Origin of the sequence: Tenacibaculum bernardetii (assembly GCF_029125915.1) — a bacterium.
In the GTDB taxonomy this organism is placed as follows: Bacteria; Bacteroidota; Bacteroidia; order Flavobacteriales; family Flavobacteriaceae; genus Polaribacter; species Polaribacter bernardetii.
Window position 1 is genome coordinate 1 of record NZ_JAQJCU010000005.1, and the last position, 57,671, is coordinate 57,671.

Here is a 57,671-nt window from a genome sequence, read left to right on the forward strand (position 1 = left end):
GAAGCTTAAAGAGAGAAGTTTAAGAAAGTTTATTTTGTTGAAATAGAGATTGCTTTACTTTGTTTGTAATGACAATTCATACGTCATTACGAGGAAGTATGACGAAGTAATCTTTTTACTAGAGAAGCTTAAAGAGAAGTTTAAGAAAGTTTATTTTGTTGAAATAGAGATTGCTTCACTTTGTTCGTAATGACGAATTTTATACGTCATTACGAGAAAGTATGATGAAGTAATATTTTTTATCAATTTACAGATTGCTTCACTTCGTTCGCAATGACGAAATTTAGATATCATTATGAGAAAGAATGACGAAGTAATCTTTCAAATCAAAACAATAAAGAGTAGTTTTAAGAAAGTTTATTTTGTTGAAATAGAGATTGCTTCACTTTGTTTGCAATGACGAATTCTATACGTCATTACGAGGAAGTATGACGAAGTAATCTTTTTACTAGAGAAGCTTAAAGAGAGAAGTTTAAGAAAGTTTATTTTGTTGAAATAGAGATTGCTTCACTTTGTTCGCAATGACAAAGTGTTATCTGAAAAATTCTTTCGAATTTTCCCAATGCACATCCATTTCACCTAAAGTCATGTCAGAAAGTTCCTTGCCTTCTTTTTTAGCAGCTTCTTCTAAATATTTAAAACGGTTAATAAATTTTTTATTCGTTTTTTCTAAAGCATTTTCGGGATTCACTTTAATAAAACGCGCGTAGTTAATCATAGAAAATAACACATCTCCAAATTCTTTTTCGATGTTTTCTTGATTATTTGCTTTTATTTCTTCGTTTAGCTCAGCTATTTCTTCTTGTACCTTTTCCCAAACTTGTTGTGGTTCTTCCCAATCAAAGCCAACACCAGCAACTTTTTCTTGAATTCGACTTGCTTTTACCAGTGCAGGTAAACTTTTAGGAACACCTTCTAAAACAGACGTTTTTCCTTCTTTTAGCTTTAGTTTTTCCCAATTCTTTTTTACTTCTTCTTCATTTTTAACTTCAACATCACCATAAATATGTGGGTGGCGGTGAATTAATTTATCAGAAATAGAATTAGCAACATCAGCAATATCAAAAGCTTGTTTTTCGCTACCTATTTTAGCATAAAAGACGATGTGTAATAACACATCGCCTAATTCTTTTTTTATTTCTTGTAAATCATTGTCTAGAATAGCATCTCCTAGTTCGTAAGTTTCTTCAATAGTTAAATGACGGAGACTTTCTAAGGTTTGTTTTTTATCCCACGGACACTTCTCACGAAGTTCATCCATAATATCTAACAAACGGTTAAAGGCGTCTAATTGCTGCTTACGAGTATTCATGATTTATTTTTCTTCTTCTTCGGAAGTTGCTACTTTATCTAAAGAACTAAAGTCAAATTCCGACTGTGCTAAAGTATTATACCATTGAATTACTTTTTTAATGTTAGAAGCATATACACGTTCTTCGTCATAACCTGGTAAAATTTCACTAAAATAAGCCGTTAATTTTGCATTGCTTTCTTTGTGAGAAATTCCTTCTTTACCATCTTCTTTATCAGCCATATTTTTAAGTACAACAGCTAAAGGCACTTCTTCTTCGTATGTATAAATTGCAATGTTTTCTAATAAACTAACATTGTGTGTTGCTGTAATAGGAAAACGCTTTCCATCTACAATAGATCTTACGATTACCCCTGTTTTTGTTTGAGATAAGATTTGAAATAATCCTGGTTTACCAGTAACTGCAATAATTTTATTAAATTCCATATTATAATATTTTTAATGTCTTGATAGACTATTTTCTTTTGGCATTAGGGAAGCGCATTCTGTAACCAGCTTGTACTTTTCCTTTTGATATGTTTTCTAATTTCTTTTTGATCAACCTCTTTTTTAATGAAGAAAGTTTGTCTGTGAATAAAACACCATCAATATGATCGTATTCATGCTGAAAAACACGCGCAGCTAAACCGCCTAAAACTTCAGTGTGCTTTTCGAAGTTTTCATCTTGATACTCGATCGTAATTGTTTCTTGACGAAAAACATCTTCACGAACATCAGGAATACTTAAACAACCTTCGCTAAAAGCCCATTCTTCACCTTCTTCTTTAATTATTTTTGCATTTATAAAAACGCGATTAAAGGTTTCTAAAACTTTTCTATCTTCTTCTGATAAATCTTCATCATCTGCGAAAGGAGAAGCATCAATTAAAAACAAACGAATGTCTTTTCCTATTTGCGGAGCGGCTAAACCTACACCTTGTGCATTATACATTGTTTCTTTCATATCGGCAATTAGTTTTTCTAACTGCGGATACTCTTTATCGATCTCTTTTCCTACTTTACGTAATACGGGATCTCCGTAAGCAACAATGGGTAAAATCATTTTTTAAATTTTTTAAGGATTGCGAAAATACAAAGAATCGTTTGTCTATAAAATTATTTGTTGTACAAATACGACTGTAAAATGATTGTAGCGCTTATTTCGTCTACTAAAGCTTTGTTCTGACGTTGTTTTTTATTCAAACCGCTATCAATCATTGTTTGAAAAGCCATTTTAGAAGTAAAACGTTCATCTTCTCTTTTTATTGATATAGTAGGAATAGCTTTTGCTAGTTTCTGTAAAAAAGGTAAAATCAAAGCTTCACTTTCACTATCAGAATTGTCCATTTGTTTTGGCTTTCCGATAATAAATAACTCTACATTTTCTTTTTTAATATATTCTTTTAAAAAAGGAATTAACTCTTTGGTACTGATAGTTGTTAACCCTGAGGCAATAATTTGCAATTCATCAGTAACAGCAATACCTGTTCTTTTTTTTCCGAAATCTATGGCTAAAACTCTTCCCAAACTAGTTTGTTTTTATGCAAAAATACAGATTTTAAACATGCTACAAGCATCTGTTTAAAAAATGTATCTTCGCATTATATTGAATTAGAGATTTTATATTTGTAGAAAATTATAGAAATGACAGAATTACAAGATATTATAGAAAAAGCATGGAATGACCGTGATTTATTAAAAGAAGAAAACACGATTAATGCGATTAGAAAAGTTGTTGATTTATTAGATGCTGGTGAGTTACGTGTAGCAAAACCAACTGATAATGGGTGGCAAGTAAATGAATGGGTTAAAAAAGCGGTTGTGTTATATTTCCCTATTCAAAAAATGGAAACTTTGGAAGCTGGTATTTTTGAGTACCATGATAAAATTCCGTTAAAAAGAAACTTTAAAGAAAAAGGAATACGTGTTGTGCCAAATGCTGTAGCAAGACATGGAGCATATATTTCTGCAGGAACTATTTTAATGCCAAGTTATGTAAATATTGGTGCTTATGTAGATGAAGGTACAATGGTGGATACTTGGGCAACAGTAGGTTCTTGTGCACAAATTGGTAAAAATGTACATTTATCAGGTGGAGTAGGAATTGGTGGTGTTTTAGAGCCTCTACAAGCTGCCCCAGTTATTATAGAAGACGGAGCGTTTATTGGTTCTCGTTGTATTGTTGTTGAGGGAGTTAGAGTAGAAAAAGAAGCCGTTTTAGGTGCAAACGTTGTATTAACAATGAGTACAAAAATTATTGATGTTACTGGTGATGAACCTGTCGAAATGAAAGGTGTAGTTCCTGCTCGCTCAGTAGTAATTCCAGGTAGTTATACCAAAAAATTTGCAGCAGGAGAATATCAAGTTCCTTGTGCTCTAATAATTGGTAAGCGTAAAGAAAGTACTAATAAAAAAACTTCGTTAAATGATGCTCTTAGGGAGTATGATGTAGCGGTATAATTTAGTTTTATGCAAATAGATGCAGTAATTACTTGGGTTGATAGCTCTGACGAGGCTTGGAGGGGTAAAATTAATGAACACATAGATAAAAAGATTGATTGGAATAACAAAAAAGACTCTACAAGATATAACTCTATAAATGAAATAGAAATATCAATAGTGTCTATACTTAAATTAGCAACCTTTATTAAAAATATATATGTAGTTACAGATAATCAACAACCAAAAAATTTTGAGAATCTAAAGAAAAAAGCTTTGAGTTTGAATGTTAACATAGAGTTAATTGATCATAGCATAATTTTTATGGGATATGAAGAGTATTTACCAACATTTAATTCACAAACAATTGAAACAATGCTTTATAGAATACCAAATCTCTCAGAGCATTTCGTGTATTTTAATGATGATATGTTTTTAATAAATAAAACAAAACCTTCTGATTTTTTTATTGATCAATATCCTGTTTTAAGGGGAAGATGGTTAGAATTTGATGAACATACATGGTATAAAAGACTATTGAATTCGAATAAAAAGAAAAGAATTTTTTGCCATAGGTATGTAAAAGAAGATACAGCTAAGGTATTAGGGTTTGACAAGCATTTTAATATTCACCATACACCATATCCTTTAAGAAAAACTACAATTCATTCTTTTTTTGAAGAAAATCCTAAGTTATTAGTAAATAACATTAAGCATAGATTTAGACATAAAGATCAGTTTCTTTTACAAGGTTTAGCTAATCACATAGAAATAAAAAATGGAACTTGTACTTTAACTAAAAGTTTATCACTTTTTTATACCCATAAATATAATTGGTATAAGATTTTAAAAAAAACTGTTAAGACTGATTTAAAAGAGGATAAAGTATTGTTTTTATGTCTTCAAAGCCTAGAGACTATTAGTAAACGAAAATTAAGATTTTTACTAAAATGGATTGATAAAAAATTAAATTCTAATTTTGCAGATGATGTATAAAATATTTGTTTTAAATTAAAAGTATAACATGGATATAGATGTAGTAATTTTATGGGTAAATAGTTCCGATGATGTTTGGAGAAATAAAATTAATCAATATTTAGAAAATAAAATTGATTGGGAAGACAAAGAAGAATCTACAAGGTATAATTCAATAAATGAAATAGAAATCTCGATAACATCTGTAATAAAAAACGCTTCCTTTGTAAGGAATATTTTTTTAGTAACAGATAATCAAAAGCCTAAAAATTTCAATGAGTTAAAAGAATTAGCTGAAAAAAATAATATTAATTTAAAGTTAATTGATCATAAAGATATTTTTATAGGGAATGAAAAGTATCTACCAACGTTTAATAATAGAAGTATTGAAGCTTTAATATATCGTATTGAAGATTTATCAGAACATTTTCTTTATTTAAATGACGATTTTTTTATAATTAATAAAACAATACCTAGTGATTTTTTTATTGACGGTGAACCTATATTAAGGGGACATTGGAAATCAAATAAAGAATTTACTAGCGCTAAATTTAATTCTATTGAAGGAGAAGCAACTCATCAATATGCAAAAGAGTATTCAGCAAGTATATTAGGTTTTAAAAAATATTATAATTTTCATCATACACCTTACCCTCTAAGAAAATCCACTATTCAAACTTTTTTTAATGAAAATAAAGATTTACTAGAGAAAAATTTAAAATATAAGTTTAGAAGTAAGGACCAATTTTTATTACAATGTTTAATAAACCATATTGAAATAAAAAATAACACAGCTGTTTTAAAAAGTGAATTAGCTTTGACGTATACTCATGATTATAGTTGGTATAAGATTTTAAAAAGAACTTTTAAAACTGATTTAAAAGGAGATAAAAAAAAATTCTTATGTCTTCAAAGTCTTGAAACCGTGAACAAGCGAAAATTAAGGTATTTATTAAAATGGATTGACAAAAAATTAGATTCCAACTTTGTAAATGAACTTTAATAAAATTTTAAATACCTTAAAGCAAGGTAAAACAATCCTCTACCCAACAGATACTGTTTGGGGTATTGGCTGTGATGCTACAAATGAAGTTGCTGTTAAAAAAATATATAAAATTAAAAAAAGAGAAGAATCTAAAAGTTTAATTATTCTAGTTTCTTCTATAGAAATGCTAAAGGAATATGTTAAAGTTGTTCCTCAAATAGCATTGGATGTGTTAGAAAATACAACAAAACCAACTACAATCATATATCATAGCCCTAAAAACTTAGCAAAAAATACAATTGCTTCAGATAACACGATTGCTATTAGAATACCAAAAAATGATTTTTGTTTGCAATTAATAAAAGAGTTTGGTAAACCTATTGTGTCTACATCTGCAAATATTAGTGGTGCATCTACACCAAAATCATTTATAGATATAAGTAAATCGATTTTAAAAAGTGTAGATTATGTGGTAGATTTGCAGGAAGATAATACAACAGAAAAATCATCTACAATTTTAAAGATAGATGGTGATTCTGTTATTGTGATAAGAGAATAATTAGATGCAAGAACAATATTTTAAAGAAGCAATTTCTGCTGAAATATTTCAATATATAAGTAAAGCAACCGAAGAATTACAATTAGAAAGTTATGTAATTGGTGGTTTTGTACGAGATTTCATTTTACAAAGAGGTACTGCAAAAGATATAGATGTCGTTGCTGTTGGTAGCGGAATTGAGTTAGCAGAAAAAGTAGCTTCGCTATTACCAAATAAACCAAAAGTTCAGATTTTTAAGACATACGGAACAGCAATGTTACGTTTTCAAGATGTTGAAATAGAATTTGTAGGCGCTCGTAAAGAGTCTTATACAGAAGATAGTAGAAATCCTGAAGTAATACCGGGCACACTTAAAGATGATCAAAACAGGCGTGATTTTACTATAAATGCTTTGGCTTTGAGCTTAAATAAAGAATCATTTGGACTTTTATTAGATCCTTTTGATGGAATATCAGATTTAGAAGCTAAAATAATTAAAACACCTTTAGATCCTGATATCACTTATTCTGATGATCCGTTGCGTATGATGCGTGCTATTCGCTTTGCTTCTCAATTAAACTTTGTAATTGAAGCAGAATCTTTAAGTGCCATTGCTAAGAATTCAAAAAGAATAAATATTATTACGAAAGAACGAATAATTGTTGAATTAAATAAAATATTAGAATCGACTAAACCTTCTGTAGGATTTTTACTATTAGAACAAACAGAACTTTTAGAGCGAATTATTCCTGAATTAACAGCATTAAAAGGAGTAGAAGAGGTAGAAGGACAGAAGCATAAAGATAATTTTTATCATACTTTAGAAGTGGTTGATAATATATCAGAAAATACTGAACATGTTTGGCTTCGCTGGGCTGCTTTATTGCACGATATTGGTAAAGCACCAACAAAACGTTATCATAAAAAACAAGGTTGGACGTTTCATGCACATGAATTTGTAGGTTCTAAAATGGTTTTTAAATTATTTAAACGCTTAAAAATGCCATTGAATAACAAAATGAAATTTGTTCAGAAAATGGTCATGTTAAGTTCTCGACCAATTGTGTTAGCAAGTGATGTAACAGATTCGGCTGTAAGAAGATTAGTCTTTGATGCAGGTGAAGATGTAGATAGCTTAATGACGTTATGTGAAGCTGATATAACAACTAAAAACTCAAAGAAGTTTACGCGCTATCATAAAAACTTCGAACTTGTTCGTGAAAAAATTAAAGAAGTAGAAGAGCGTGATAAAGTTCGTAATTTCCAACCACCTATTACGGGAGAAGAAATTATGAAAGCCTTTAATTTAAATCCATGTAGAGAGATAGGTCAGATTAAAGAAGCCATAAAAGAAGCTATTTTAGAGGGTGAAATTCCTAATGAACACGAAGCCTGTTATCAATATATGATAGAAAAAGGTAAGAAGTTAGGTTTAGAAAATAATTAAGAAGTTATAAGTAATAAAAAAGGGAAGTTTTTAAAAACTTCCCTTTTTTATTTATGTTAATGATTGCATTGTAACAAGTTTAAAATACTCTCCTTTCTTGACAAGTAATTCCTCATGTTTACCTTGTTCTACAATTCTTCCTTTTTTCATTACAACAATATTATCAGCTTTTTGAATTGTTGATAATCGATGCGCAATTATTAAAGAAGTTCTATTTTTCATCATTTTTTCTAAAGCAACCTGAACTAATTGCTCAGATTCTGTATCTAAAGCAGATGTTGCTTCATCTAGAATCATTATAGGCGGATTTTTTAAAACAGCTCTGGCAATTGCAATTCTTTGCTGTTGTCCTCCTGAAAGTGAGCTACCGCGATCTCCTATTATTGTATTATATTTTAGTGGTAAATCTTTAATAAATTCTTCAGCATTTGCTATTATGGCGGCATCTTCAATTTCTTTTTCTGTAGCAGATGGTTTACTTAATTTAATATTATTAGCGATAGTATCATTAAACAAGGTTGAATCTTGAGCAACAATACCAGTTAAACCTCTTAACGATTTTTTAGAAATATTTTTTATGTTATTTCCGTCTATAAGAATATCACCTTTGTTAACATCGTAAAAACGAGTAATTAAATTTGCAAGTGTAGATTTTCCACTTCCAGATTGCCCAACCAATGCTACTGTTTTACCTTTAGGTATTGTTAATGAAAAATCTTCTAATACATATGTGTCATCATACATAAAAGAGATATTCTTAAATTCAACCGTATTATTAAATTCAGTTAATTCTTTAGCGTTATTAATATCTGTTAATTCATTCTCAGTATCTATAATTTCAAATATTCTTTGTGCCGCAGCATTTCCTATTTTAATATTATTATTAGCCTTTGCCATAGCCTTAGCAGGCGTAAGTATATTATATGCAGCAGCCATAAAACCGATAAAAGTTCCTCCCAATAAGGTTTCATCAATCAAAACCATTTTACCACCATACCAAAGAAGGCCAGCAATCGTAATTACACCTAAAAATTCGCTCATAGGGCTTGCTAGCGTTTCTTTTTTACTCATTTTATTAGATAATAAGCGAATGTCTTCTGTTTGAGTATTAAACTTTGAAGAAAATAATTGTTCAGCGTTAAATGCTTTGATAATTTTTAAACCAGAAATACTTTCTTCTAGAATACTTAAAAGACCACCAATCTTATGAGAAATTTCACCAGACTGTTGTTTTATTTTTTTACTTATAAATGAGATAGCTAAACCAGAAATAGGAATGAAAGTAAAAATAAAAATAGATAATTCCCAGCTTGTTGAAATCATAAAAAATAACGTAAAAACAATATTTAATGGTTCTCTAATAAAAGTTATAATCAAATTAAGGTATGAATTGTTAATTGTATTAACATCATTGGTACTACGAGCTATAATATCTCCTTTGTTTTGATTTGAGAAAAAGGCCAATGGGAGCGTTATTATTTTGTTGTAAATAGTTGTTCTTAGGTCTTTTAACACGTTGTTTTTTAGAAAAACCATTGCTAATTGCCCTAGGTAACCAAACAAATTCTTTAGCAAGAAAACTGCAACTACAGCTATTACTACATATAGTAACGTTGTTTCTTGTCCATAATTTTCATTAGTGTAAGTAACGAAGTAATTTAATAAATCACTTAGATAGTCTTTGTTTAATGATTCACTAAACCCCTTATAAATAGGTTTTAAATATACTTTAGGCGTTTCTCCAAATAGTATATTTAAAGTAGGCATTAATATAATGTATGATAGCGTAGTAAATAAAGCATACAAAATATTAAGAATAATACTTAATATTCCTAATGATTTATACGGTTTTGCGTATTTAAAAAAACGTTTTAAATAGGTCATTTACAAATTTAATTCTTTTATAATTCGTTGAATTTTTACATCTAATGCTTTTTCAATAGTTACGGCATTTTCTACAGTATCTAATTTTGATTTTACACTAAAATAAAACTTAATTTTAGGTTCTGTTCCGCTAGGACGAGCTGCCATTTTAGTTCCATCTGTAGTTTGATAAATCAATACATTAGATTTCGGAATATCCATAACCGTTTCTTCACCTGTAATTAAATTCTTTTTTATAGATGATTGATAATCGTATAAGTATTCCACTTTAGCATTGTCTATTTCAGTAAACGGATTCTTACGTAAATCAACCATCATTTGTTTGATTTGTTGCGCACCGTCCATTCCTTTTTTAACAATAGAAATTAAGTGTTCTTTATAAAAATGATGACGTGTATATAATGCCAACAATTCTTCATAAAAAGAACTATTATTTGCTTTTGCATTTGAAGCTATTTCACAAGCCAATAGGGCAGAGGTAACCGCATCTTTATCGCGAACAAAATCACCAACCATATAGCCAAAACTTTCTTCACCACCACCAATAAAATCTAATTCAGGGTAGTCTTTAATCATTTTAGCAATCCACTTAAAACCGGTTAAACCAACTTTAGTTTCTACACCGTAAGAAGTTGCAATTTCGTTTACTAAATTCGTAGAAACGATGGTAGAACCTACAAACTGTTTTCCGTTTAATTTGCCTTTATTTTTCCAATCATTAATTAAAAAGTCGGTCATCATACTCATAGTCTGATTTCCGTTTAATAATTTCATGTTACCTTCTAAATCACGCACAGCAATACCAATTCTATCAGAATCTGGATCTGTTCCTAAAACGATATCCGCATCAACTTTATTAGCCAAATCAACCGCCATTTTTAAAGCAGCTGGTTCTTCAGGGTTTGGCGATTTTACGGTAGGGAAACTTCCGTTAGGTTCTGCTTGTTCGGCTACAATATGAACTTGTGTATAACCAGCACGTTTTAAAACTTCGGGAATTAACTTAATGGCCGTTCCGTGTAAATTGGTGAAAACAATTTTTAAATCTTTACGACCTTTTACATTAAAGGTTCCGTTTTTAATCGATGCTTGCCAAAATGCTTCATCAACTTCATTGCCTATTGTAGAAATTAAATCTTCATTGGCATTAAAATTAACATCGGTATAAGCTAATGAATTTACTTCATCAATAATAGCGGTGTCTTGTGGCGGTACAATTTGTCCTCCGTCAGACCAATATACTTTATAACCGTTATATTCTGGTGGGTTATGTGATGCTGTTAATACGATACCAACATCGCAACCTAAATGATTTACGGCAAAAGATAATTCGGGAGTAGGGCGTAGATCTTCAAAAAGAAATACCTTAATATTATTTGCTGAAAATACATCAGCAACTACTTTAGCTAACCATTTACTATCGTGGCGACAATCGTAACCAATGGCAACTTTTATTTCTTTGTTAGGATACGTTTGATGTAAATAATTACTTAAACCTTGTGTTGCTTTACCTAAAGTATATTTGTTTATTCGGTTGACTCCTGCGCCAACAATACCGCGCATTCCGCCTGTACCGAATTCTAAGTTCTTATAAAATCGATCTGCTAAATCGTCAGAATTAGTGTCGATTAGTTGTTGAATTTCTTTTCTAGTTTCTGAATCGAATGTATCAGATAACCATAATTTTGCTTTGTTTAAAATCTCTTTCATGTGTCAAGTTAAAACGTACAAAGATACGCGTTTTAAAAGTTTATTTTTTCTTTAATCTTGTAGTGCTTTTGTTGCGTATTACTTTTAATAATTAATTCTCCTAAAAAACCTGCCAAGAACAATAAGGTTCCTAAAATCATAGAAGTTAAAGCAATATAAAACCAAGGATTATTGGTTACCAAAATGGTTTTTATACCTGTAGATAAACGGTATATTTTCATAATTCCGATAAAAAAAGCAGCAAAGAAGCCAAATATGAACATTAAGCTTCCCCAAAGACCAAAAAAGTGCATTGGTCGTTTACCAAATTTTGATAAAAATGAAATGGTAATTAAATCTAAAAATCCGTTTACAAAACGATCCATTCCAAATTTAGTAACACCGTATTTACGTGCTTGATGCTGTACTACTTTTTCACCAATATTATTAAAACCTTCGTTTTTTGCTAAAACAGGAATGTATCGGTGCATTTCGCCACTTACTTTTACTGTTTTTATTACTTCGTTTTTATAGGCTTTTAATCCGCAGTTAAAATCATTTAATTCTAAACCAGATGTTTTACGAGCTGCCCAATTAAATAGTTTAGAAGGTATGTTTTTGGTTACAACATTATCATAACGTTTCTTTTTCCAACCAGAAATTAAATCGAAATTTTCGGCAATAATTAAATCGTATAATTCAGGTATTTCATCAGGGCTGTCTTGTAAATCGGCATCCATAGTAATAACAACATTTCCTTTTGCTAAACTAAAACCAGCATCTAAAGCTTGTGATTTACCATAGTTGCGTTGAAAACGAATTCCTTTTACGGTGCTGTTTTTTGATGATAATTGCTCAATTACTTGCCAAGAAGTATCGGTGCTACCATCATCAATAAATATAATTTCATATAAATAAGTATTGGATTGCATAACTTTTGCAATCCAATTGTGTAATTCTAATAAAGATTCTTCTTCGTTAAGAAGTGGTATTACTACCGATATATCCATAGTATTTTGTGCAATAATTAAAAAGGTAAAGTTACAAAGTCTTTAGTGAACTTTATAACTTTACCTTTTTAAAGTATTCTTAATATTGCTCTTCTTCATTATTTTTCATTATTGCAGCTGTAATTGCAGAAATAATAAATCCAAAAAACGCAGACATACCTAAAATAAGTGCTCCAATCATAGCAGGGCTTTGAAAGTTTTTAGCAGATTCAGTAAAGTTTTCAACTTGTTCTTCTGTTAAGCCTCCATCTAACCAAGCTTGTTGTTGTGCTTCCATTGCTATTTGTTGAAAACCAGGATCAATAACATTCATGAAAAGTAATGTATAGATAACAGAAATAACACCACTTATCATAGCAATTCCCATACCTATTTTTAATCCTTGCCCCCATGACATAAAATTATTATTTCCTTCTTTAAACTTTTTAATGCCAATAACTAAAAAGACTATAAGAGCAATAAACCAAACTAAACTATTTATCCAATTAAGTTCAATTAAATTTCCAGTAGCCCATATTGCAAGATGTACAATACTACATACTCCACCTAAGTATAATCCGTAATTTAAAATAATGTTTTTACTGTTAGCTTGATTTTCCATGTTTGTGTAATTGATTTTTAGTTAGTTTAACAAATATATTATTTTGTTTTCGAATCGAGTTCTTTGAAAAAAAAGATTCTCAACAATGTATTAGTATTCAAAGAGTTAAAAATGTTACAAAAAAAAGCGTTTTTTTTTCATTGTTTTTATCAAAAAAGGCTGTAGATTTGCATCGGCAAGTCCTACACAACTAGCTCCCTTTGAATCCCCCAGGGCGGGAACGCAGCAAGGGTATTAGGTTGTAGCAGTGTGATGTAGGTAGCTTGCCTTTTTTTATGCCCTTTATTTTTTTAAATAAAGGGCATAATTGTTTTTGGCATTACTGTTTTCTCAGCGTTTATTATCTAAATGCAAAAAACAATTCTCTTTTTTATTTATCATTTATATTAATAGCACTTCTTGGGTGATGTAATTCTACTACTTCTTTTAAATAACTAGTATCTAAATGCACATAAATTTCGGTTGTTGTAATACTTTCATGTCCTAATAGTTGTTGTATAACTCGTAAATCTGCTCCGTTTTTTAATAAATAAGTTGCAAAAGAGTGGCGTAATGTATGCGGACCGATACTTTTTTTTAGATTGGTTTTTATAGCCAAATCCTTTAGTATAATAAAAATCATTTGTCGCGTTAATCGTTTTCCTCGCCTGTTTAAAAAAACGATATCCTCTTCTTCTTTCTTCGGATTAATTTTAGAACGAATCGCATCTATATAAAAATTTAAACGTTTTATGGTAGTATGATGTATGGGGACAAAACGGAATTTATTTCCTTTTCCTAAAACACGGATGTAACCGTCATTAAAAAATAAATCAGATAATTGTAGGTTGATTAATTCGCTTACACGCAAACCACAACTAAAAATGGTTTCTATAATGGTTTTGTTTCTTTCTCCCTGCGGATGACTTAAATCAATCGCAGCAATTAAGTTATCAACTTCTTGTTTTTCTAAAGTATCAGGAAGCTTGCGCGTAATATTCGGACTCTCAATTAAATCGGTAGGGTTGTCTTGGCGATAGTCTTCAAAAATTAAATAATCAAAAAAACTTCGCAAACCAGAAATTAAACGTGCCTGACTTTTCGAGTTGATACTTTTACTAGCGTCGTATATAAACTCCTGAATAATATCTGAAGTTATATATATAGGTGAACTTTTATTTTTAAGCACAGCAAGAAACGAAACTAGTTTTTTTACATCTCTATTATAACTATCAATAGAGTTTTTAGAAAGTCCTCTTTCTATTTTTAAATAGTTTGTGTAATCAGATGTTGCTTGCAGCCAGTTCATTAGATTTTTTCTTGATGAGCTATTATATTTTACGGTAAAATTAGTAAACAAAAAATTAAAAATAAGCATTTAAAAACTATATAGTTACATTGATAAAGTAGATGAATTTAGTTTTTTTAAAAAAAAAATTTGCCTGTCTTAAAAAAAGAAATATTTTTGTCGGACAAATTAATAAACAATAAAAATTTAAATTATGAAAAAAGTATTACTAGTTATTGCAATGGTAGCTGCAGGATTTACTGCAAATGCACAAGATGGCCAAACAGCTAAAGGGAAATTTTTAATCGAAGGAAATACAAACTTCGGTACAAATGCTTCTCATCTTTCTAACACAGGTTTTTCTTTGAACTCTGTATCTTTAGATGGAGTAGATGATTCAGTAACAACTTATAACTTAGGTTTAGAAGGAGGTTACTTTATTATGGACGATTTAGCTATTAAATTAGGGTTAGGTTTTGGAGGTTCTAGTGTTGATGGTGTTGATACTAAGTTTTCTTACAAAATTGGAGCTAAATATTATATTAGTAGTATGATTCCTGTACAAATTGATTATTCGGGAGCTTCTCAAGGAGATGCAGATGCTTCTTTCTTAGGATTACAAGCAGGTTATGCTATTTTCTTAGGAGATATGGTAAGTATTGAGCCAGGATTAAGATATAACTTAGGTTTAGGTGATAGCGACGGAGTTAATGTATTACAATTTAACGTTGGGTTTGCTTTGCATATCTAAGAATAAAATTACTTATTAAAAAGGGAAGCAGTTATGCCTCCCTTTTTTTATGCTTAAAATTTAAGTAGCCTATTTTTTATTTCATAAATTTGAAACATGAAAAAAATAATTATCATAAACGGACCAAACTTAAATTTGTTAGGTAAGCGTGAGCCTGAAATTTATGGTTCAAATTCTTTTGAAGACTTTTTTAAAGAGTTGCAAAAAAAGTATAAATCAGTTGAGTTGGCTTATTATCAATCTAATATAGAAGGAGAAATTATTAATAAACTACATGAAGTAGGTTTTAATTATGATGGTGTTATTTTAAATGCTGCGGCTTATACACATACATCTGTTGGTATTGCTGATGCTGTAAAAGGTATTGAAACTCCGGTTATAGAAGTACATATTTCTAACGTGCATTCTCGCGAAGATTTTCGCCATGTTAGTTATATTGCTCTCAGTGCAAAAGGAGTAATTACAGGTTTTGGTTTACAAAGTTACGAATTAGCGATTCAGAGTTTTTTGTAAAAACCAAAATCTAATTCCCAGTAAAATTAATAAAGGAATTAAGGTGAAAGAGAATAATTGAGTTTTAGTAATCCAAATAATAGTTGCTATTCCTAAAAAAGCGAGTAGTGCTAAACAATACTTGGCAATCCATTTTGGTGTGGTTTTCTTTAGCAAAAAGAAAGCAATAAGTAAGTTTGGAAAAAAAGCCCATAAAAAATTAAAATTATTGGGAGCGGTAGTGTGGTTGGTGAAAAACCATAAATACACAATTAATAGCCCGATGATTCCTGTTGTAAAAAACAAAGAAAAATCTAACCATTTAGTTCTTTTTTTGTTTTTGTAATCTTTATAGGTGATAAATAAGCCAAATAAAGAAAGTAGTAAAATTATTAAAAACGGACTAACAGCATCACTTTTTGATTCTTTCTCTTCAAAATCTAATAAAATAATTGTTTTTAAGACTAAATTATCTTCTTTACCTTCTTTTAAAACCTTAGCATAATTTAAAGCTTCAAAAACATAATCAGGTAAATATAAATATTCGCTTGCAGTAGCAATTTTATCTAACCTGCTTCCTAAAGCAACATTAATACCTAAGCTTCCCCAAGTGTTTTGATGAATTTCTTTATTCATTAATTGTCTTAAAGATAAATTTTCAGTAACAAAATCATCTTTAAAAATTAAATTATCGGCTAAAACTTTTTTTATAATATCACGAGGTTTGGTGGCGCAATTATCAAAATAAGGATCGTATAAATAACCTGCATTTTTAGGGAGTGCATTTGTTTCTAAAAAAGTAAAAAATGCATTCTTCTGATTTTGAGTTAAGTTTAAAATTTGCTCTTTAACCCAACGTTTATCTTGTTGACTACTTTTTAAAGCTACATAAAACGGATATTTAACCAATTTATACTTCATATATCCTTTTGTAAAATCAACATAAAAAGTAGGATTATCAAAATCGAAAATTCCGTAATTATATATTAAATCTAGTTGTGTAGCAGGATCTTTAACCCGTATTGCGGTATGACCAAACTTTTCATATAAAACCTCTCCAGGGCCAGATGTAATGATACTAATGTACGAAAATTCAGACAAGCTCTTTGTGGCAACTATTTGCGAGAAAATAGCATTCGTACAAAATAATAATAGAAGAATTAAAGTGATTTTTTTTATCATAACTTGAATCTGAAAAATAATTATTAGTAATACAAATATCTTAATAAAGATTAAAAAAACACTATTTATTAAGGCTATTATCTTTAAGGATTAATGCCTAAATTTTCTTTTATAAATTTAACAATATTATTTTCTATCCATCTACTATCCGAATCATTAAATGAACTTATAAAACCTACGTGGCCACCGTAATTTGGAGTTAATAAATGAAAAGTAGTTGAGTTTTTGGCTTCATCAAAAGGATAGCACTCTTTAGATAAAAAACTATCATCTAATGAGTTTATTAATAAAGAAGGTACTTTTATCTTGGGTATATAAGGTTTTGCACTTGCTTTTATCCAGTAATCCTCAGAGCTTTTAAATCCGAAGACAGGCACTGTGTATTGTTTTTCTAAATGACGAAACTTTGTTGCTTTAAATAATAAAGTTTTATTTAAATTAAATTCAGGAAACTTTTCTGCTTTTTCAAGCATTTTAAGTTTTATAGACTTTATAAATTCGTTTAAATAAATTTTGTTTTTTAGTTTCAATAACTCCGCTTGTGAACTTGTTAAATCAATAGGAACAGAAACAGCAATTCCGCCTTTAACTTCAGTAGGAATATTATCATATTCTCCTAAATATTTTAAAGTTAAATTCCCACCAAGACTAAAACCTATAATAATTATATTTTCGTAATTATAATTGGCTGTAAGGTGCTTAATAATAAAATCTACATCGTCTGTTTTTCCGCTATGATAGGTTTCTAATAAGAGGTTATCTTCACCACTACAACTGCGCAGGTTCATGCAAACTGTGTCAAAACCAGTTTCATTTAAATGATTGGCGGTTGTAATCATATAATTAGATTGAGCACTTCCTTCTAAACCATGAATTAACAGCACTAATGTTTTAGAACCGATACAAGAAAAGTCTAAATCTATAAAATCAGCATCCCAAGTGATCAATCTTTTTCGTTGGTATTTAATTGTATCCTTCATAAACAAAGGACGATACATTGTGTTAAAATGTGCACTTTTAAAAGGAAGACTCGGATTAAAATCAGTAGTAAGAATAGGCATGGTTTTCGAATTATAGCAAGTGTTTACAAATATGATAAAAAAATAGTAAAATGTAAAACTGATAAAATGATTTCTTATTTTCGCCTTAAATATTAAAAATCGATGAAAAAACATATTCCGAACTTATTAACATTAGGGAATTTACTAAGTGGTACAATTGCTATAATCTTTGCTCTTAAAGGCGATTTTGTAGGAACCGCTGTTTTGGTAACAGCAGGAATTGTATTTGATTTTTTTGATGGTTTTGTAGCTAGAATGTTAAATGTACAGGGTGAATTAGGTAAGCAATTAGATAGCTTGGCTGATATGGTAACAAGTGGAGTAGTGCCAGGTATTGTAATGTTGCAGCTTTTAATTAGTAGCTTAGGAGTTAATGAAGTAAGTTATTTTGCAACAGATGGCAATGGTAGTAATTTGCCATATATAGGTTTGTTATTAACTTTAGGAGCATGTTATCGATTGGCTAATTTTAATATTGATACAAGACAGTCAGATTCTTTTATTGGTTTACCAACACCTGCAATGACATTATTAGTGATTTCTTTACCGTTAATAGTTGAGTTTTCTAATCAATCTTTTTTTATTGATTTAATAACGAATCAATATTTTTTGATAGCAGTAACAGTATTATTAACTTTTTTAATGAATGCTGAAATTCCGTTGTTTGCTTTAAAATTTAAAAACTTCAGATTTAAAGAAAATGCATTAAAATATATCTTTTTAGCACTGTCTATTATACTTTTAATAGTTATTAAATTTGTGGCAGTGCCTTTAATAATATTATTATACGTAGGATTATCAATGTTTAATAATTTAAAGAAAGCGTAATTTATAATTAAATATAGAACAAAAAAAAGGAGCTATTAAGCTCCTTTTTTTGTAGGTTTTAACGTTAAAACTTTTTCTTTTTTAGTTCGAAATCTTTACCAAGATAAACGCGACGTACAGTTTCATCTTCTGCTAATTCTTCGGGAGTTCCTTCTTTTAAAATACTTCCATTATACATTAAGTAAGTTCTATCGGTAATTGCTAGTGTAGCTTGTACATCATGATCGGTAATTAAAATACCAATGTTTTTTGTTTTAAGCTTAGCCACAATTCCCTGAATATCTTCTACCGCAATAGGATCTACACCCGCAAAAGGTTCATCTAATAAAATAAACTTCGGGTCAGAAGCTAAACAACGTGCAATTTCTGTTCTACGACGTTCACCACCAGAAAGTAAATCTCCGCGGTTTTTACGAACATGATCTAAACTAAATTCATCAATTAATTCTTCTAAACGTTTTTTTCTTTCTGATTTAGATCTGTCAGTAAATTCTAAAACCGACATGATGTTATCTTCTACAGATAATTTTCTAAAAACAGATGCTTCTTGCGCTAAATACCCAATTCCTTTTTGAGCACGTTTGTACATTGCATCGTCGGTAATTTCTTGATTATCTAAATAAATATTACCAAAATTTGGTTTTACCATTCCAACAATCATATAAAAAGAAGTTGTTTTTCCGGCTCCGTTTGGGCCTAATAAACCAATGATTTCTCCTTGTTCTACTTCTAACGAAATACCTTTTACAACCTTTCTACTGCCATAAAGCTTTTGTATGTTATCTGCTCTTAATTTCATTGATTATTAATTGCTTTTTTTTGATAAATGATTGTACTAAAATACAGAAAAACTATAAATTGATAGCTTAATAATATGTTAACTATTTTCTTCTAATGATTCCCAAAATTCAACCGCACGACGTAAATGCGGAATTAAAATGGTTCCACCAACTAATGTAGCAATACCCATAGTTTCCATCATTTCTTCTTTGGTTACTCCGTTTTTATGAGCAGTTTCTAAATGGTATGCAATACAATCATCGCAACGTAAAACTGCAGATGCTACTAAACCAAGTAACTCTTTAGTTTTTGTTGGTAAATGACCTTCTTTAAAAGCGTTTGTATCTAAATTAAAAATACGTTTGATAACTTTATTATCACCAGCTAAAATTTTATCATTCATTTTAGCTCGGTAGTCGTTAAACTCTTGGACTTTTTGAGACATTCTTTTTATTTTGTTTTTTTAATACATATTGTGATACATATATACTTATTTCATACAGTATCATTATTGGTACCGAAACGATTACTTGACTAGCAACGTCTGGCGGTGTTATAATTGCTGATAATACTAAAACTACAACTAATGCGTGTTTACGATATTTACGTAAAAATTCAGGTGTTATCAATCCTATTTTAGTTAGAAAAAAGATAACAACAGGTAGTTCGAAAAAGATAGCTACCCCTAACAAGGTATTTGTTATTAAACCGATATAGGCTTCTAGTTTAAAATTATTTTCAATAACATTAGATATTTCAAAGTTGTAAAAGAAATATACAGACATTGGTAAAATAATATAATAACTAAAAAGGATTCCTAAAAAGAATAAAAATGAAGAAGTGAAAATAAAACCTCTTGATTTTTTTCTTTCAGCGCTATGTAATCCGGGAGCTATAAATCGCCAGAACTCCCATAATATATAAGGAAAAGAAACTACAAATCCTAGAATTAAAGAAGACCAAATACCGGTCATCAATTGTTGTGTAGGGTTTAAAGCTTGTAGGGTTTGTTTAAAATTTATAGTACAAAAGCTACTATCAATACCTATAGCTGTAAATACATTACAGAAAAATTGATAAGTAGCAAAATCTGGTTTTAAATGCGCTAATAAAATTTCGTTAAAAACAAAATTAATATTAGCAAAAATAAGAACTGCAACAATAAAAATTGCCGCAAAACTTCTTACCAAATGCCATCTTAATTCTTCGAGGTGGTCTAAAAAAGACATTTCTTTTACAGCCATTTTAAAATATATCTTCTTTAATTAAAGTATGTAAATAATGATACTCATCACTATTATTTAAATTGAAAATAAAATTTAAAGCGTCAACAAACGAACTATCTAATAATTTTGCTAAATTAGCAATAGCATTACTTTCTAAAAGTATGGTTTCTTTTGCTGTTGAGAGAATTGCGTTTGCGTCTTTCAAGTTAAAAAAGTTTTTAGTAATTTATAGAGTGTAAAAATAAGAATATTTAAGAAGAAAACTTTTTAATAAAAATAAAATTTACCTAGTTAGTGTAAAGTTTTTTTGTAAATTGGTTTGCATTTTTAATTTTTGATATTAGGAGATGAATATAGAGCAGTCGGAGTTATATGGATCATTAAAAAAAATATTTGGTTTTAACCAATTTAAAGGTCTACAAGAAAAAGTTGTTAAGAGTATTTTAAACAACGAAAATACATTCGTAATAATGCCTACTGGCGGAGGGAAATCTCTTTGCTATCAGTTGCCAGCATTAATGAAAGAAGGAACAGCAATAGTTGTTTCACCTTTAATAGCTTTGATGAAAAATCAAGTAGATGCTATTAGAGGGATTTCTGAAGAACATGGAATTGCCCATGTACTAAACTCTTCATTAAACAAATCGGAAGTAGCACAAGTAAAATCAGATATTGAAAACGGCATAACAAAACTTTTATATGTTGCGCCTGAATCTTTGGTAAAAGAAGAATATGCTGAGTTTTTAAGGAGCCAAACAATCTCTTTTGTTGCAATTGATGAAGCGCATTGTATTTCGGAATGGGGTCATGATTTTAGACCTGAGTATAGAAACTTACGTACAATTATCAAACAGATTGATAATGTGCCTATTATTGGTTTAACAGCTACAGCAACAGAAAAAGTGCAAGAAGATATTCTTAAAACTTTAGGAATGAGTGATGCAAACGTTTTTAAAGCGTCGTTTAATAGAGCCAATTTATTTTATGAAGTTAGACCAAAGACTAAAGATGTAGAAAAAGATATTATTCGTTTTATAAAACAACGAATAGGTAAAACCGGAATTATATACTGTTTAAGTCGTAAAAAGGTAGAAGAAATAGCACAAGTTTTACAAGTAAACGGTATTAATGCACTTCCTTATCATGCCGGATTAGATGCCAAAAAAAGAGCAAGACATCAAGATATGTTTTTGATGGAAGATTGTGATGTTATTGTGGCGACAATTGCCTTTGGTATGGGAATTGATAAGCCAGATGTTCGTTACGTTATTCACCATGATATTCCTAAAAGTTTAGAAAGTTATTACCAAGAAACTGGTCGTGCAGGGCGTGATGGAGGAGAAGGGTATTGTTTAACTTTTTACTCATATAAGGACATAGAAAAACTAGAGAAGTTTATGGCAAACAAACCTGTAGCAGAACAGGAAGTTGGTCATGCATTACTGCAAGAAGTTGTTGGTTATGCAGAAACGTCTATGAACAGACGCAAATACATATTACATTATTTTGGCGAAGAGTTTGATGCAGTAAACGGAGAAGGAGCAGAAATGGATGACAATATGAGAAATCCAAAAAAGCAACACGAAGCAAAAGAAGAAGTAAAAACATTATTATCTGTAATTAGGGATACTAACGAAATGTATAAGCCTAAAGAGGTTGTGAATACAATAATAGGTTCGCAAAATGCATTATTAAAATCACATAAAACAACGGCACAACCTTTTTTCGGAATCGGAAAAGATAAAAATAATCATTATTGGATGGCGTTAATCCGTCAGGTATTGGTGGTAGATTTAATTAAGAAAGAAATTGAACAATACGGTGTTTTAAAGTTAACCAAAAAAGGAAAGGAATTTATAAAAAATCCAACCTCTTTTATGATGACTGAAAATCATGTGTATGCTACAGATGATGCAGGAATAATTATTGCAAACCAAAAATCAGCAGGTGGCGTAGATGCTAAATTGGTTGCTATGTTAAAAGATTTACGTAAAAGTGTAGGTAAGCGTTTAGGAGTGCCTCCTTTTGCAGTTTTTCAAGATCCGTCTTTAAATGATATGGCTTTAAAATACCCAATAACATTAGAAGAATTGTCTAAAGTTCACGGTGTAGGAGAAGGTAAATCTAAGAAATTCGGTAAAGATTTTGTAAAACTTATTACAAGTTATGTTGCCGAAAATGATATTATGCGCCCTGATGATTTAATCGTTAAGAGTATAGGTGTAAATTCTGGATTAAAGCTTTTTATTATTCAAAATACAGATAGAAAATTACCTTTAGAGGATATTTCTAAATCAAAAGGGCTAAGTATGGCAGAGTTGTTAAAGGAAATGGAAGCAATTGTGTTTTCTGGAACTAAATTAAATATAGATTATGCCGTTGAAGACTTGTTAGATGAAGATCAGCAAGAAGAAATACATGATTATTTTATGGAATCTGAAACAGATAAAATTCAAGAGGCATTAGATGAATTTGATGGTGATTATGACGAAGATGAATTGCGTTTAATGCGTATTAAATTTACAAGTGAAATAGCAAATTAAAATAATCTACTAATGAATACCAAAGTACTAGATTATATTACCGCTAAAAATAAATGGACGCAAGAGTTAAAGCTCTTGCGTTCTGTTTTATTAGAATTATCATTAGAAGAAACTATTAAATGGGGAGCTCCAGTTTATGTTTATAAAAATAAAAACATTGTGGGTTTGTCTGCTTTTAAAAATTATTGTGGACTTTGGTTTTTTCAAGGAATGTTTTTAAATGATGATAAAAAAGTATTGAAAAATTCGCAAGAAGAAAAAACACATGCGATGCGTCAATGGCAGTTTTGTGCATTAAACAAAATTGATGTAGTTTTAGTGAAGGAATATGTATTAGAAGCTATTAAGAATTCTGAAAACGGAAAAGAATTTAAACCAATTAAAAACACTAAACCGTTAATAATTCCAACTGAATTACAAATGGCATTAGATGATGATGATGCTTTAAGAGCGTGTTTTGCTAATTTTTCACTTAGTAAAAAAAGAGAATATGCAAATTATATTTCTGAAGCAAAACGAGAAACAACTAAGTATAAAAGGTTAGATAAAATTACACCTATGATTCTAAAAGGAATGGGACTTCATGATAAATATAAAAACTGCTAGTTTATTGTAATCTTATCAATAGTTGTGGTAGAATCACATCTAATAACATATAAATCGATATGTTTTAAGCTATCTTTTCCCGTAATAAAGTACTCAGGACAAGGTTTTATACGAGGTTTACTTTTACCGAAATCAACATCTCCATTCTTTAAAATAGCAGAAACAGTTGCAGTATCAATAGCAGAATTTGTTAAAACCTGTACTGCTTTATCAGAAAGCAATCTTTTTCTAATACGAATTGTTTTTAAGGTACGCGCATCCATTCCATAATCGAAAGAAACATCTTTACCCTTCCAAATAAATAATACAATTAAAGAACCGAAACCTAATCCGATTGCATAATAACCAAAACGTTTTAAAAATTGCATAGTAAAATTTTGTGATCGCAAAAGTAAGAAAAAAACAGGTTATAAAATCAATAAATTAATATCTCTATAAGGCAAGTCAAACCAATCAGCTACCGTTTTATTTGTTAGAATTCCGTGATAAAAATACATTCCGTTACGTAAACTTCTATCAAAACGAGCCGCATTTTCAAATCCGCCTTCTTCTGCAATATTCAATAGGTATGGAGTAAATATATTACTAATAGAAACCGAAGCAGTACGTGCATATCGCGAAGGAATGTTTGGTACACAATAATGAATTACACCATGTTGTGTAAAAGTAGGTTTACTGTGTGTAGTAATTTTTGAAGTTTCAAAACAGCCACCACAATCAATACTTACATCAACAATAACGGCTCCATCTTTCATTTGTTCAATCATGTGTTCTGTAACAATTACAGGAGAGCGCTCTTTACCTCTAATAGCACCAACAACAACATCACAGCGCATTAAAGCTTTAGTTAATGTTTTGGGCTGAACAGTAGAGGTGTATATTGGAGATTGCAAACAGTGTTGTAATTTCCTTAATTTGGTAATAGAATTATCAAAAACTTTTACACGAGCTCCTAATCCGATAGCAGAACGTGCAGCGAATTCACCAACAGTACCTGCTCCTAAAATTACTACATCACTAGGAGGAACACCACCAATATTTCCTAATAATAAACCATTACCACCGTTAGATGTTGTCATTAATTCGGCTGCGATATGCATAGAAGCAATCCCCGCAATTTCACTTAATGATTTTACGATTGGGTACACTCCGTGTTCGTCTTTTATATAATCAAAAGCTACAGCAGTGATTCGTTTATTAGCCAAAGCTTCAAAATATTTTTTATCTTGAGTTTTGAGCTGCAATGCAGATATTAAAACTGTTTGCGGATTTAACATTTTAATTTCCTCTAAAGAAGGAGGGGCTACTTTTAAAACAATAGTACACCCAAAAGCTTCTTTTGTATTGTAGGCTATTTTAGCACCAGCATCAGAATATTCTTTATCACTATAATTAGCACCATCACCAGCGCCAGCTTCAACAACAACTCTATGGCCGTTTTCAACTAAGGCAGAAACAGCATCGGGAGACAAACTAATACGTTTTTCTTCAAAATGCGTTTCTTTAGGTAAGCCGATAAATAATTCGCCTTTTTGTCTTTTTATTTCAAGCATTTCAGGTTGTGGCATTAATTGCTCTTTGGTAAAAGGCGAAATAGAACTCATTATTACTAGTTGTTTGTTAGTTGGATATTACGTTGACCGTTCTCTAAAAGATTAATTTTTACAGTAACAGCATCTAAAGGTAGTAAATTTTTAACATTTTCAGGCCATTCAATTAGGCACCAATTATTGCTATATAAATAATCTTCAACGCCCATATCGTAAGCTTCTTCTTCGTGTTCGATGCGATAAAAATCAAAATGATAAACAATATCACTATTAGTTGTTTGATACTCGTTTACCAGAGAGAAAGTAGGTGAGTGCGCAGCATCTTCGACACCCAAAACTTTGCAAATTTCTTTTATTAAAGTTGTTTTACCAACACCCATATCACCATAAAAAAGCAATACTTTATTCTGAGCATTTTTAACAATGTCTTCAGCTATTAGGGTTAATTCGTTTAAAGAATAATTTTTGTTCATAGCAAGCAAAAATAGAAAACTATAATATATTTATAAAATTATTTAGGACTATATATAGCACATGGAATAATTACTTCTTCTAATGATACACCGCCATGCTGATAAGTGTTTTTAAAGTACTTTACAAAATGATTATAATTATTAGGATAGGCAAAAAACAAATCTTCTTTGGCAAAAATAAACGGGCTATTTATAGCAATACTAGGTAAAAAGATATCTTTGGGATTCTTAACAGCAAACACATCTTTGTCTTCATAACTTAAGCTCCTACCTGTTTTGTAACGTAAATTAGAACTGATGTTTTTGTCACCAACTACTTTTGTCGGGTTTTTAGCATTTATAGTACCATGATCGGTAGTAATAATTAGTTTTTGACCCAGTTTTTGTGCTTTCTGAATAATATCATATAAAGGAGAGTTTTTAAACCAACTAACAGACAACGATCTATATGCCTTGTCATCACCAGCAAGCTCTTTAATAACTTCCATTTCTGTTTTAGCATGCGATAACATGTCAACAAAATTATAAACAACCACTGTTAAATCATTTTGTTTTGTACCGTTATAGTTATCTGCTAATTCTTTACCACTTTTAAGTGATACAATTTTATAATATTCGTGTTTAATGTTTAATTTTAATCTTTTTATTTGAGCATCTAAAAAATCTGGCTCAAATAAGTTTTTCCCACCTTCATCTGTGTCATTTCTCCAAAAATCAGGATGTTTTTTTTCCATTTCAGAAGGCATCAATCCAGAAAAAATAGCATTACGAGCATATTGTGTTGCTGTAGGTAAAATACTATAATAAGAATGTTCCTCTTCTTTTTTATAATAATTATTGATAAAAGGCTCTAAAACGCGATATTGATCGTAACGAAGATTATCAATAACAACCAATAAAACTCCTTGCTCTTTTGATAGCGTAGGAACTACATAGTCTTTAAATAATGTGTGAGAAAAAGTGGGTTTATCATCACTAGTAAGCCAATTTTGATAATTTTTTTTGATGAATTTAAAAAACTGTGAATTCGCTTCTGATTTCTGAGATTCTAAAATCTCTAGCATTCCGGTATCATTAATATTCTCTAACTCTAATTCCCAATGCACTAATTTTTTATATAACTCTGCCCATTCTTCATAAGAATTTACCATGGCTAAATCCATCGATATTTTTCTGAACTCTTGTTGATAATTAGAAGTGGTTTTTTCGGAGATTAAACGAGAATGATCTAAGTTTTTCTTTAAGCTTAATAATATCTGATTCGGATTTACAGGTTTTATTAAATAATCTGCTATTTTAGATCCTATAGCTTCTTCCATTATATATTCTTCTTCACTTTTGGTAATCATCACCACAGGAAGATTTGCGTTTTTTTGTTTGATGGCAGCCAGTGTTTCTAAACCAGTGATTCCTGGCATATTTTCATCTAAAAAAACAATATCGAAATTTTGTTCATCAACTAAATCTATTGCATCAGCGCCATTTGTAGATGTTGTTACCACATAATTTTTCTTTTCTAAAAACAAAATGTGTGGTTTTAATAAATCTATTTCATCATCAACCCAAAGTATATCTATATTTCTCATCATAATTTTCATGTCTTTATACTAAATTAACGCTCTTAAATGTATTTGTTGTACATCTAAAAGCTAAAAATACGTTAATAAAGCTTTTGTTAATTTGGTTTTGTAGATAAATTATGATTCTTTTGTTTAAAATTGAAATATTAAGATATTTTGAACAGTCAGAAAACGAACAAATTAAAGATTATAAACGATCCTATTTACGGCTTTATAACCATTCCAAATTCTTTAATATTTGATATTATAGAGCATCCTTATTTTCAACGATTAAGAAGGGTTACACAAATGGGGTTATCTAGTATGGTGTATCCCGGTGCTAATCATACGCGCTTTCACCACGCAATTGGCTGTATGCATTTAATGCAAAAAGCAGTATACATATTAAGGAATAAAAATGTAACCATTTCGGATGAAGAAGCAAATGCTTTGTATGTAGCTATTTTATTACATGATATTGGTCACGGTGCTTTTTCTCATGCTTTAGAACATAGTATTGTTAATGGCGTTTCACACGAGGAGATTTCATTAAAATTTATGAGAGTTTTAAATGATGAATTTGATGGGCAATTAAGTTTGGCTATTCAAATTTTTGAAGGAAAATATCATAGAGAATTTTTATACCAGTTAATATCAAGTCAATTAGATATTGATCGATTAGATTATTTAAAAAGAGATAGTTTTTATACAGGAGTTACCGAAGGTAATATTTCTTCAGATCGTTTAATTGCAATGATGAATGTTGTAAATGATGAATTAGTTATAGAGCAAAAAGGAATTTATTCTGTCGAAAAATTTATTATTGCGCGTCGTTTAATGTACTGGCAAGTTTATTTGCATAAAACAGGTTTGGTTGCCGAAAACACGCTAGTAAACGTATTAAAAAGAGCCAAAGAATTAGCTACAAAAGGAGTTGATTTACCTACCGGAAGTGCCTTGAAGCATTTTTTATACAATCCAATAACCGAAAGTAATTTTACCAATAAAACATTAAAAATATTTTCGGAGTTAGATGATTATGATGTAATGTCGGCAATAAAAGAATGGGTGCATCATGAAGATTTTGTACTTTCTTCTTTAGCAAAAATGATTATTCATAGAAATCTTTTAAAGATAGAAATGCAAGATGAAGCCTTTACAGAAAAGTATAAAAATGAAATTTACAAAAAGATTTCAGAAAATAAAGGTATTGAGAAAGAGGATTTAAATTATTTTGTTTTATCAAATAAAATAAAACATCAAGCATATAACACTAATAAACCTATAAAAATTTACACAAAAAAAGGCAAATTAAAAGATATCGCAAAAGCTTCTGATCAACTAAATTTAAAGGCTTTATCTAAACCAGTTATAAAATACTATTTATGTTATCCTAAAAAAACTAGTTTAATTTAATTGTTAAGTAATTCTAACTAGAGGTAATTAAACAAAAATAATTACTTTTGCATTCAATGAAATTTACAGCAGAACAAATAGCGGGTATATTAGAAGGAGAAATTGTAGGTGATTCTAACGCAGAAGTATCTAAATTATCGAAGATAGAAGAAGGTACAGAGGGTTCTCTTACTTTTTTATCTAATCCTAAATATAATTCATACATATATACTACTAATGCAAGTATCGCAATAGTAAACAAGAACTTTGAATTAGGAAGTGAAATAACTACAACCTTAATTAAGGTTGATGATGCTTATGCGTCATTTTCTAAATTATTAGAGTTTTATAATGAAGTTAAAAACAATAAACAAGGTAGAGAAAATCCGCATTTTATAGCTGATTCTGCATCTGTAGGAGAAAATGAATACATCGGAGCCTTTGCTTATATTGGAGAAAACGTTGTTTTAGGAGAGAATGTAAAAATTTATCCGAATTCTTATATTGGAGATAATTCAAAAATAGGAGATAACACGACTATTTTTGCAGGAGTAAAAATTTATTCAGAAACTGAAATAGGATCGAATTGTAAAATTCATTCTGGAAGTGTTATTGGTTCAGACGGATTTGGATTTGCACCTACCGAAAGCGGTGAATATACAACGATACCTCAAATAGGAAATGTTATTATTGAAGATAATGTTGATATCGGAGCAAACTCAACAATAGATAGAGCTACATTAGGGGCTACAATTATTAGAAAAGGAGTAAAGCTAGACAACCAGATACAGGTTGCTCATAATGTAGAAATAGGTAAAAATACCGTAATAGCATCGCAAACTGGTATTGCAGGATCTGCAAAAATAGGTGAGAGTTGCATGATTGGTGGTCAGGTTGGTATTGTTGGACATATCACAATAGGTAATAATGTACGAATACAAGCACAATCAGGAATAGGTAAAAGTATAAAAGATAATGATGTAGTTCAAGGAACACCAGCATTTGGATATTCAGATTATAGTAAATCATACGTTAATTTTAAAAATTTACCAAAGCTAGCATCAACAGTATATAAAATTGAAAAAGAGTTAAATGCTCAAAAAATAAAAAATGAGTAAGCAACAAAAAACAATACAAAACGAAATTACATTATCTGGTGTAGGATTGCATACAGGTAATGAAGTAACAATGGTATTTAAACCAGCTCCAATAAATCACGGGTTTGCATTTGTAAGAGTTGATTTAGAAGGTTCACCTATAATACAAGCAAAAGCAGAATATGTAACCAATACTCAAAGAGGAACAAACATTGAGAATAAAGGTGTGCAAATTCAAACATCAGAGCATGTTTTAGCGGCAGCTGTAGGTTTAGATATCGATAATTTAATTATTGAGATTGATGCTTCAGAGCCTCCAATTATGGATGGTTCTTCAAAGTTTTTTATTAAAGCATTAGAAGAAGCAGTAATTGTAGAGCAAGATGCACCGATTGAAGAATATGTTGTAAAAGAAATTATTTCATACAAGGATGAAGCTACAGGTAGTGAAATTATCTTAATGCCTTCTGATGAGTATCAAGTAACTACAATGGTTGATTTTGGTACTAAAATTTTAGGAACTCAAAATGCAACTTTAGATAAAATTTCAGACTTTAAAGAACATATTTCAGCAGCAAGAACTTTTAGTTTTTTACATGAAATAGAAATGTTATTAGAGCATAACCTTATTAAAGGAGGTGATTTAAATAATGCAATTGTATATGTTGATAAAGAATTATCTGCAAGTACTACTGAAAAATTAAAGAAAGCTTTTAATAAAGAAGATATAAAAATACAGTCTAACGGAATTTTAGATAATCTAGAATTACATTGGGCAAACGAAGCAGCACGTCATAAATTATTAGACGTAATTGGAGATTTAGCATTAGTTGGTACTCGTATTAGAGGTAAAGTTATAGCTAATAAACCAGGCCATTTAGTGAACACTGTTTTTGCTAAGAAACTAGCCAAAATCATTAAATTAGAGAAACGTAATAACGTTCCTAAATATGACTTGAATCAGCCTCCATTAATGGATATTCACCAAATAATGGATGTTTTGCCTCACAGACCACCATTTTTATTAATTGATAGAATTTTAGAGTTATCAGATAAACATGTGGTTGGTATGAAAAATGTAACAATGAATGAAAATTTCTTTGTTGGTCATTTTCCAGGAGCACCAGTAATGCCAGGAGTTTTACAAGTAGAAGCAATGGCTCAATGTGGTGGTGTATTAGTATTAAATACAGTACCAGATCCAGAAAATTATTTAACATATTTCATGAAAATGAATAATGTTAAGTTTAAACAAAAAGTGTTGCCAGGGGATACTTTAACTTTTAAATGTGAATTGATAACACCTATTAGAAGAGGTATTTGTCATATGCAAGCGTATGCTTATGCAAACGGAAAAGTTGTAGCAGAAGCAGAATTAATGGCACAAATAGCAAAAAAACAATAGTTTATGAATCAACCACTTGCATACGTACACCCACAAGCAAAAATTGCTCGAAATGTGGTAATAGAACCTTTTACAACTATACACTCTAATGTAGAAATTGGTTCTGGAACATGGATAGGATCTAACGTTACCATAATGGAAGGAGCTCGTATCGGTAAAAATTGCAAAATTTTTCCTGGGGCTGTGATTTCTGCTATTCCTCAAGATTTAAAATTCGCAGAAGAAGAAACAACGGTGGTAATTGGTGACAATGTTACCATAAGAGAGTGTGTTACAATAAACAGAGGAACTTCTGATAGAATGAAAACTATTATCGGAGATAATTGTTTAATAATGGCGTATTGCCATATTGCACATGATTGTTTTGTTGGAGAAAACTGTATCTTTTCTAATAATACCACCTTAGCAGGTCATGTTACTATTGGCGATAATGTAGTGTTAGCAGGTATGGTTGCAGTACACCAATTTGCATCAGTAGGAAATCATGCTTTTGTAACTGGAGGGTCTTTGGTTCGTAAAGATGTTCCGCCATATGTAAAAGCAGCTCGTGAACCATTATCATACGTAGGAATTAATTCTGTTGGTTTGCGTAGAAGAGGATATGCAATAGAAAAAATCAGAGAAATTCAAGATATATATAGAATATTATTCCAGCAAAATTATAATTACTCACAAGCGATTGATATAATTGAAGCAGAAATGGAGGCAACTTCTGAACGTGATGAAATTATTCAGTTTATAAAAGATTCGCATCGTGGAATTATGAAAGGATATTTTAAATCAAATTAAGCATAAAAATTAAATAGTTGAAAAATTAGTAAATAATTATTTCAACATAAAAATAAACTAAAGAATGGCTACAACATCAGATATTAAAAACGGATTATGCATGAAATACAACAACGATATTTATAAAGTTGTTGAATTTTTACATGTTAAACCAGGAAAAGGACCAGCTTTTGTAAGAACAAAATTAAAAAGTGTAACCAACGGTAAAGTTGTTGATAATACCTTTCCTTCAGGAAGAAAAATTGATGATGTTAGAGTTGAAACACATAAATTTCAATATTTATATAAAGAAGGTGAAACGTTTCATTTTATGAATCAAGAAGACTATACTCAAATTACCTTAGAGAAAAGTGCTTTAGATTCACCTGATTTAATGAAAGAAGGAGAAGTGGTAACTATTATCATTAATTCTGAAGACGATATGCCTTTATCTGTAGATATGCCTGCAAGTGTAATTTTAGAAGTTACACATACAGAACCAGGTGTAAAAGGTAACACAGCTACAAATGCTACAAAACCTGCAACAATGGAGTCGGGAGCAATTGTAAATGTACCATTATTTATTAATGAAGGAGATAAAATAAAGGTAGAAACTACCAAAGGAACATACCAAGAAAGAGTTAAAGAATAATAACAATTCCCGCTTTTGCGGGAATTTCTTTTTATAATGAAATTTAAACAAACACAAACCTTAGCACAAATAGCAACCTTATTAAAGGTTGAGTTTGTAGGTAATAAAAATTTTCCTGTAAAAGGAATTAATGAAATTCATGTTGTAGAACATGGTGATATTGTTTTTGTAGATCATCCTAAATATTATGATAAAGCATTAAACTCGGCGGCAACCACTATTTTAATCAATAAAGAAGTAGCTTGTCCTGAAGGAAAATCTTTATTAATTTCTGATGATCCTTTTCGTGATTTTAATAAAATCACCAAACATTTTAATCCGTTTATAGCATCAAAAGCAAGTATTTCTGATAGTGCAATTATAGGAGAAGGAACAATTATTCAACCAAATGTTTTTATTGGAGATGCTGTTTCTATAGGTAAAAACTGTGTAATTCATCCTAATGTTACTATTTATAGTAATACAGTTATAGGTAATAATGTAACAATTCATGCAAATACTGTTTTAGGAGCTGATGCTTTTTATTATAAAAACAGACCAGAAGGATTTGATAAATTAATTTCAGGAGGAAGAGTTGTTTTAGAGGATAATGTAGATTTAGGAGCTTCTTGCACGATAGATAAAGGTGTAACAGGCGATACTACAATTGGTGCAGGAACAAAAATTGATAATCAAGTACATGTTGGTCATGACACGGTTATCGGTAAAAAATGTTTAATCGCATCTCAAACAGGTATTGCGGGTTGTGTTATTATTGAAGATGAAGTTACTATTTGGGGGCAAGTAGGAACCAATAGCGGAATTACTATTGGTAAAGGCGCTGTTATTCTAGGTCAAACAGGGGTTACGAAATCTGTAGCAGGAGGAAAATCGTATTTTGGTACACCAATTTCAGAATCAAGAGAAAAGTTAAAAGAGTTAGCAGGAATTAAACATCTGCTTAGAGAACAAAAAAAGAAATAAAAGCTTTACAAATCGATTACAAAAAACTATTTTTGTGAAGCTTAAAATTAAATAAAAATATACCAATGAGTGTTTTAGTAAATAAAGATTCAAAAATTATAGTTCAAGGATTTACAGGTAGTGAAGGTACTTTTCACGCTGGTCAAATGATCGATTACGGTACAAATGTCGTAGGAGGTGTAACACCAGGTAAAGGAGGTCAAGAGCATATCGGTAAACCAGTTTTTAATACAGTTGATGAAGCTGTGCAAAAAGTAGGAGCAGATACTTCTATTATTTTTGTACCACCAGCATTTGCTGCTGATGCTATTATGGAGTCTGCTGAAGCAGGAATTAAAGTAATTATTTGTATTACTGAAGGAATTCCTACTGCTGATATGGTAAAAGTTAAAGCTTATATCGATCAGTTAGACTGTACTTTAGTTGGTCCTAACTGTCCAGGAGTTATTACTCCAGATGAAGCTAAAGTTGGTATTATGCCAGGTTTTATCTTCAAAAAAGGTAAAGTAGGTATCGTTTCTAAATCAGGAACTTTAACATATGAAGCTGCTGACCAAGTTGTAAAACAAGGATTTGGTATTACTACAGCAATTGGTATTGGTGGAGATCCAATTATTGGAACTACAACGAAAGAAGCTGTTGAGTTATTAATGAACGATGATGAAACTGAAGCAATTGTTATGATTGGTGAAATCGGTGGAAACTTAGAAGCAGAAGCTGCTCGTTGGATTAAAGCTGATGGTAACCGTAAGCCAGTTATTGGATTTATCGCAGGGCAAACTGCACCAGCTGGTAGAACAATGGGGCATGCAGGTGCAATTGTAGGTGGTGATGATGATACTGCTCAAGCAAAAATGAAAATTTTAGCAGAAAACGGAGTTCATGTTGTTGAATCTCCAGCTAAGATTGGTGAAATGGTAGCAAAAGTGTTATCAAAATAATTTATCAGTAAAAAAACTGTTAAAGTTTTAAAATATATTTCTTAAGAATCCGTTGAATTTGTAAATTCAACGGATTTTTACATTTAATCAAACTTTAAAAAATATGAAAACAATTAAATTGCTATTTATTAGCATGTTACTTACTACTGCAATAGCATGTAAGGAAACTAAACCTTCAGAAAAAGAAGTTAAAACCGAGCAACAAGCCGATGCAAGCGGTTACAATTACGAAACGGTAACAAACGATCCAACAGGCTTACGTTTATATACTTTAAACAATGGTTTAAAAGTATATTTAAGTAAAAATACGGATGAACCAAAAATTCAAACCTATATTGCTGTTCGTGCAGGTTCTAATTACGATCCTAAAGAATCAACAGGATTAGCACATTATTTGGAGCACATGGTTTTTAAAGGAACTCATAAAATAGGTACTGCAGAATGGGAGAAAGAAAAAGATTATTTAGATACTATTTCTAACTTATATGAAAAGCATAGAGCAGAAAAAGATGCTGATAAAAAATTAGCATTGTATAAAGAGATAGATAAAATATCTTTAGAGGCATCTAATTATTCAATTGCTAACGAATATGATAAAATGGTATCATCTTTAGGAGCTACAGGTACAAATGCACATACTTGGTTTGAAGAAACGGTATATAAAAATAAAATACCTGCAAACGAATTAAACAAGTGGTTAAACTTAGAATCTGAGCGTTTTAGCACGTTAGTATTACGTTTATTTCATACAGAATTAGAAGCTGTTTTTGAAGAGTTTAATAGAGGACAGGATAACGACGGAAGAAAGCGTTATGCTGCCATGTTAAAAGATTTGTTTCCAAAGCATCCTTACGGACAGCAGTCTACTATTGGTACAGCGGCTCACTTGAAGAACCCTTCAATGGTTGATATTCATAACTATTTTAATAAATACTATGTGCCAAATAATATGGCAATTGTTTTAGTAGGTGATTTAGATTTTGATACTACCATAAAACAAATCGATGCTACTTTTGGTAAATTCGAAAAGAAAGAATTAACACATCCAACATTACCAAAAGAAGAAGCGATTACAACTCCTATTATGAGCGAAGTTTTCGGACCAACATCAGAAAGTATTTCTATAGCATACCGTTCTGGTGGTGTAAATACAGAAGATGAGAAGTTTGTAACACTTTGTGATATGATTATGGCAAACGGTAATGCTGGTTTAATCGATTTAAATTTAAATCAAAAGCAAGCTGTGCAATATGCTGGTTGTTCTCCAACTTTTTTAAATGATTACGGATATCATTCTTTTTCAGGTGCACCTAAATCGGGTCAAACTTTAGATGAAGTTAAAGACTTATTATTAGCACAAATTGAAAAATTAAAGAAGGGAGAATTTGATGAATGGATGATTGATGCTGTTGTAAATGATTTAAAATTAAGTCAAACACGTCAGTATGAAAACAACACTGCTTTAGCTTCTGCTTATTTTAATGCTTTTATTCACCACGAAAATTGGGATGATAAAGTAAAATTTTTAGATGATTTAAAAAAGATTACTAAACAAGAGTTAGTTGATTTTGCAAATAAATTTTATCAAAATAATTACGTGGTAACTTATAAACGTAAAGGTGAAGATAAGAATATAGTAAAAGTTTCTAATCCTGGTATTACACCAGTAAATTTAAATAGAGGTAAAAGTTCTGAATTTATTACCGAATTTAATAAAACGAAATCTGCGCCATTACAACCTAAATTTGTAGATTATAAAACAGCTATTAAAGAAACTAAAACTGAAAACGGAATTAAAGTTTCTTATGTAGAAAATAAAAATAATGATTTATTTGATATGAATATTATTTTTGATATGGGTAGCGATAATGATAAGAAATTATCTTTAGCTGCAGGATATTTAGAATATGTTGGTACAGATAAATATACGAATGAAGAAATTAAAAAAGAGTTTTATAAATTAGGTATTTCTTATTACGTAAGTGCCGGTAACGATAAAACATATGTAGGTTTAAATGGATTAAAAGAAAACTTATCTAAAGGGTTAGAGTTATTAGAACATTTATGGGACAATGCAAAAGCAGATCCTGAAGCGTATGATAAATATGTAGCTCAAATTCAGAAAGGTCGTGAAGATGGAAAAACTCAAAAAGGAAATATTTTATTTACAGGTTTAATGAACTATGGTAAGTATGGTGAAAACTCAAGATTAAGAGATATCATGCAAATAGATGAGTTAAAAGCTGTAAATCCTGAAGAGTTAGTTGCAATAGTTAAAGACATGAAAAACTATAAGCAACGTATTTTTTATTACGGTAAAGATGTAAATGCTGCGGTAACTTCTTTAAATGAAAACCATAAATTATATGGTGAATTAAAAGAGTACCCAGTAGCAAAAGAATACAAAGAAACTGAAACTGGTGGTAATGTTTTCTTTACAGATTATGATATGGTACAAACTGAATTAATGTTTTTAGCAAAAGGAGAACCTTTTAAAGCAGAAAACTTAGCAGCTTCAACATTGTTTAATACCTATTTTGGAAGCGGATTATCATCAATCGTTTTTCAAGAAATTAGAGAATCTAAATCATTAGCATACTCTGCATTCGCATCATATAGTAATGCATCTAAAAAAGGAGATTCTAATTATGTTATGGCATATGTAGGTACGCAAGCTAATAAATTAGAGCAAGCTGTAGATGCTATGATGGATTTAATGAACAATATGCCAGAGGCTGAAAAGCAATTTAATGCAGCAAAAGAATCAACTTTAAAAAAGTTAGCAGCACAACGTATTACGAAATCAAACATTTTTTGGACTTACGAAGGTTTAAAGAAAAGAGGTATCGAAAACGATCATAGAGAAGCAATGTACAATACCATTAAGAACATGAAAATGGAAGATTTAAAAGCATTTTTTGATAAAAATGTAAAAGGTGAATCTTACAATGTTATGGTAATTGGTAATAAAAAAGACTTAAATGTAGAGTCTTTACAAAAGTTAGGTAAGATTAAAGAGTTAGATGTAGACTACTTATTTAATTATGTAAATGAAAAAAAGATTAAATCTTAATTATTTAAATACTTAATAAATACAAAATCCTGTTAAAGAGTATTCTTTAGCAGGATTTTTCTTTTTATATTTGGCTTATTAAAAACAACTAATAAATGAAACTTTTAGAAAATAAAACAGCAATAATTACTGGAGCAACAAGAGGAATCGGAAGAGGAATTGCTTTAGAATTTGCAAATCAAGGGTGTAACATTGCATTTACTTATAGTTCATCTGTTGAAGCAGCAAATGCTTTAGAAAATGAATTAACAAGTTTAGGTGTAAAAGCAAAAGGATACCAATCGAATGCTGCAGATTTTGATGCGGCGCAAGAATTAGCAAAAAATGTTTTAGAAGAATTTAAAACGATTGATGTATTAGTAAATAACGCTGGTATTACTAAAGATAATTTGTTGATGCGTATCTCTGAAACAGATTTTGATAAAGTAATTGAAGTTAATTTAAAATCGGTTTTTAATTTAACCAAAGCAGTTATTCGTCCGATGATGAAACAACGTTCAGGTTCTATTATAAACATGAGTTCTGTAGTTGGATTAAAAGGTAATGCAGGTCAGGCAAATTATGCAGCATCAAAAGCTGGTATTTTAGGGTTTTCTAAATCTGTAGCATTAGAGTTAGGTTCAAGAAATATTAGAAGTAACGTAGTTGCTCCTGGATTTATTGAAACTGAAATGACGGCTAAATTAGATGAAAAAGTAGTTGAAGGATGGCGTAATGAAATCCCTTTAAAAAGAGGTGGATCACCAAAAGATATTGCAAACGCTTGCGTATTTTTAGCTTCTGATATGAGTTCTTATATTACAGGACAAACTTTATCTGTAGATGGAGGAATGTTAACATAGTAATATAGATCATTATAATATTGAAAAAAAGCAGCAATTTTAAATCGCTGCTTTTTTTATTGGTTAAATTGAGTTAAGATATAATCAATATAAGATAACATTGAAATTAACTTTAATGAATTAATCTCATTGCCATAATTTACATCTTTACCGTGAATAATTGCATGCCTATTAAGTTTAACAGGGGATTTATATAATTCCTGTTCGCATCCATTAACTACTCCTTTATTTTTAACAGGAGATAAAAGGAAATCAGAATAACTCATTTTTTTTTCTTCTAATTTAATTTTAATTTGGGGTAAGTCATTTTTATTTAAGAAAAACTTAGCATCGAAAAGATCATCACAAATACCATCTATTAATGTAATAAATAAACAAATTGAAGAATGATATAATTTATTCTTATGGCAAGTAAAAGCTTCAGAAATTATGTATTCTCTTTTGGGATATTTTAATTTAAGATTTTTTTCTATGTCATTGATTCTATTATTATAGTAATTAGATAAATAAATATCTAGTTTTTCAGGGAAATTATTATATATAAACTTTAAACAATCATTGAATTTTACGTTTGACTCCTTAGAGAAATCATCAATATACCATCCATATAATGAAAGTTTTCTAATTATTAATTGAATTCTTTCGGAATTAAGATGTTGAAATTTGGATTCTTCATTATCTCTATCAATTATTTTAGCTATGATTTCAAGAATTCTATTATAATCTACTCCTATATAAATAATTTATTATATTAAGATATCTACTATTTTATTTATCAATATAAATAAGATTATTGGTTAAACTCTTCAAAACTTCCGTCAGTATATAAAAGAACAACTTTTCGTAGTTTTTTAGTGCTTGCTGAGAATTGCGTATTTGAATTAATTACAGGTTCTTCTTCGGATACCGCTTTTTTAGAAAATAGAGAAGGTGCTTCTTTTTCGTCTTTAATATGTACTGTTGATTTTTCAATAGCGATTTCTTTTTCTTTCTTAGGAAAAGATCCTTCATTATATAACAACCAGTACAAATCTACTTCTGGAAATTTATCAACCACTTTCATAACAAAATCTAAACTAGGTTTGTTTCTGCCCGACAAAAGGTGAGATATGCTAGAGCGTGGCACTTCTATAGTATCCGCAAAAGTTGACGATGTTAAATCGTAATGAGCAATTATTTCTTTTAATCGAGTAAGTAAATCCATAAATAGGTTACAATTGTAAATTATATGTATGAATTGTAAAGATACACAAATGTAAATTGATGTAAAAATTTAATAGAACAAGTTAATACACTCTATTATGCTTAATTAAAACTCTAGGTAAAACACGTTAAATCACTAAAAAACAAATACTTAATCGTGTTGTATAGAGATTTTCAATAGTTTCCATGGATTAGGTAGCTGTTACTGAAGAATCCATTAAGCACATTTATAAACACTTGTTTACATATGTAAATAATTTAATTATTCATGTAAAAGATGGCTGTGTAATAACCTATAAATAGAATTATAGCTCTTATAAATCGACAAGTGTGCAGGTTTTAAGAGGTTTAAAGAAGAGTTATGCTATATATACAAGTGTTATCCGTCAATTAAGAAATAAACCACCGCATTTAAGATATATATACCTAAAATAGCATGATAATAAGGTTGTATCTCTTAATTACAATTGTAAACATCACTAATGTATTTTAGTTTATAAATAAATACAAATTGGATTATCTAAAATTAAATATCAATAAATAGTTAGTTTACAATTGTAAATTACTTATTATTTAAAAAAGTTAATTTAAAACAAGTCTCATTTGTATGTGATACAAACCGAATTGTTCCGTTGTGAGCTTCCATAATACTTTTACTTAAAGTTAAGCCAATTCCAGAACCGTCTTTTCGGGTTGTAAAATATGGAATAAAGATGTTGTCTTTAATATCATTAGAAATACCAATACCGTTATCTATAACAGATAAGTTTATTCGGTTATTTTCTTGATGTAATTTAATTGTGATTTTTGGATTTTCAATAGCCACTAAAGCATACAAACAATTAGATAGTAAATTTATAAGTACTTGTTCTATTTGTTGTTTATCAGCATTTATAATTATCTTTTTAGAAACATCGAACTCTATATGTATTTTTTGAGATAAAAATTCTTGTTGAAAAAGCGCTAAAGTATTTTTAATAATTTTAGTAAGATCTACTTCTGCTTTTTGCGGCAAAGGCAATTCAGCTAACTTTCTATAAGTATCTACAAAAGATGTTAAATGGTATGAACGACGTTTAATTATTTGCAATCCTTGCGATAACTCTTGTATTGTTTCTTCATCAGTTTGATCTTCTTGTAAAAGTGAATCTAAATTTTCGGCTAAACTACTAATAGGAGTAATGGTATTAATTATTTCGTGAGACATTACATTCATTAATTTATACCAAGCTTCTTTTTCTTTTTTATCAATTAATTGCTGAATAGTTTCTAATGAAATAATTAAATACTCATATTGATTGGTTTGTGTAACCGAGGTTTTTAAGAAAAAACTTTCTTTAATATCGTTTACATCAATACTAATAGTATGTTTAACCTCTTCCCATTTAGCTATAAAGTTAGCGAGGTTACCTAGTTTAACTTTCAGTAAATTCCAATTATAAAACTTAGGTATTTTTAAAAATTCGGTAAACGCTTTATTAATTTGAAATACTTCAATTTGTAGATTCGTGTCTTTTCTTAAAATAAGAACACCTGTACTTAAACTTTCTATAATATTGGTAAGAATTAACGCTTCAGAAGTTTTTAAAAGACTTTTCTTTCGGTTTTTTTCTAATAATAAAGCAGTTTTGTTATGTAACGGATTTTCTCTTTTTTTAGATGAAAAAGTATTCGAATAATCATCATGTAATAAACAGTCTATCGATTTTTCGATATCAGTAAACAGTTGTTTTAAATAATCAAAAAATAAAAATAGTTGAAAAATAAACAAAAAGGAAAACCCAATAGCGTTAATTGAGTATCCGTTTAAATAGGTGAAAAAAACTAGAATTCCGTTTGCTATCAATAGTAAAACTCTAATAAGAATTTGAATAAATTGAGGTTTTCCCATTTTATAATTGATGTTTTTCTAGGCGTCTATACAATGCAGCACGGGTTAAACCTAAATCTTTTGCTGCACGAGAAATATTACCTTGGTGTTTTTGTAAAGCTTGTTCTATTAACAACTTTTCAGTTTCTTCTAAGTTTAAACTATTAGCCAATGTAGCTTCTAGTTTTTTAGTTGAAAAATGTAAATCTTCTAACTGAATTTCAGTATTATCTGTTATAATTACTGCACGTTCTACAATATGTTCTATTTCTCTAATATTTCCAGGCCAATGGTATTTTTTTAATCCACCGATGGCTTGTGTAGTAAATCCGTTTATTTTTTTTCGGTATTTCTGGTTTAGTTTCTTCAAAAAATGATTCGCAAGTAACTCAACATCACCAACACGATCTCGAAGCGGCGGTAAGTTTAATTCGATGGTATTTATTCTAAACAACAAATCTTGACGAAACAATTGCTCTTCTACCATTTTATGAACATTAGCATTTGTAGCACAAATAATGCGTACATCAATGGCGCGTTCTTTACCTTCGCCTAAACGTGTTATCTTTCTGTTCTGAACAACCGTTAATAATTTAGATTGTAAGTGGAGTGGGAGGTTACCTATTTCATCTAAAAAAATAGTACCGCCTTTTGCTAATTCAAATCTACCAATTGTATCTTTATGAGCATCCGTAAAAGCTCCTTTAGTATAACCAAATAACTCACTTTCAAATAAATTTTCATTTAAAGAACCTAAATCGACATGAATAAAGGGATGGTTTTTTCTTTCGGATTTTAAATGTATTTCTTTTGCAAATACGTATTTACCAGTTCCGTTTTCCCCTAAAATTAAAATAGTAGCATCTGTAGGAGCTACTTTTTGCGCCAAGCCAACAGCCGATTTCATTGCTGGCGAAGTACCAATAATGTGTTCAGTTTGTTGATGAAAATCTTTATCGTTTAATTTTTGTACGGTTTCTAATTGTGTTGTTTTTCGTTTAGAACGCGATAATTCTATTCCCGAATTTACAATTCCGTATAACTTTTCGGTGTTCCAAGGTTTTAATATAAAATCGGTAGCTCCTTTTTTAATCGCATCAACAGCTAAATTAACACTACCAAAAGCTGTCATTAAAAGCACCGTAGTTTCCGGGCTAACTTCTTTTATATGCTTTAACCAATACAAACCCTCTTTACCATCTTCATAACCAATACGGTAATTCATATCTAACAAAACAACATCTATATGGGTTGAAGAAGTTAAATGATTACTTATTTTCTTCGGATTATTAGCTGTGATAATCTCTGTAAAATATTTTTTTAAACTTATTCTGGCAGAAAACAAGATGTCATCATCATCATCTACTATTAATATGGTTGCTTCTTTTTTTCTCATACTACATAGTTAGTCAATTGTTTGAATATGAACAAAAAAATGTTCGTTTTTGAACACATCTAAAATCAATATAAAACATAAACACTTATTTATCAGTTGTTTATGTGTATTTTTTCTAGTGGCACATTTATGGACTTAACTATGCCAAACGAAGACAAATTATAATGGATAAGCAGATACAAACTAAAAACAAAACAACTAAAAAGATGCTAATATGGGGAATTCCAATCGTCTTATTAATGAGTGTTATTTTAATGAATTTAACACGTAAAAAACAAGTTAACATTAAAAAAGATAGTTTAAGTATTAGAGAAGTTACTCGAGGAGATTTTGAAGATGTTATTTTATTTAATAGTACGGTTAAACCAAAAACTTCTGTTTTAGTGAATGTTATTCAGGGTGGTTCTGTTTCTGAAATTTTTGTAGAAAGCGGACAAATGATTAAAAAAGGAACGCCTTTATTAAAAGTCTACAATCCGAATGCTGAATTAAATTATTTAACGCAAGAAACAGCAATGATCGAGCAGATTAATAATTTAAGAAATTTACGAGTAAGTATTAAAAATCAGCAATTAAGTTTAGATCAGCAATTGTTGAGTATTAATAATGATTTTAGAAATGCAAAACGTCAATACGATTTAGATAAAAAATTATTCGAGAAAGGCGTTGTAGCAAAAAATGATTATGAAAAATCGGTACAAGAACACTCGTATCAAAAAGAGAGAAATGGCGTAATTAAAAAAAGTGTTTCAGAAGAAAAAAGAAGCAGAGATTTACAATTAATAAGTATAAATTCATCGTTAAATAACATGGAGAAAAGCTTAGACTTGTTACGTAAAAACAAAGAAAATTTTACAGTTAAAGCACCGGTAGATGGTTTGTTATCTTCTTTTAATCCAATTTTAGGAGAAAATTATAATCAAGGACAAGCAATCGGAAAGATGGATGTTTTAAACGGTTATAAATTAGTAGCAAATGTTGATGAATACTATATTTCTAAACTTAAAAGAGGAATTAAAGGAAGTGTTTCTGTAAATACTGAAAACTATCAAATAGAGCTATCAAAAATTTACCCAGAAGTAAAAAATGGACAATTTAAAGTAGAATTATTATTTGAGAAGGATACTTTATCAAACAATATAAAAAGAGGTATGTCTTTAAAAAGTAAAGTGTTTTTATCGGGCAGAACAAAAGCTTTATTAATACCTAAAGGATTGTTTTATCAAAGTACAAATGGTAAATGGGTTTTTGTTTTAGATTCTGATAATAAAGCAGTAAAAAGAAACATTAAGATTGGTAGAGAAAATCCTTTTTATTATGAAGTTATAGAAGGTTTAAAGGCAGGGGATAAAGTAATTACTTCTAGTTATGATGATTTTAAAAAGATGGAAGAGGTAAACATACATTAGGGTTTAAAAGTTGTAAACCAATAAAGTTAATGTTAGTTCGAGCAAAGTCTAGAACATTAAGTAATAAATTTAAAAGAGATATTAAAATGATAAAAATAACAGATTTAGTAAAGGTTTATAGAACAGAAGAAGTAGAAACAACAGCTTTAAATAAGTTGAATTTAGAAGTAAAAAAAGGGGAATTTGTTTCAATTATGGGAGCATCAGGTTGTGGTAAATCAACTTTATTAAACATTATTGGTTTGTTAGATGCGCCAAACGAAGGAAGTTATTTATTTGATGAAACAGAAGTGGCTAACTTTAATGAAAAAGAAAGATCAAGCTTGCGTAAAGCTAATATTGGTTTTGTTTTTCAGAATTTTAATCTAATTGATGAGTTAACGGTATACGAAAATGTAGAACTTCCTTTAATTTATAATAAGGTAAAAGCATCCGAAAGAAAAATTAGAGTTACAGAAATTTTAGAACGAATTGGTATTTCACATAGAGCAAAACACTTTCCATTACAATTGTCTGGTGGTCAGCAGCAAAGAGTAGCGGTATCTAGAGCATTAGTTACGAATCCTAAATTAATTTTAGCCGATGAACCAACGGGTAATTTAGATAGTAAAAGTGGTAATGATGTGATGGAATTATTAACAGAACTACATGCTTCGGGAGCTACAATTGTTATGGTTACACACTCATCTTACGATGCACAATTTTCATCTAGAGTAATTACGTTAAAAGATGGAGAAGTAGTTTCTGTGAAAAAGAATGAGCATAAAGTAGATGTTTTAATAAACTAATAAAAAAAGAAAATTTATGTATCAAATATGGTTAAAAATATTCTTTAGGAATAGTAAAAAGAATTGGTTAAACACTATTATTAATATTAGTGGTTTAACGTTAGGGTTGGCTGGTTTATTAATTGTTTTATTATACTTAAACGAAGAGAAAAGTTATAATCAGTGGAATCCTAATAAGGATGATGTTTACAGAGTAAATTTAAAACAAGCTAAAAATGATGAAGTTTGGTATACTGTAAATGCAGGAATGTATTTAACATTTCCAAAAGAATTACCAGAAGTAACAGCTTCTGTAATGGTAAAACCATTTTACAGAAGTAAAGTGATTCAGTACAAAGATGGGTTTGAATTTAATGATAAAACAATATTTACAGAACCTCAGTTTTTTGACTTTTTCCCTTTTCAAATTATTGCAGGATCTTCTCAGAAATTTACTGAAACAAGAAAGAATATAGCATTATCAAAAGCATATGCGGAAAGAATTTTTAAAGGAGATAAAGCGGTAGGTAATACGGTAAAAATTGATGGAGAAAATTATGTTGTAAGTTGTGTATATGTAATTCCAAAGAATTCACATCACGAACCGGAAGTTTTAATTCAGTTTGATGAAGCGTTTGAAGTTAATTGGGGAAATCATAATAATGAAGTTTTTTGTAGAATTACTAAAGGAACAGATTTAGAAGATTTACAAAAAAAAATGAATCAAGTTATTATTGAAAAAGCCTATAGGCCTGAGGTTGAAAGTCATGGAATGACAATACCAGAGTTTGATAAAAAATACGGAATTCCAACAGTACTTTTAGACAAATTAGATACGTTATATTTGCATAATACCGCAAAAAGAGCAGGACCAAGTGGAACAGGGAATTATCAACTATTGATGGTTTTATTAGGTTTATCTATTCTTTTAATTGTTATTTCTTGTGTAAATTTCATCAATTTATCTGTAGCTACAGCTAGTCAAAGAGCTAAAGAAGTAGGAGTAAAGAAAACACTTGGTTTATCTAAAAAGCATTTGCTTTTTCAATATATATTAGAAATTGTTTTACAAGGATTTATATCGTTCCTTTTTGCTTTGGTAATAGTAGAGTTATCATTACCATTTTTTAATGAATTTATTGAAACTGAAATTTCAATTTTACATTCAAATTCATTAATAACGTTATTTTTTACAGCAATATTTGTATCTCTTTTTGTGGGTAGTATTCCTGCAATATACCTTTCTAATTTTAAGGCTGTTGAAGTTTTAAAAGGAAGTATTTCTAAAAGTAAAAAAGGAAACTTAGCAAGAAATATGATGCTAGGTTTACAGTTTTTAATTTCTGGTTTTTTTATTATTAGCATGTTAATCGTAGGTAATCAAATTAACTTTATGATGGAGAAAGAGTTAGGTTTTGATAAAGAACAAGTGCTTTCTGTAGATGTTTATAGCATGCCTAATAAGTATCAAAAATATAAATTGGCAAAAGAAGTATTATCTAAAAAAGAAAACATTATTGCTGTAACAGCAAGTATGTTCGTGCCAGGAGAAGGTTATGTAAACGGCACAGGTTTAAGACATAAAATGAATGATAAAAGCTTAAATACAGCATCAAACGTTGTAGATTATAATTACATAGATTTTGCTAAAATTAAATTGGTAAAAGGTAGAAACTTTTCTGATGAGAAAGCGACAGATAAAACCAACAAAATTATAATAAATGAAACAGCAGCTAAGGCATTAAATATTTATAACAATCCTTTAGGAGAGAAATTAGCTTTAGGTTGGCTTGAAGATGAAGATAAATCAAATTCCTTTGAAGTAATAGGTATGATTAAGGATTATCATTTTGATGGTTTTGATTCTAAAATAGCACCTATGTTTTTAGTTCCTTGGCACGGTTTAGAGTTTACGCATAGCTGGATTCCTGCAATTCAATTTAAAATTAAACCTAATAATATTGATGAATCTATTAGCGAAATAGAAACATATTGGAAACAAAATATAGATGCAAAGTATCCTTTTTCATATGAGTTTTTAGATAAGAAATTCGCGAAAACATATAAAAAATATCAGAAACAACAAACACTCTTTTTAGTACTTTCTTTATTCGTAATTTTAATTTCTTTGTTAGGATTATTTGCTTTGGCAACCTTAACAATTCAGCAACGATTAAAAGAAGTGGCGATTCGTAAAACATTAGGCGCATCAGTACATGAAATTATGATTCAGTTATTACAAAATTTTTTAAAAATTGTAATAACCTCTTCAGTAATACTAGTTCCTATTGCTTATTACTTTATGCAAAACTGGTTACAGAATTTTGTTTATAGAATAGATATGCCAATACTACCATACATAATAACGCCAATTATTTTGATTGTATTAGTGTTCTCTGTCGTAGGTTTTAAGGCTTATAAAGCAACAAAAATCGATTTAATTAAATATTTAAAATTCGAATAATATGATGTTTGTAAATTATAAACTTAAAATATTACTTCTATTAATCACTTCATTAATAGTAAATATAACTTTTGGACAAGATAAATTTATACCGTTAAATGACAACTTTAATAAAATAATTGTTAGTCCTCATATAGAAACTATTTTTATAAAAGGTGATGTTCCTAGTATTACTATTAAAAATATTAACGTACCTATAGAGAAATTTCAATATGAAATTAACTCAAAAACACTTCAAGTGTATTTAAAAGGAGCTAAAACTGTTACTAAAAACAAAAAAGTTAAGTACAAAAATTATAAGATAAAGAAACCTATTTATAAAAACACAGTAGTTAAAATAGTTATAACCTATGCAGATGTAGAAATATTTTCATTAAGAGGAGAAGAAAAAATAAATTTTAAAAACTCTTTGAGTCAATCAAAATGTAATTTAAGAATATATGGTAAATCAGAAGTTACAGTTGATATGATTAAAGTAGATGATTTAAAAATTACTATTTACGGAGAAAGTTACCTTAACATTAAAAAAGGTATTATTGATAAACAGAAAATAACAGCTTATGGATCTAGTAAAATCATAGCAAGTAATATAAAATCTAAAGAAATTAAACTAACAGCTTATGGTGAGGGGAGTTATCAATTTAATGTATCTGATAGAATTAAAGTAAGTTCTTATGGTGAATCAATTATAACATATAGAGGAAAAGCTGACTTAAAAAAAGGAATTATTATAGGAAATACACAAATAATAACTGTAGATTAAATAAAGAAGACACATTAAAAAATGTGTCTTCTACCTTTTACATAAAAACTATTAATCTAACCCTTCAAAATTTGACTAATAACAAGTACAATATACAATTTATCAAACAAGTTCTTTGTAACATATGTTACAAAGAACTTGTTTGATATAAAAAAAAAGGCGAAATTTTATTTCCCCTTTTGCCCCTAATTTTTAATATTCTTTCCCTAAAATATATTAAACTTGTATGTATTACGAATTTATATAGATAATGAAAAAAACAACTGTAAATAACCATAATCCTTTAAATTTAATATAATTCCCTCTTTTTAATAAAATTAAAAAGAGGGAATTATATTAAAAAACACCGAGTTTATTTAGAATTTAAAATCCAATTTCTCGCATTTACAAAAGCTTCTAACCAAGGTGAAACTTCATCTTTTCTATTTTCTGGGTAATTAGCCCAGTTCCACTGAAAAGTAGAACGTTCAATATGAGGCATTGTTACTAAATGTCTTCCTGATTTATCAGATAACATTGCTGTGTTAAAATCAGAGCCATTAGGGTTGTTAGGATAGCCTTCATAACCGTATTTGGCAACAATATTATAATTTTCTTCAGGTTCTGGTAAGTTAAATTTTCCTTCTCCATGAGAAATCCAAACACCTAATTCTGTTCCTGTTAAAGATGATAGCATTACCGAATTATTTTCTTGAATTTTAACAGATGTAAAAGAACTTTCGTGTTTTTTAGAATCGTTATGCACTAATTTACCGTGTACTTTATGATCTGGATTTATTAAATCTAATTCCATCCATAACTGTGCTCCATTACAAATTCCTACAGATAAAGTATCTTCACGTTTAAAGAAATTCTTTAAAGCAGTATTTGCCTTTTCATTGTATTTAAAAGCACCAGCCCATCCTTTAGCAGACCCTAAAACATCCGAATTAGAAAAACCACCAACGGCTCCAATAAACTGAATATCTTCTAAAGTTTCACGACCTGAAATTAAATCGGTCATATGTACATCTTTTACATCAAAACCAGCTAAATACATAGCATTTGCCATTTCGCGCTCAGAATTAGATCCTTTTTCACGGATGATGGCTGCTTTTGGTTTCGCAATTTTGCTCGAAGTGACAGGTAGTTTACCTGTAAAATGTTTTGGAAATGTATATTGTAAAGGTTGCTTTTTATAGTTGTCAAAACGGTTTTTAGCTAAACCATTTGCAGTTTGTCTTTTATCTAATAAATAAGAAGTCTTATACCAAACATCTCTCATTTCAGTAACATCAAAAGAGAAATTGTCTTCATTATTTTTAATAGTTACTTTTCCTGAATTATTAGCTGTTCCGATTGTAAAAAACTCAATATTATTTTCTGATAAAATAGGTTCTACTGAAGTATCAGCTTGAAAAACAATTCCGCTATTTTCAGAGAATAATACTTTAATAGAATCTTCTTCATTTAAAGCAGAAATATCAAAATCGGCACCTAAATTAACATCCGCAAAACACATTTCTAATAAAGTTGTAATCAATCCACCAGAAGCAACATCGTGCCCTGCCGAAATTTTATCAGCTTTAATTAAATCTTGAATCGTATTAAACGTATTTTTTACAAAAGCTGAATTTTTTACATCCGGAGCTTCATTACCAATCGTATTTAAAACTTGGTTGAAAGAACTTCCTCCTAATTTAAATTCATCTTGAGAAATATTGATATAATAAATATTTCCGCCATCAACTTTTAAAAGAGGCTCAACAACTTTAGTTATTTCACTACAGTTACCGGCAGCAGAAATAATAACAGTTCCAGGGGAAATTACTTCTCCGTCTTTATATTTCTGTTTCATTGATAAAGAATCTTTTCCTGTAGGAACATTGATTCCTAAATCAATAGAAAACTCTGAAATTGCTTTAACCGCTTTATATAAACGTGCATCTTCACCTTCATTTTTACAAGGCCACATCCAATTTGCAGATAAAGAAACCGAAGCTAAATTATTTTTTAAAGGTGCCCAAATAAGGTTGGTTAAAGATTCGGTAATAGAATTTCTACTTCCTGCTTCTGGGTGAATTAATCCCGAAATAGGCGAGTGGCCAATAGAAGTAGCAACGCCTTCTTTCCCTTTATAATCTAGGGCCATAACACCTACATTATTTAACGGAATTTGTAACGGACCAACACATTGTTGTTTGGCAACTTTACCACCAACACAACGATCTACTTTGTTGGTTAACCAATCTTTACAAGCTACAGCCTCAAGTTGTAAAACTTGTTCTAAATAGATTTGTAAATTTTTAGTTTTATATCTTGAATTCTTGTAATTTCTTACAATTGTTTTATCAGTTAAAACGGTTTTAGGAGAAGATCCAAACATATCTTCTAAAGCTAAATCCATTGGTTTTTCGCCAGTAGTTTCAGATTCAAAAGTAAAACGATCGTTTCCTGTAACTTCTCCAACAGTATATATTGGAGAACGCTCACGTTCTGCAATTTTCTGTAAAGTATCTATATGTTTTTCGGCAATTACTAATCCCATACGTTCTTGAGATTCGTTTCCGATAATTTCTTTTGCTGATAAAGTAGGATCTCCAACAGGTAATTTATCTAGATTGATTTTACCACCAGTATCTTCTACTAATTCTGATAAACAATTTAAATGTCCACCAGCACCATGATCATGAATAGAAACAATAAAATTCTCTTCACTTTCTACCATTCCTCGAACAGCATTTGCTGCACGTTTTTGCATTTCCGGATTAGAGCGCTGTACTGCGTTTAATTCGATTCCACTAGCAAATTCTCCAGTGTCTGCAGACGAAACTGCAGCGCCTCCCATACCAATTCGATAATTTTCACCACCAAGAATAACTATTTTATCGCCTTCATTTGGTGTGTCTTTTAATGCTTGCTCAGCTTTTCCATAACCAATTCCACCAGCTTGCATAATCACTTTATCAAAACCTAGTTTTCTAGGTTTAGCATCGCTAGAAGCAGCATTTTCTTCATGCTCGAAAGTTAAAACAGAACCCGTAATTAATGGTTGTCCGAATTTATTTCCAAAATCAGATGCTCCATTAGAAGCTTTTATTAAAATATCCATCGGAGTTTGGTACAACCAATCTCTAGCTTCAAATTTATTTTCCCAATATCTATTTTCTTCTAATCTAGAGTAAGAGGTCATATAAACTGCAGTACCAGCTAAAGGTAAAGAACCTTTTCCTCCTGCCAATCTATCTCTAATTTCTCCTCCAGAACCTGTTGCAGCGCCATTAAAAGGCTCAACCGTTGTAGGGAAATTATGTGTTTCTGCTTTTATTGAAATTACAGAATCAAATTCTTTTGTTTCGTAAAAATCTGGTTTGTCAGCTGTTTTTGGTGCAAATTGCTCAACTTTAGGACCTTTTACAAAAGCAACATTATCTTTATATGCCGAAACAATATCGTTAGGAAATTTTTTTGATGTTTCTTTTATTAATTTGAATAGGGAAGTAGGCATCTCTTCGCCATCGATAACGAAAGTTCCGTTAAATATTTTATGACGACAGTGTTCTGAATTTACTTGAGAGAATCCAAAAACTTCAGAATCGGTTAATTTTCTTCCTATTTTAGTAGCAACACTTTCTAAATATTCAACCTCTTCAGTGCTTAAAGCTAATCCTTCTTGTTTATTATAAGCCGCAATGTCCTCAACATTTAAAATAGGTTCTGGTTGAATATCAATCGTAAAAATATCTTGATTTAAACCGTTATATTTTTGAGAAATCATTGGGTCGAAATCAGAAAAATCTTCTAAAACCACTTCAAATTCTTCTATTCTGATGATATCAGAAATACCCATATTTTGTGTTATTTCTACAGCATTGGTGCTCCAAGGTGTAATCATAGCGGCACGTGGACCAACAAAAAAGACGTCGAGAGACGTCGTATTTATTTTAGATTGGTTGCCAAATAACCAGGTAAGTTTTGAAATAGTTTCTGTAGATAATTCTTTTGTTGTTTGAACAGCAAATATTTTGCTGCTAACGTTTCCAAAGAAATGAATCATTGTGTTGTCGTATTTGTGTGTGTTGTTAAGCTGTAAATTTACTTATTTTGATTGAAATAAAAGCATAAAAAAAGCAGCAATTTCTTGCTGCTTTTTTTTATTAATTCCTGTTTTCAGGTATTCTATCTATTTCTATTTTACCTTTCTTTTGTGTTTTGTAGTTTTCGTAGCAGTTTAACACAGCTTCAATCATTTGAAGATCACTTGCTTTTTTTATAAAATATTCTGAATAATCACAATCTGTAAGTAATTTATTTAATTCTTGTCTATCCATTTCTAGATATTCCATCATTACTTCTCTATCAAACTTACCAGCAAGCATTTTACGTAAATCGTCTTCTTTTTTTAACTTTTTAAGCTTTTTAAGTTGCTTTGGTTTTTTTCCGAAGAGGTTATAAACCAAATCAACAGGATTTAACAATTTAGCTATCGGAGATGATATTTTTTGTGGTTTTCCTATTTCATAAGTTTGTGGCAATCCATTTATGTGAATTCTAGAAAAACGATCTTTAGGAACCTGTTTAACATCCACTTCTAAAACCCCTATAAGTTCTGTAGATTTAATTACAACCTCTTTAACTTCTTCAGGTTTCTCTCTTAATGAAATAACAACTTCGTTACCTTTTAAAAGATCATTTGTTACTTTTAATTTTATAGAAGAAAACCCAATAAACGAAACTAAAACAGTGTCGTTTGCTTTTGATGTTAATTCGAAAATTCCTTTTTCGTTTGTAATTGTACCAGTAACGGTGTTTAAATTTAAAATATGTGCTGCACTTAATGGTTTTTGAGTATCAGCGTCAATAACCTGACCTTTTAGTTTTTGACTTTGTGAGTAACCAATACTTGATATAAGTATTAGTACTATAAGAGATAAGTATTTTTTTTGCATGTGGTAAAAATAAGAATAATTGAACTTAAACTAGTTAATAAATTGTGAAATGAACATCACAAACATCAGCTAAAAATAAAAACTATAAATATTTTTAAAATATTTATAGTTTTATGTGTGCACGTAACAAGAGTCGAACTTGCACGTTCTTACGAACACAAGCCCCTCAAGCCTGCGCGTCTACCAATTCCGCCATACGTGCGTAAACTAAAAAAGTTAAGCAGATGCTTAACTTTTTTGTGACCGGGCTGGGGCTCGAACCCAGGACCCTCTCCTTAAAAGGGAGATGCTCTACCAACTGAGCTACCAGGTCATTGCTTCCTTCCGAAAGCGGTTGCAAATATACAACTGTTCTTTAAATCTAAAAAACTTTTTTATGATATTTTTTACGGATATTTGTAACAGCTTAATTATTAGTTTATGAAAATAGTATTAGTAGGGTATATGACGAGTGGTAAATCTACAATTGGTAGATTATTGGCAGAAAAAAAGAACTTTTCTTTTATTGATTTAGACAATTATATAGAAGAAAAGGAGGAAATGTCTGTTTCAGAAATTTTTGAAACAAAAGGTGAAATCTATTTCAGAAAACAAGAGCATCTATATTTAAAAGAGATTCTAACCTTAAAAAATGATATTATTTTAGCATTAGGTGGTGGTACGCCTTGTTATGCAAGTAATATGGATGTTATAAAAGACTCTATAAATACTGTTGCGGTTTATTTAAAAGCTAGTATCACTACAATTGCAACAAGGTTAACAACTGAGAAAAGTCAAAGACCTTTAGTTGCTAGACTAAAAAACGATGAGTTAGCAGAATTTGTAGCGAAACACTTATTTGAAAGAAGTTATTTTTATAATCAATCAAATTATAAAATAACTGTAGATGATAAAAAAACAGATATAATTGTTACAGAATTAAATGCTTTATTACGTTAAATAAACAAGCGTTTTGTTTTTATTAAATTCTACCACTACATGCTCTTTAATAGAGGTAGAGAGTGAAATACCTTTAAAATCTGCTTTTACAGGATATTTTTTATGATTTCTATTTACCAACACAGCTGTTTTAAAGCGCTTTAAAGGAACCTCTAAAAAATGTTTTACAGCATATATTAATGTGGTGCCTGAGTTTAAAACATCGTCAACCAAAACCAAAGACTTGTTTTTATACTCATCTTTAGTTAAAGAAGTTGTTATTGCCTTAATAGGATTTTTCTTATCAATAAAAACCTTACACAACTGAATTTTTAAAGGTGAAATTTCTGATAAAATTGTATATATTTTTTCAGCAAATAAATAGCCGTTATCAACGATTCCAGCAATTATAATTTCTTTTTCGTTACTATTGCTTTCATAAATTTGAAAAGCAATACGACGAATTTTTTGTTCAACTTCTAAATTATCTAGTATAATATTATCAGATACTGTCATGCTATTTATTTTAAAGGTTAAATATATTACAAATTAATATCATTTTCTTCAGAATCTGTACTATAATCATCTATATCTCTACGATCTTTTTTAGTAGGTCTTCCAGCTCCTTTTTTACGATAATAATCTTTAGAATATTTTAACAAGGCTGTTTTTTCAAATTCTTCCTTTGGAGTTAAATCTTTTCTATATAAATCAACCAATTTTGCACCAACTCGACTTGTCGGTATATCTAAAACCTTTATTTTGTAATTAATTTGATTTTTACGAATGGTTATTTCTTCATTTCCGAATATCTCTTTAGACGGTTTTAAGTTGGTTCCATTAATTTTAATATGTCCTTTTTTACAAGTATCTGTAGCGATACTACGTGTTTTAAAAAAGCGAATACACCATAAATATTTATCTATTCTCATATAAAAAGTTAAATTTTATCTTTTTGTTTTTTACAAAGGTATAAAAATGGTAAATTGCAGGTTAAAATTTCAGAATTAAATGATAAAATTTAAGCACTTATTTTACACTGTAGCTGTTGCCGCAGTTTTATATTCTTGTGGAAGCGATAATAACAACTCTTTTGTTGATAATTTTGACCACGAAGCACAAGCTATTATTGATAATGATTCATTGGTTAAGTTTTTAAAAAACAATTATTATGATAGTGATTTAGATTTAGTTAAGGTTATAGATGATAACCAAGTTTCTTTATTTGACGATACTAAACTAGAAACTAAAGATGTTACAGAATATGATATAGATTACACTTTGTATTATTATATGAAAAGTCAAGGAGAACCAAATGTTGACAAAGGTTTCCCTTCAGTAATGGATTCTGTGTACGCAAAGTATAGCGGTCAAAGAATTTTAAATGCAAATAGTATAAGCTCTAATTTCGATGCAAATACTACATGGTTATCTCTAAGTCAGGTAATAAGAGGTTGGACATATAGTTTTGTTCATTTTAAAGGTGGTAATAATATCACTCAAGATGGAGAGCAGATAAACTTTGATAAAGGAGGTAGAGGTATATTATTTATACCTTCAGGTTTAGGATATAGAAATGTAGCAAGACCTAGTATTTCAGCTAACTCAAATTTAATGTTTACTATTGAATTGTGGGATTTTGTAGAAGGTACAGATGATGATCAAGATAATGTTTCTTCTATAAATGAAGATATTGATGGTGATGGAGACCCTAGAAATGATGATACGGATGGTAACGGAAGACCAGACTACTTAGATGAAGATGATGATGGAGATGGTAAATTAACAAAAGATGAAGATGCTAACGGTGATGGAGATCCTAGAAATGATTTTAGTGACCCGAATAAACCAACTGTTCCAGATTATTTAAATAGAGATATTAGATAATAATTTTAATTATATAGTATAAAAAAACCGAAGCTTCTAAGCTTCGGTTTTTTTATACTTATTCTACATTTTAAAATCTGTAAGAAAGACCTACAATTATTTGATTTACACGAGTATCAAAATTTACATCTCCAACACTAGAATCAACAAAATTAGCTTCAGTATCAGATAGAGATCTTTCCCAACGAACGTCTAAACCTAATTTACCTAATTCAATACCAGCACCAAACTGAACACCAACAGAAAAACCATCAGAATCTACCTGCTTTAAATCAGCAATATCAAAATCAGAATCTAAAATATATTGAAAAGAAGGTCCTGCAAATACATGTGCTACTTTTAAAAACTTCATTCCAACTAAAACAGGTATGTCTATTTTTTGAAATTCATAGGTAGTAGTTCTATTCTGAATACTTCCTGTATTTTGTTTATAAATTACCTTGTTGCTTAATTGGGTATATACAATTTCTGGTCTTAAATATAAACCTGTTAGCGGTAGATTAAAACGCAACCATGCACCTGCATGAAAACCTGTTTTACTCTCTGCACCTTCAAAAACATCATCTTTTACGTCAGAGAAAGAATCTGAATTGTAATTAATACCTCCTTTAAGACCTACTTGTATTTGAGCTTGAATTAATTGTGTTCCTATTAAAAGGAATACTACTAGAATTACTTTTTTCATATTTATTGATTTTTAGTATAGTATATAAAACTTATTAATTTTAAAATTATTGAGTTTAGCAAAAGAAAAAAGCATCATTTTTATAAATGATGCTTTAATGTTATTGAGTAATAAAAATTATTTTCTAGAAATAACCTTTTTTACAGCTTCAATTATGGCTTTATCATTTAAACCATACTTCTCCATTAATTGATCTGGAGTTGCAGATTCACCAAAACTATCGTTTACAGCTACAAATTCTTGTGGAGTAGGAGTATTGGTAGCTAAACAACGTGCTACACTTTCACCTAAACCTCCATATTTATTATGCTCTTCTGCGGTTACAATACAACCTGTTTTTGCGATAGATTTTAATATAATATCTTCATCTAAAGGTTTAATTGTATGAATATTTATTACTTCCGCAGAAATACCTTTTTCTTCTAATTGCTCAGCTGCTTGTAAAGCTTCCCAAACTAAATGACCTGTAGCAACGATTGTTACATCATTTCCTTCAGTTAATTTTATACCTTTTCCTATTTCAAAAGGCTCATCAGTCATAAAAACGGGTACTTTTGGTCTTCCAAAACGTAAATACACAGGCCCTTCATAATCAGCAATAGCAAGTGTTGCAGCTTTAGTTTGACTATAATCACAAGTGTTTATAACAGTCATACCTGGCAGCATTTTCATCAAACCAATATCTTCTAATATTTGATGTGTTGCACCGTCTTCACCTAATGTTAATCCTGCATGTGATGCACAAATTTTTACATTTTTATCTGAATAAGCTACAGATTGACGAATTTGATCGTAAACACGACCTGTAGAGAAGTTTGCAAAAGTTCCTGTAAACGGAATTTTACCTCCTATAGTTAAGCCTGCAGCAATACCAATCATATTAGCTTCAGCAATTCCTATCTGAAAGAAACGTTCTGGGTGATTATCTTTAAAGTCTCCCATTTTTAAAGACCCTGTTAAATCTGCACATAGTGCAACTACATTAGGGTTTGTTTTTCCTAATTCAGTTAAACCATCACCAAATCCAGATCGGGTATCCTTTTTCTCGGTATATGTATATTTTTTCAT

53 protein-coding genes, 2 tRNA genes and 1 other RNA gene are annotated in these 57,671 nt (G+C 29.8%); 26 read left to right on the top strand and 30 right to left on the bottom strand.

The window, feature by feature from the left end; translation table 11 throughout:
• Nucleotides 1-532 precede the first annotated feature (532 nt).
• From mazG to ruvX, 4 genes are read right to left on the bottom strand one after another with little or no spacing between them, the layout of a single operon-like run.
• Nucleotides 533-1,312 carry a nucleoside triphosphate pyrophosphohydrolase gene (gene mazG, locus P2G10_RS05245; RefSeq protein WP_275315514.1) on the bottom strand — a complete coding sequence of 260 codons (780 nt, stop codon included), beginning with the start codon at nucleotides 1,310-1,312 and terminating at the stop codon, nucleotides 533-535.
• A 3-nt stretch (nucleotides 1,313-1,315) separates the two neighbouring features.
• Nucleotides 1,316-1,738, bottom strand: a complete 423-nt coding sequence (locus P2G10_RS05250) for a DUF5606 family protein (RefSeq protein ID WP_275315515.1) — start codon at nucleotides 1,736-1,738, stop codon at nucleotides 1,316-1,318.
• Between the two features lie 28 nt (nucleotides 1,739-1,766).
• The gene (gene def, locus P2G10_RS05255; protein ID WP_218772599.1) at nucleotides 1,767-2,354 is read right to left on the bottom strand and encodes a peptide deformylase; all 588 of its coding nucleotides are present in this window, start codon (nucleotides 2,352-2,354) and stop codon (nucleotides 1,767-1,769) included.
• A 53-nt stretch (nucleotides 2,355-2,407) separates the two neighbouring features.
• Nucleotides 2,408-2,818 carry a Holliday junction resolvase RuvX gene (gene ruvX, locus P2G10_RS05260; protein ID WP_218772598.1) on the bottom strand — a complete coding sequence of 137 codons (411 nt, stop codon included), beginning with the start codon at nucleotides 2,816-2,818 and terminating at the stop codon, nucleotides 2,408-2,410.
• 117 nt (nucleotides 2,819-2,935) lie between these two features.
• Here ruvX and P2G10_RS05265 point away from each other — a divergent pair, with 117 nt between their 5' ends.
• From P2G10_RS05265 to P2G10_RS05285, 5 genes are read left to right on the top strand one after another with little or no spacing between them, the layout of a single operon-like run.
• Complete coding sequence (locus tag P2G10_RS05265) at nucleotides 2,936-3,751, top strand: 2,3,4,5-tetrahydropyridine-2,6-dicarboxylate N-succinyltransferase (protein ID WP_275315516.1); 816 nt, start codon at nucleotides 2,936-2,938, stop codon at nucleotides 3,749-3,751.
• Nucleotides 3,752-3,760: 9 nt separating this feature from the next.
• Nucleotides 3,761-4,726 carry a hypothetical protein gene (locus P2G10_RS05270; RefSeq protein ID WP_275315518.1) on the top strand — a complete coding sequence of 322 codons (966 nt, stop codon included), beginning with the start codon at nucleotides 3,761-3,763 and terminating at the stop codon, nucleotides 4,724-4,726.
• Nucleotides 4,727-4,754: 28 nt separating this feature from the next.
• Complete coding sequence (locus tag P2G10_RS05275) at nucleotides 4,755-5,708, top strand: Stealth CR1 domain-containing protein (RefSeq protein WP_275315520.1); 954 nt, start codon at nucleotides 4,755-4,757, stop codon at nucleotides 5,706-5,708.
• Complete coding sequence (locus tag P2G10_RS05280) at nucleotides 5,698-6,249, top strand: L-threonylcarbamoyladenylate synthase (RefSeq protein ID WP_275315521.1); 552 nt, start codon at nucleotides 5,698-5,700, stop codon at nucleotides 6,247-6,249. The genes P2G10_RS05275 and P2G10_RS05280 overlap by 11 nt, the downstream gene beginning before the upstream one ends.
• Before the next feature lie 4 nt (nucleotides 6,250-6,253).
• A complete protein-coding gene (locus P2G10_RS05285) occupies nucleotides 6,254-7,675 on the top strand; it encodes a CCA tRNA nucleotidyltransferase (RefSeq protein ID WP_275315522.1) in 1,422 nt (473 codons plus the stop codon).
• A 51-nt stretch (nucleotides 7,676-7,726) separates the two neighbouring features.
• Here P2G10_RS05285 and P2G10_RS05290 read toward each other — a convergent pair whose 3' ends face one another.
• The 4 genes from P2G10_RS05290 to P2G10_RS05305 form a co-directional block, all read right to left on the bottom strand.
• Nucleotides 7,727-9,559 (bottom strand): ABC transporter ATP-binding protein, encoded by a 1,833-nt coding sequence (locus P2G10_RS05290; protein ID WP_275315524.1) that lies wholly within the window; start codon nucleotides 9,557-9,559, stop codon nucleotides 7,727-7,729.
• Nucleotides 9,560-11,269 (bottom strand): phospho-sugar mutase, encoded by a 1,710-nt coding sequence (locus tag P2G10_RS05295; protein WP_275315526.1) that lies wholly within the window; start codon nucleotides 11,267-11,269, stop codon nucleotides 9,560-9,562.
• A 32-nt stretch (nucleotides 11,270-11,301) separates the two neighbouring features.
• Nucleotides 11,302-12,258, bottom strand: coding sequence for a glycosyltransferase family 2 protein (locus P2G10_RS05300; RefSeq protein WP_275315527.1), 957 nt, complete (start codon nucleotides 12,256-12,258; stop codon nucleotides 11,302-11,304).
• A 79-nt stretch (nucleotides 12,259-12,337) separates the two neighbouring features.
• Nucleotides 12,338-12,859 (bottom strand): DUF4199 domain-containing protein, encoded by a 522-nt coding sequence (locus P2G10_RS05305; protein ID WP_275315528.1) that lies wholly within the window; start codon nucleotides 12,857-12,859, stop codon nucleotides 12,338-12,340.
• 173 nt (nucleotides 12,860-13,032) lie between these two features.
• On the opposite strand from P2G10_RS05305, the gene ffs reads away from it, so the two are divergent.
• Nucleotides 13,033-13,131: signal recognition particle sRNA small type (ffs, locus tag P2G10_RS05310), an RNA gene on the top strand.
• Nucleotides 13,132-13,229: 98 nt separating this feature from the next.
• On the opposite strand, the gene P2G10_RS05315 is transcribed toward ffs, so the two are convergent.
• A complete protein-coding gene (locus P2G10_RS05315) occupies nucleotides 13,230-14,147 on the bottom strand; it encodes a tyrosine recombinase (RefSeq protein WP_275315529.1) in 918 nt (305 codons plus the stop codon).
• A 193-nt stretch (nucleotides 14,148-14,340) separates the two neighbouring features.
• On the opposite strand from P2G10_RS05315, the gene P2G10_RS05320 reads away from it, so the two are divergent.
• The gene (locus P2G10_RS05320) at nucleotides 14,341-14,877 is read left to right on the top strand and encodes a hypothetical protein (RefSeq protein WP_218772582.1); all 537 of its coding nucleotides are present in this window, start codon (nucleotides 14,341-14,343) and stop codon (nucleotides 14,875-14,877) included.
• A 96-nt stretch (nucleotides 14,878-14,973) separates the two neighbouring features.
• Nucleotides 14,974-15,390 (top strand): type II 3-dehydroquinate dehydratase, encoded by a 417-nt coding sequence (gene aroQ / locus P2G10_RS05325; protein WP_275315530.1) that lies wholly within the window; start codon nucleotides 14,974-14,976, stop codon nucleotides 15,388-15,390.
• On the opposite strand, the gene P2G10_RS05330 is transcribed toward aroQ, so the two are convergent.
• Nucleotides 15,367-16,551 carry a lipoprotein N-acyltransferase Lnb domain-containing protein gene (locus P2G10_RS05330; RefSeq protein WP_275315532.1) on the bottom strand — a complete coding sequence of 395 codons (1,185 nt, stop codon included), beginning with the start codon at nucleotides 16,549-16,551 and terminating at the stop codon, nucleotides 15,367-15,369. The two genes, aroQ and P2G10_RS05330, sit on opposite strands and share 24 nt — an antisense overlap.
• A gap of 83 nt (nucleotides 16,552-16,634) precedes the next feature.
• Nucleotides 16,635-17,612 carry a YheT family hydrolase gene (locus P2G10_RS05335; RefSeq protein ID WP_275315533.1) on the bottom strand — a complete coding sequence of 326 codons (978 nt, stop codon included), beginning with the start codon at nucleotides 17,610-17,612 and terminating at the stop codon, nucleotides 16,635-16,637.
• Nucleotides 17,613-17,714: 102 nt separating this feature from the next.
• Here P2G10_RS05335 and P2G10_RS05340 point away from each other — a divergent pair, with 102 nt between their 5' ends.
• On the top strand, nucleotides 17,715-18,440 hold the full coding sequence (locus P2G10_RS05340) for a CDP-alcohol phosphatidyltransferase family protein (RefSeq protein ID WP_275315534.1): 726 nt from the start codon (nucleotides 17,715-17,717) through the stop codon (nucleotides 18,438-18,440).
• Between the two features lie 64 nt (nucleotides 18,441-18,504).
• On the opposite strand, the gene lptB is transcribed toward P2G10_RS05340, so the two are convergent.
• From lptB to P2G10_RS05360, 4 genes are all read right to left on the bottom strand, one after another.
• On the bottom strand, nucleotides 18,505-19,239 hold the full coding sequence (gene lptB / locus P2G10_RS05345) for an LPS export ABC transporter ATP-binding protein (protein ID WP_275315535.1): 735 nt from the start codon (nucleotides 19,237-19,239) through the stop codon (nucleotides 18,505-18,507).
• 78 nt (nucleotides 19,240-19,317) lie between these two features.
• Entirely contained in the window at nucleotides 19,318-19,665 is a 348-nt protein-coding gene (locus P2G10_RS05350; RefSeq protein WP_275315536.1) for a carboxymuconolactone decarboxylase family protein, read from the bottom strand.
• The gene (tatC, locus tag P2G10_RS05355) at nucleotides 19,640-20,464 is read right to left on the bottom strand and encodes a twin-arginine translocase subunit TatC (protein ID WP_275315537.1); all 825 of its coding nucleotides are present in this window, start codon (nucleotides 20,462-20,464) and stop codon (nucleotides 19,640-19,642) included. Before tatC ends, P2G10_RS05350 begins: the two co-directional genes overlap by 26 nt.
• A gap of 1 nt (nucleotide 20,465) precedes the next feature.
• Nucleotides 20,466-20,651 (bottom strand): hypothetical protein, encoded by a 186-nt coding sequence (locus P2G10_RS05360; protein ID WP_275315538.1) that lies wholly within the window; start codon nucleotides 20,649-20,651, stop codon nucleotides 20,466-20,468.
• A gap of 142 nt (nucleotides 20,652-20,793) precedes the next feature.
• Here P2G10_RS05360 and P2G10_RS05365 point away from each other — a divergent pair, with 142 nt between their 5' ends.
• Nucleotides 20,794-22,989, top strand: coding sequence for an ATP-dependent DNA helicase RecQ (locus P2G10_RS05365; protein WP_275315539.1), 2,196 nt, complete (start codon nucleotides 20,794-20,796; stop codon nucleotides 22,987-22,989).
• 12 nt (nucleotides 22,990-23,001) lie between these two features.
• The gene (locus P2G10_RS05370; RefSeq protein ID WP_275315541.1) at nucleotides 23,002-23,595 is read left to right on the top strand and encodes a YdeI/OmpD-associated family protein; all 594 of its coding nucleotides are present in this window, start codon (nucleotides 23,002-23,004) and stop codon (nucleotides 23,593-23,595) included.
• Here P2G10_RS05370 and P2G10_RS05375 read toward each other — a convergent pair.
• The 4 genes from P2G10_RS05375 to porX are packed head-to-tail and all read right to left on the bottom strand — an operon-like array spanning nucleotide 23,592 to nucleotide 27,204.
• Nucleotides 23,592-23,963 carry a DUF4258 domain-containing protein gene (locus tag P2G10_RS05375; protein ID WP_275315542.1) on the bottom strand — a complete coding sequence of 124 codons (372 nt, stop codon included), beginning with the start codon at nucleotides 23,961-23,963 and terminating at the stop codon, nucleotides 23,592-23,594. The two genes, P2G10_RS05370 and P2G10_RS05375, sit on opposite strands and share 4 nt — an antisense overlap.
• 39 nt (nucleotides 23,964-24,002) lie before the next feature.
• On the bottom strand, nucleotides 24,003-25,199 hold the full coding sequence (locus tag P2G10_RS05380; protein WP_218772570.1) for an alanine dehydrogenase: 1,197 nt from the start codon (nucleotides 25,197-25,199) through the stop codon (nucleotides 24,003-24,005).
• A gap of 5 nt (nucleotides 25,200-25,204) precedes the next feature.
• Entirely contained in the window at nucleotides 25,205-25,618 is a 414-nt protein-coding gene (gene tsaE / locus P2G10_RS05385) for a tRNA (adenosine(37)-N6)-threonylcarbamoyltransferase complex ATPase subunit type 1 TsaE (RefSeq protein ID WP_218772569.1), read from the bottom strand.
• A gap of 38 nt (nucleotides 25,619-25,656) precedes the next feature.
• Complete coding sequence (gene porX, locus P2G10_RS05390; RefSeq protein ID WP_275315698.1) at nucleotides 25,657-27,204, bottom strand: T9SS response regulator signal transducer PorX; 1,548 nt, start codon at nucleotides 27,202-27,204, stop codon at nucleotides 25,657-25,659.
• A 150-nt stretch (nucleotides 27,205-27,354) separates the two neighbouring features.
• Here porX and P2G10_RS05395 point away from each other — a divergent pair, with 150 nt between their 5' ends.
• The 9 genes from P2G10_RS05395 to fabG all read left to right on the top strand — a co-directional run bounded on the left by P2G10_RS05395 (nucleotide 27,355) and on the right by fabG (nucleotide 38,313).
• Nucleotides 27,355-28,593, top strand: coding sequence for an HD domain-containing protein (locus tag P2G10_RS05395; RefSeq protein ID WP_275315543.1), 1,239 nt, complete (start codon nucleotides 27,355-27,357; stop codon nucleotides 28,591-28,593).
• Between the two features lie 56 nt (nucleotides 28,594-28,649).
• Nucleotides 28,650-29,690, top strand: coding sequence for a UDP-3-O-(3-hydroxymyristoyl)glucosamine N-acyltransferase (gene lpxD, locus P2G10_RS05400; protein WP_275315544.1), 1,041 nt, complete (start codon nucleotides 28,650-28,652; stop codon nucleotides 29,688-29,690).
• Complete coding sequence (locus P2G10_RS05405) at nucleotides 29,683-31,074, top strand: bifunctional UDP-3-O-[3-hydroxymyristoyl] N-acetylglucosamine deacetylase/3-hydroxyacyl-ACP dehydratase (RefSeq protein WP_218772566.1); 1,392 nt, start codon at nucleotides 29,683-29,685, stop codon at nucleotides 31,072-31,074. The genes lpxD and P2G10_RS05405 overlap by 8 nt, the downstream gene beginning before the upstream one ends.
• Nucleotides 31,075-31,077: 3 nt before the next feature.
• Nucleotides 31,078-31,863 carry an acyl-ACP--UDP-N-acetylglucosamine O-acyltransferase gene (lpxA, locus tag P2G10_RS05410; protein ID WP_218772565.1) on the top strand — a complete coding sequence of 262 codons (786 nt, stop codon included), beginning with the start codon at nucleotides 31,078-31,080 and terminating at the stop codon, nucleotides 31,861-31,863.
• A 64-nt stretch (nucleotides 31,864-31,927) separates the two neighbouring features.
• A complete protein-coding gene (efp, locus tag P2G10_RS05415; protein ID WP_275315545.1) occupies nucleotides 31,928-32,494 on the top strand; it encodes an elongation factor P in 567 nt (188 codons plus the stop codon).
• A gap of 36 nt (nucleotides 32,495-32,530) precedes the next feature.
• A complete protein-coding gene (locus P2G10_RS05420) occupies nucleotides 32,531-33,457 on the top strand; it encodes a UDP-3-O-(3-hydroxymyristoyl)glucosamine N-acyltransferase (RefSeq protein ID WP_275315546.1) in 927 nt (308 codons plus the stop codon).
• Nucleotides 33,458-33,522: 65 nt separating this feature from the next.
• On the top strand, nucleotides 33,523-34,398 hold the full coding sequence (gene sucD / locus P2G10_RS05425; RefSeq protein ID WP_218772562.1) for a succinate--CoA ligase subunit alpha: 876 nt from the start codon (nucleotides 33,523-33,525) through the stop codon (nucleotides 34,396-34,398).
• A gap of 103 nt (nucleotides 34,399-34,501) precedes the next feature.
• A complete protein-coding gene (locus P2G10_RS05430) occupies nucleotides 34,502-37,471 on the top strand; it encodes a M16 family metallopeptidase (RefSeq protein WP_275315547.1) in 2,970 nt (989 codons plus the stop codon).
• A gap of 95 nt (nucleotides 37,472-37,566) precedes the next feature.
• Complete coding sequence (gene fabG, locus P2G10_RS05435; RefSeq protein ID WP_275315548.1) at nucleotides 37,567-38,313, top strand: 3-oxoacyl-[acyl-carrier-protein] reductase; 747 nt, start codon at nucleotides 37,567-37,569, stop codon at nucleotides 38,311-38,313.
• A gap of 790 nt (nucleotides 38,314-39,103) precedes the next feature.
• Here the strand turns inward: fabG and P2G10_RS05440 are convergent.
• From P2G10_RS05440 to P2G10_RS05450, 3 genes are all read right to left on the bottom strand, one after another.
• A complete protein-coding gene (locus tag P2G10_RS05440; RefSeq protein WP_275315549.1) occupies nucleotides 39,104-39,517 on the bottom strand; it encodes a helix-turn-helix transcriptional regulator in 414 nt (137 codons plus the stop codon).
• A 561-nt stretch (nucleotides 39,518-40,078) separates the two neighbouring features.
• Nucleotides 40,079-41,407: a sensor histidine kinase gene (locus tag P2G10_RS05445; protein WP_275315550.1), complete on the bottom strand. Its 1,329-nt coding sequence runs from the start codon at nucleotides 41,405-41,407 to the stop codon at nucleotides 40,079-40,081.
• A 1-nt stretch (nucleotide 41,408) separates the two neighbouring features.
• Entirely contained in the window at nucleotides 41,409-42,782 is a 1,374-nt protein-coding gene (locus P2G10_RS05450) for a sigma-54-dependent transcriptional regulator (RefSeq protein WP_275315551.1), read from the bottom strand.
• Between the two features lie 164 nt (nucleotides 42,783-42,946).
• Here P2G10_RS05450 and P2G10_RS05455 point away from each other — a divergent pair, with 164 nt between their 5' ends.
• From P2G10_RS05455 to P2G10_RS05470, 4 genes are all read left to right on the top strand, one after another.
• Nucleotides 42,947-44,191 carry an efflux RND transporter periplasmic adaptor subunit gene (locus P2G10_RS05455; protein ID WP_275315552.1) on the top strand — a complete coding sequence of 415 codons (1,245 nt, stop codon included), beginning with the start codon at nucleotides 42,947-42,949 and terminating at the stop codon, nucleotides 44,189-44,191.
• Between the two features lie 86 nt (nucleotides 44,192-44,277).
• Nucleotides 44,278-44,979: an ABC transporter ATP-binding protein gene (locus P2G10_RS05460; protein WP_275315553.1), complete on the top strand. Its 702-nt coding sequence runs from the start codon at nucleotides 44,278-44,280 to the stop codon at nucleotides 44,977-44,979.
• Between the two features lie 16 nt (nucleotides 44,980-44,995).
• Nucleotides 44,996-47,422, top strand: coding sequence for an ABC transporter permease (locus P2G10_RS05465; protein ID WP_275315555.1), 2,427 nt, complete (start codon nucleotides 44,996-44,998; stop codon nucleotides 47,420-47,422).
• A gap of 1 nt (nucleotide 47,423) precedes the next feature.
• On the top strand, nucleotides 47,424-48,185 hold the full coding sequence (locus P2G10_RS05470) for a GIN domain-containing protein (RefSeq protein WP_275315556.1): 762 nt from the start codon (nucleotides 47,424-47,426) through the stop codon (nucleotides 48,183-48,185).
• Nucleotides 48,186-48,537: 352 nt separating this feature from the next.
• Here P2G10_RS05470 and purL read toward each other — a convergent pair whose 3' ends face one another.
• The 4 genes from purL to P2G10_RS05490 form a co-directional block, all read right to left on the bottom strand.
• On the bottom strand, nucleotides 48,538-52,221 hold the full coding sequence (gene purL / locus P2G10_RS05475; protein WP_275315557.1) for a phosphoribosylformylglycinamidine synthase: 3,684 nt from the start codon (nucleotides 52,219-52,221) through the stop codon (nucleotides 48,538-48,540).
• 100 nt (nucleotides 52,222-52,321) lie between these two features.
• Complete coding sequence (locus P2G10_RS05480; protein ID WP_275315559.1) at nucleotides 52,322-53,113, bottom strand: carboxypeptidase-like regulatory domain-containing protein; 792 nt, start codon at nucleotides 53,111-53,113, stop codon at nucleotides 52,322-52,324.
• Between the two features lie 118 nt (nucleotides 53,114-53,231).
• Nucleotides 53,232-53,315: transfer RNA gene (locus tag P2G10_RS05485), tRNA-Leu, on the bottom strand.
• A gap of 38 nt (nucleotides 53,316-53,353) precedes the next feature.
• Nucleotides 53,354-53,426, bottom strand: a tRNA-Lys gene (locus P2G10_RS05490).
• A 107-nt stretch (nucleotides 53,427-53,533) separates the two neighbouring features.
• Here P2G10_RS05490 and P2G10_RS05495 point away from each other — a divergent pair.
• The gene (locus tag P2G10_RS05495) at nucleotides 53,534-54,052 is read left to right on the top strand and encodes a shikimate kinase (RefSeq protein WP_275315560.1); all 519 of its coding nucleotides are present in this window, start codon (nucleotides 53,534-53,536) and stop codon (nucleotides 54,050-54,052) included.
• Here P2G10_RS05495 and P2G10_RS05500 read toward each other — a convergent pair.
• Together P2G10_RS05500 and P2G10_RS05505 are read right to left on the bottom strand one after the other, a co-directional pair.
• Complete coding sequence (locus P2G10_RS05500) at nucleotides 54,044-54,547, bottom strand: phosphoribosyltransferase domain-containing protein (protein WP_275315561.1); 504 nt, start codon at nucleotides 54,545-54,547, stop codon at nucleotides 54,044-54,046. The genes P2G10_RS05495 and P2G10_RS05500 overlap by 9 nt on opposite strands.
• 26 nt (nucleotides 54,548-54,573) lie before the next feature.
• Nucleotides 54,574-54,963: an RNA-binding S4 domain-containing protein gene (locus P2G10_RS05505; protein ID WP_218772547.1), complete on the bottom strand. Its 390-nt coding sequence runs from the start codon at nucleotides 54,961-54,963 to the stop codon at nucleotides 54,574-54,576.
• 79 nt (nucleotides 54,964-55,042) lie between these two features.
• Between P2G10_RS05505 and P2G10_RS05510 the strand changes: the two genes are divergently transcribed.
• Nucleotides 55,043-55,918 carry an FKBP-type peptidyl-prolyl cis-trans isomerase gene (locus tag P2G10_RS05510; protein WP_275315563.1) on the top strand — a complete coding sequence of 292 codons (876 nt, stop codon included), beginning with the start codon at nucleotides 55,043-55,045 and terminating at the stop codon, nucleotides 55,916-55,918.
• Nucleotides 55,919-55,988: 70 nt separating this feature from the next.
• On the opposite strand, the gene P2G10_RS05515 is transcribed toward P2G10_RS05510, so the two are convergent.
• Both P2G10_RS05515 and P2G10_RS05520 read right to left on the bottom strand, forming a co-directional pair.
• Nucleotides 55,989-56,603 carry a porin family protein gene (locus P2G10_RS05515; protein WP_275315564.1) on the bottom strand — a complete coding sequence of 205 codons (615 nt, stop codon included), beginning with the start codon at nucleotides 56,601-56,603 and terminating at the stop codon, nucleotides 55,989-55,991.
• 117 nt (nucleotides 56,604-56,720) lie between these two features.
• Complete coding sequence (locus P2G10_RS05520) at nucleotides 56,721-57,671, bottom strand: transketolase family protein (protein WP_275315565.1); 951 nt, start codon at nucleotides 57,669-57,671, stop codon at nucleotides 56,721-56,723.

Coding starts and splice junctions, on each gene's coding strand:
- mazG (WP_275315514.1), bottom strand. CDS start 1,312: ATGAATACTCGTAAGCAGCAATTAGACGCCTTTAACCGTTTGTTAGAT.
- P2G10_RS05250 (WP_275315515.1), bottom strand. CDS start 1,738: ATGGAATTTAATAAAATTATTGCAGTTACTGGTAAACCAGGATTATTT.
- def (WP_218772599.1), bottom strand. CDS start 2,354: ATGATTTTACCCATTGTTGCTTACGGAGATCCCGTATTACGTAAAGTA.
- P2G10_RS05265 (WP_275315516.1), top strand. CDS start 2,936: ATGACAGAATTACAAGATATTATAGAAAAAGCATGGAATGACCGTGAT.
- P2G10_RS05270 (WP_275315518.1), top strand. CDS start 3,761: ATGCAAATAGATGCAGTAATTACTTGGGTTGATAGCTCTGACGAGGCT.
- P2G10_RS05275 (WP_275315520.1), top strand. CDS start 4,755: ATGGATATAGATGTAGTAATTTTATGGGTAAATAGTTCCGATGATGTT.
- P2G10_RS05280 (WP_275315521.1), top strand. CDS start 5,698: ATGAACTTTAATAAAATTTTAAATACCTTAAAGCAAGGTAAAACAATC.
- P2G10_RS05285 (WP_275315522.1), top strand. CDS start 6,254: ATGCAAGAACAATATTTTAAAGAAGCAATTTCTGCTGAAATATTTCAA.
- P2G10_RS05290 (WP_275315524.1), bottom strand. CDS start 9,559: ATGACCTATTTAAAACGTTTTTTTAAATACGCAAAACCGTATAAATCA.
- P2G10_RS05295 (WP_275315526.1), bottom strand. CDS start 11,269: ATGAAAGAGATTTTAAACAAAGCAAAATTATGGTTATCTGATACATTC.
- P2G10_RS05300 (WP_275315527.1), bottom strand. CDS start 12,258: ATGGATATATCGGTAGTAATACCACTTCTTAACGAAGAAGAATCTTTA.
- P2G10_RS05305 (WP_275315528.1), bottom strand. CDS start 12,859: ATGGAAAATCAAGCTAACAGTAAAAACATTATTTTAAATTACGGATTA.
- P2G10_RS05315 (WP_275315529.1), bottom strand. CDS start 14,147: ATGAACTGGCTGCAAGCAACATCTGATTACACAAACTATTTAAAAATA.
- P2G10_RS05320 (WP_218772582.1), top strand. CDS start 14,341: ATGAAAAAAGTATTACTAGTTATTGCAATGGTAGCTGCAGGATTTACT.
- aroQ (WP_275315530.1), top strand. CDS start 14,974: ATGAAAAAAATAATTATCATAAACGGACCAAACTTAAATTTGTTAGGT.
- P2G10_RS05330 (WP_275315532.1), bottom strand. CDS start 16,551: ATGATAAAAAAAATCACTTTAATTCTTCTATTATTATTTTGTACGAAT.
- P2G10_RS05335 (WP_275315533.1), bottom strand. CDS start 17,612: ATGCCTATTCTTACTACTGATTTTAATCCGAGTCTTCCTTTTAAAAGT.
- P2G10_RS05340 (WP_275315534.1), top strand. CDS start 17,715: ATGAAAAAACATATTCCGAACTTATTAACATTAGGGAATTTACTAAGT.
- lptB (WP_275315535.1), bottom strand. CDS start 19,239: ATGAAATTAAGAGCAGATAACATACAAAAGCTTTATGGCAGTAGAAAG.
- P2G10_RS05350 (WP_275315536.1), bottom strand. CDS start 19,665: ATGTCTCAAAAAGTCCAAGAGTTTAACGACTACCGAGCTAAAATGAAT.
- tatC (WP_275315537.1), bottom strand. CDS start 20,464: ATGGCTGTAAAAGAAATGTCTTTTTTAGACCACCTCGAAGAATTAAGA.
- P2G10_RS05365 (WP_275315539.1), top strand. CDS start 20,794: ATGAATATAGAGCAGTCGGAGTTATATGGATCATTAAAAAAAATATTT.
- P2G10_RS05370 (WP_275315541.1), top strand. CDS start 23,002: ATGAATACCAAAGTACTAGATTATATTACCGCTAAAAATAAATGGACG.
- P2G10_RS05375 (WP_275315542.1), bottom strand. CDS start 23,963: ATGCAATTTTTAAAACGTTTTGGTTATTATGCAATCGGATTAGGTTTC.
- P2G10_RS05380 (WP_218772570.1), bottom strand. CDS start 25,199: ATGAGTTCTATTTCGCCTTTTACCAAAGAGCAATTAATGCCACAACCT.
- tsaE (WP_218772569.1), bottom strand. CDS start 25,618: ATGAACAAAAATTATTCTTTAAACGAATTAACCCTAATAGCTGAAGAC.
- porX (WP_275315698.1), bottom strand. CDS start 27,204: ATGAGAAATATAGATATACTTTGGGTTGATGATGAAATAGATTTATTA.
- lpxD (WP_275315544.1), top strand. CDS start 28,650: ATGAAATTTACAGCAGAACAAATAGCGGGTATATTAGAAGGAGAAATT.
- P2G10_RS05405 (WP_218772566.1), top strand. CDS start 29,683: ATGAGTAAGCAACAAAAAACAATACAAAACGAAATTACATTATCTGGT.
- lpxA (WP_218772565.1), top strand. CDS start 31,078: ATGAATCAACCACTTGCATACGTACACCCACAAGCAAAAATTGCTCGA.
- efp (WP_275315545.1), top strand. CDS start 31,928: ATGGCTACAACATCAGATATTAAAAACGGATTATGCATGAAATACAAC.
- P2G10_RS05420 (WP_275315546.1), top strand. CDS start 32,531: ATGAAATTTAAACAAACACAAACCTTAGCACAAATAGCAACCTTATTA.
- sucD (WP_218772562.1), top strand. CDS start 33,523: ATGAGTGTTTTAGTAAATAAAGATTCAAAAATTATAGTTCAAGGATTT.
- P2G10_RS05430 (WP_275315547.1), top strand. CDS start 34,502: ATGAAAACAATTAAATTGCTATTTATTAGCATGTTACTTACTACTGCA.
- fabG (WP_275315548.1), top strand. CDS start 37,567: ATGAAACTTTTAGAAAATAAAACAGCAATAATTACTGGAGCAACAAGA.
- P2G10_RS05440 (WP_275315549.1), bottom strand. CDS start 39,517: ATGGATTTACTTACTCGATTAAAAGAAATAATTGCTCATTACGATTTA.
- P2G10_RS05445 (WP_275315550.1), bottom strand. CDS start 41,407: ATGGGAAAACCTCAATTTATTCAAATTCTTATTAGAGTTTTACTATTG.
- P2G10_RS05450 (WP_275315551.1), bottom strand. CDS start 42,782: ATGAGAAAAAAAGAAGCAACCATATTAATAGTAGATGATGATGATGAC.
- P2G10_RS05455 (WP_275315552.1), top strand. CDS start 42,947: ATGGATAAGCAGATACAAACTAAAAACAAAACAACTAAAAAGATGCTA.
- P2G10_RS05460 (WP_275315553.1), top strand. CDS start 44,278: ATGATAAAAATAACAGATTTAGTAAAGGTTTATAGAACAGAAGAAGTA.
- P2G10_RS05465 (WP_275315555.1), top strand. CDS start 44,996: ATGTATCAAATATGGTTAAAAATATTCTTTAGGAATAGTAAAAAGAAT.
- P2G10_RS05470 (WP_275315556.1), top strand. CDS start 47,424: ATGATGTTTGTAAATTATAAACTTAAAATATTACTTCTATTAATCACT.
- purL (WP_275315557.1), bottom strand. CDS start 52,221: ATGATTCATTTCTTTGGAAACGTTAGCAGCAAAATATTTGCTGTTCAA.
- P2G10_RS05480 (WP_275315559.1), bottom strand. CDS start 53,113: ATGCAAAAAAAATACTTATCTCTTATAGTACTAATACTTATATCAAGT.
- P2G10_RS05495 (WP_275315560.1), top strand. CDS start 53,534: ATGAAAATAGTATTAGTAGGGTATATGACGAGTGGTAAATCTACAATT.
- P2G10_RS05500 (WP_275315561.1), bottom strand. CDS start 54,547: ATGACAGTATCTGATAATATTATACTAGATAATTTAGAAGTTGAACAA.
- P2G10_RS05505 (WP_218772547.1), bottom strand. CDS start 54,963: ATGAGAATAGATAAATATTTATGGTGTATTCGCTTTTTTAAAACACGT.
- P2G10_RS05510 (WP_275315563.1), top strand. CDS start 55,043: ATGATAAAATTTAAGCACTTATTTTACACTGTAGCTGTTGCCGCAGTT.
- P2G10_RS05515 (WP_275315564.1), bottom strand. CDS start 56,603: ATGAAAAAAGTAATTCTAGTAGTATTCCTTTTAATAGGAACACAATTA.
- P2G10_RS05520 (WP_275315565.1), bottom strand. CDS start 57,671: ATGAAAAAATATACATATACCGAGAAAAAGGATACCCGATCTGGATTT.